The organism is Bacillus sp. Leaf49 (assembly GCF_001426125.1).
In the GTDB taxonomy this organism is placed as follows: Bacteria; Bacillota; Bacilli; order Bacillales; family Bacillaceae; genus Bacillus; species Bacillus altitudinis.
Genome location: NZ_LMRK01000020.1, coordinates 57,672 through 113,473, shown reverse-complemented (window position 1 = coordinate 113,473; position 55,802 = coordinate 57,672). Strand labels below are relative to the sequence as shown.

The 55,802-nt window shown below is 39.8% G+C and carries 70 protein-coding genes, 1 other RNA gene and 1 pseudogene (2 of these 72 cut by a window edge); 54 read left to right on the top strand and 18 right to left on the bottom strand.

Going from position 1 to position 55,802, the window contains the following annotated elements; genetic code table 11:
* The 14 genes from ASG46_RS10190 to ASG46_RS10135 form a co-directional block, all read left to right on the top strand.
* Window positions 1–662 carry the 3' portion of a thymidylate synthase gene (locus tag ASG46_RS10190; protein WP_327019551.1) on the top strand. The gene continues 223 nt to the left of window position 1, outside the view, so 662 of the gene's 885 nt are visible here — the last part of the coding sequence; its start codon lies off the left edge, out of view; the stop codon is at window positions 660–662.
* Window positions 663–769: 107 nt separating this feature from the next.
* Window positions 770–1,582, top strand: coding sequence for a hypothetical protein (locus ASG46_RS10185; RefSeq protein ID WP_056704382.1), 813 nt, complete (start codon window positions 770–772; stop codon window positions 1,580–1,582).
* 142 nt (window positions 1,583–1,724) lie between these two features.
* Window positions 1,725–2,132 (top strand): hypothetical protein, encoded by a 408-nt coding sequence (locus tag ASG46_RS10180; RefSeq protein WP_056704380.1) that lies wholly within the window; start codon window positions 1,725–1,727, stop codon window positions 2,130–2,132.
* A gap of 43 nt (window positions 2,133–2,175) precedes the next feature.
* Entirely contained in the window at window positions 2,176–2,478 is a 303-nt protein-coding gene (locus tag ASG46_RS10175) for a hypothetical protein (RefSeq protein ID WP_056704379.1), read from the top strand.
* Window positions 2,479–2,503: 25 nt separating this feature from the next.
* Window positions 2,504–2,629, top strand: a complete 126-nt coding sequence (locus ASG46_RS21445) for a hypothetical protein (RefSeq protein ID WP_268750439.1) — start codon at window positions 2,504–2,506, stop codon at window positions 2,627–2,629.
* A complete protein-coding gene (locus ASG46_RS10170) occupies window positions 2,610–2,936 on the top strand; it encodes a hypothetical protein (protein WP_056704377.1) in 327 nt (108 codons plus the stop codon). Before ASG46_RS21445 ends, ASG46_RS10170 begins: the two co-directional genes overlap by 20 nt.
* Window positions 2,937–2,999: 63 nt before the next feature.
* Window positions 3,000–3,488 carry a hypothetical protein gene (locus ASG46_RS10165; RefSeq protein WP_056704375.1) on the top strand — a complete coding sequence of 163 codons (489 nt, stop codon included), beginning with the start codon at window positions 3,000–3,002 and terminating at the stop codon, window positions 3,486–3,488.
* 240 nt (window positions 3,489–3,728) lie between these two features.
* Window positions 3,729–4,073, top strand: coding sequence for a hypothetical protein (locus ASG46_RS10160; protein WP_056704373.1), 345 nt, complete (start codon window positions 3,729–3,731; stop codon window positions 4,071–4,073).
* Window positions 4,045–4,515 carry a hypothetical protein gene (locus ASG46_RS10155; RefSeq protein WP_056704372.1) on the top strand — a complete coding sequence of 157 codons (471 nt, stop codon included), beginning with the start codon at window positions 4,045–4,047 and terminating at the stop codon, window positions 4,513–4,515. Before ASG46_RS10160 ends, ASG46_RS10155 begins: the two co-directional genes overlap by 29 nt.
* A gap of 9 nt (window positions 4,516–4,524) precedes the next feature.
* Window positions 4,525–4,695, top strand: coding sequence for a hypothetical protein (locus ASG46_RS21115; protein WP_200939620.1), 171 nt, complete (start codon window positions 4,525–4,527; stop codon window positions 4,693–4,695).
* 265 nt (window positions 4,696–4,960) lie between these two features.
* Window positions 4,961–5,131 carry a hypothetical protein gene (locus ASG46_RS21110; RefSeq protein WP_200939619.1) on the top strand — a complete coding sequence of 57 codons (171 nt, stop codon included), beginning with the start codon at window positions 4,961–4,963 and terminating at the stop codon, window positions 5,129–5,131.
* Window positions 5,125–5,688, top strand: a complete 564-nt coding sequence (locus tag ASG46_RS10145) for a thymidine kinase (protein WP_327019552.1) — start codon at window positions 5,125–5,127, stop codon at window positions 5,686–5,688. The genes ASG46_RS21110 and ASG46_RS10145 overlap by 7 nt, the downstream gene beginning before the upstream one ends.
* 14 nt (window positions 5,689–5,702) lie before the next feature.
* A complete protein-coding gene (locus ASG46_RS10140) occupies window positions 5,703–5,888 on the top strand; it encodes a hypothetical protein (RefSeq protein WP_056704369.1) in 186 nt (61 codons plus the stop codon).
* Window positions 5,881–6,276, top strand: a complete 396-nt coding sequence (locus ASG46_RS10135) for a hypothetical protein (RefSeq protein ID WP_056704368.1) — start codon at window positions 5,881–5,883, stop codon at window positions 6,274–6,276. Before ASG46_RS10140 ends, ASG46_RS10135 begins: the two co-directional genes overlap by 8 nt.
* A gap of 27 nt (window positions 6,277–6,303) precedes the next feature.
* Here ASG46_RS10135 and ASG46_RS10130 read toward each other — a convergent pair whose 3' ends face one another.
* Window positions 6,304–6,573, bottom strand: coding sequence for a hypothetical protein (locus ASG46_RS10130; RefSeq protein ID WP_056704367.1), 270 nt, complete (start codon window positions 6,571–6,573; stop codon window positions 6,304–6,306).
* 71 nt (window positions 6,574–6,644) lie between these two features.
* On the opposite strand from ASG46_RS10130, the gene ASG46_RS10125 reads away from it, so the two are divergent.
* Both ASG46_RS10125 and ASG46_RS10120 read left to right on the top strand, forming a co-directional pair.
* Window positions 6,645–7,232 carry a Holliday junction resolvase RecU gene (locus tag ASG46_RS10125; protein WP_442854136.1) on the top strand — a complete coding sequence of 196 codons (588 nt, stop codon included), beginning with the start codon at window positions 6,645–6,647 and terminating at the stop codon, window positions 7,230–7,232.
* Window positions 7,233–7,235: 3 nt separating this feature from the next.
* A complete protein-coding gene (locus ASG46_RS10120) occupies window positions 7,236–7,427 on the top strand; it encodes a hypothetical protein (RefSeq protein ID WP_024428310.1) in 192 nt (63 codons plus the stop codon).
* Between the two features lie 39 nt (window positions 7,428–7,466).
* Here ASG46_RS10120 and ASG46_RS10115 read toward each other — a convergent pair.
* A pseudogene (locus ASG46_RS10115) lies at window positions 7,467–7,886 on the bottom strand (SDR family NAD(P)-dependent oxidoreductase); the annotation flags it as partial.
* Between the two features lie 253 nt (window positions 7,887–8,139).
* Here ASG46_RS10115 and ASG46_RS10110 point away from each other — a divergent pair.
* Window positions 8,140–8,862, top strand: coding sequence for an acylneuraminate cytidylyltransferase family protein (locus ASG46_RS10110; RefSeq protein WP_056704364.1), 723 nt, complete (start codon window positions 8,140–8,142; stop codon window positions 8,860–8,862).
* A 28-nt stretch (window positions 8,863–8,890) separates the two neighbouring features.
* Here ASG46_RS10110 and ASG46_RS10105 read toward each other — a convergent pair whose 3' ends face one another.
* A complete protein-coding gene (locus ASG46_RS10105; protein ID WP_056704362.1) occupies window positions 8,891–9,853 on the bottom strand; it encodes a CgeB family protein in 963 nt (320 codons plus the stop codon).
* Between the two features lie 15 nt (window positions 9,854–9,868).
* Complete coding sequence (locus ASG46_RS10100; protein ID WP_007500770.1) at window positions 9,869–10,270, bottom strand: hypothetical protein; 402 nt, start codon at window positions 10,268–10,270, stop codon at window positions 9,869–9,871.
* Window positions 10,271–10,477: 207 nt separating this feature from the next.
* Here ASG46_RS10100 and cgeC point away from each other — a divergent pair, with 207 nt between their 5' ends.
* From cgeC to ASG46_RS10065, 7 genes are all read left to right on the top strand, one after another.
* Complete coding sequence (cgeC, locus tag ASG46_RS10095) at window positions 10,478–10,798, top strand: spore maturation protein CgeC (protein WP_007500768.1); 321 nt, start codon at window positions 10,478–10,480, stop codon at window positions 10,796–10,798.
* 18 nt (window positions 10,799–10,816) lie between these two features.
* On the top strand, window positions 10,817–12,112 hold the full coding sequence (locus ASG46_RS10090; protein ID WP_056704359.1) for a glycosyltransferase family 2 protein: 1,296 nt from the start codon (window positions 10,817–10,819) through the stop codon (window positions 12,110–12,112).
* Window positions 12,113–12,267: 155 nt separating this feature from the next.
* Window positions 12,268–13,644 carry a sigma-54 interaction domain-containing protein gene (locus ASG46_RS10085; RefSeq protein WP_008346432.1) on the top strand — a complete coding sequence of 459 codons (1,377 nt, stop codon included), beginning with the start codon at window positions 12,268–12,270 and terminating at the stop codon, window positions 13,642–13,644.
* Between the two features lie 116 nt (window positions 13,645–13,760).
* A complete protein-coding gene (gene ablA / locus ASG46_RS10080) occupies window positions 13,761–15,161 on the top strand; it encodes a lysine 2,3-aminomutase (RefSeq protein WP_056704357.1) in 1,401 nt (466 codons plus the stop codon).
* 2 nt (window positions 15,162–15,163) lie between these two features.
* Complete coding sequence (locus tag ASG46_RS10075; protein WP_025207505.1) at window positions 15,164–15,445, top strand: YokU family protein; 282 nt, start codon at window positions 15,164–15,166, stop codon at window positions 15,443–15,445.
* 79 nt (window positions 15,446–15,524) lie between these two features.
* The gene (locus ASG46_RS10070; protein ID WP_056704356.1) at window positions 15,525–15,749 is read left to right on the top strand and encodes a YozE family protein; all 225 of its coding nucleotides are present in this window, start codon (window positions 15,525–15,527) and stop codon (window positions 15,747–15,749) included.
* 147 nt (window positions 15,750–15,896) lie between these two features.
* Window positions 15,897–16,577, top strand: a complete 681-nt coding sequence (locus tag ASG46_RS10065) for a hypothetical protein (protein WP_008346441.1) — start codon at window positions 15,897–15,899, stop codon at window positions 16,575–16,577.
* Here ASG46_RS10065 and ASG46_RS21440 read toward each other — a convergent pair.
* Window positions 16,574–16,708, bottom strand: a complete 135-nt coding sequence (locus ASG46_RS21440; RefSeq protein ID WP_017359686.1) for a hypothetical protein — start codon at window positions 16,706–16,708, stop codon at window positions 16,574–16,576. The two genes, ASG46_RS10065 and ASG46_RS21440, sit on opposite strands and share 4 nt — an antisense overlap.
* A 119-nt stretch (window positions 16,709–16,827) precedes the next feature.
* Between ASG46_RS21440 and ASG46_RS20535 the strand changes: the two genes are divergently transcribed.
* From ASG46_RS20535 to ASG46_RS10045, 5 genes are all read left to right on the top strand, one after another.
* On the top strand, window positions 16,828–16,998 hold the full coding sequence (locus ASG46_RS20535) for a YozD family protein (RefSeq protein WP_017359685.1): 171 nt from the start codon (window positions 16,828–16,830) through the stop codon (window positions 16,996–16,998).
* 51 nt (window positions 16,999–17,049) lie between these two features.
* Window positions 17,050–17,658: a phosphatase PAP2 family protein gene (locus ASG46_RS10060; protein ID WP_017359684.1), complete on the top strand. Its 609-nt coding sequence runs from the start codon at window positions 17,050–17,052 to the stop codon at window positions 17,656–17,658.
* Between the two features lie 54 nt (window positions 17,659–17,712).
* A complete protein-coding gene (locus ASG46_RS10055; RefSeq protein ID WP_007500756.1) occupies window positions 17,713–18,030 on the top strand; it encodes a YodL domain-containing protein in 318 nt (105 codons plus the stop codon).
* A gap of 110 nt (window positions 18,031–18,140) precedes the next feature.
* Window positions 18,141–18,836 carry a purine-nucleoside phosphorylase gene (deoD, locus tag ASG46_RS10050; protein WP_007500754.1) on the top strand — a complete coding sequence of 232 codons (696 nt, stop codon included), beginning with the start codon at window positions 18,141–18,143 and terminating at the stop codon, window positions 18,834–18,836.
* A gap of 68 nt (window positions 18,837–18,904) precedes the next feature.
* Window positions 18,905–19,735, top strand: a complete 831-nt coding sequence (locus ASG46_RS10045) for a M15 family metallopeptidase (protein WP_017367458.1) — start codon at window positions 18,905–18,907, stop codon at window positions 19,733–19,735.
* 49 nt (window positions 19,736–19,784) lie between these two features.
* Here ASG46_RS10045 and ASG46_RS10040 read toward each other — a convergent pair whose 3' ends face one another.
* Complete coding sequence (locus ASG46_RS10040) at window positions 19,785–20,036, bottom strand: hypothetical protein (RefSeq protein WP_056704355.1); 252 nt, start codon at window positions 20,034–20,036, stop codon at window positions 19,785–19,787.
* Window positions 20,037–20,128: 92 nt separating this feature from the next.
* Entirely contained in the window at window positions 20,129–20,827 is a 699-nt protein-coding gene (locus tag ASG46_RS10035) for a class I SAM-dependent methyltransferase (protein ID WP_056704354.1), read from the bottom strand.
* Window positions 20,828–20,978: 151 nt separating this feature from the next.
* Between ASG46_RS10035 and ASG46_RS10030 the strand changes: the two genes are divergently transcribed.
* Window positions 20,979–22,364: a S41 family peptidase gene (locus ASG46_RS10030; protein WP_017367455.1), complete on the top strand. Its 1,386-nt coding sequence runs from the start codon at window positions 20,979–20,981 to the stop codon at window positions 22,362–22,364.
* A 40-nt stretch (window positions 22,365–22,404) separates the two neighbouring features.
* On the opposite strand, the gene ASG46_RS10025 is transcribed toward ASG46_RS10030, so the two are convergent.
* The 3 genes from ASG46_RS10025 to ASG46_RS10015 all read right to left on the bottom strand — a co-directional run bounded on the left by ASG46_RS10025 (window position 22,405) and on the right by ASG46_RS10015 (window position 24,956).
* The gene (locus tag ASG46_RS10025) at window positions 22,405–23,898 is read right to left on the bottom strand and encodes a sodium:solute symporter family protein (RefSeq protein WP_056704353.1); all 1,494 of its coding nucleotides are present in this window, start codon (window positions 23,896–23,898) and stop codon (window positions 22,405–22,407) included.
* Window positions 23,883–24,101, bottom strand: coding sequence for a DUF3311 domain-containing protein (locus ASG46_RS10020; RefSeq protein ID WP_017359680.1), 219 nt, complete (start codon window positions 24,099–24,101; stop codon window positions 23,883–23,885). Before ASG46_RS10020 ends, ASG46_RS10025 begins: the two co-directional genes overlap by 16 nt.
* 237 nt (window positions 24,102–24,338) lie before the next feature.
* Complete coding sequence (locus ASG46_RS10015; protein ID WP_017359679.1) at window positions 24,339–24,956, bottom strand: nitroreductase family protein; 618 nt, start codon at window positions 24,954–24,956, stop codon at window positions 24,339–24,341.
* Window positions 24,957–25,097: 141 nt separating this feature from the next.
* Here ASG46_RS10015 and ASG46_RS10010 point away from each other — a divergent pair, with 141 nt between their 5' ends.
* Together ASG46_RS10010 and ASG46_RS10005 are read left to right on the top strand one after the other, a co-directional pair.
* Window positions 25,098–25,430 carry a winged helix-turn-helix transcriptional regulator gene (locus ASG46_RS10010; protein WP_008346466.1) on the top strand — a complete coding sequence of 111 codons (333 nt, stop codon included), beginning with the start codon at window positions 25,098–25,100 and terminating at the stop codon, window positions 25,428–25,430.
* A gap of 75 nt (window positions 25,431–25,505) precedes the next feature.
* Window positions 25,506–25,724: a hypothetical protein gene (locus tag ASG46_RS10005; protein WP_003215921.1), complete on the top strand. Its 219-nt coding sequence runs from the start codon at window positions 25,506–25,508 to the stop codon at window positions 25,722–25,724.
* 40 nt (window positions 25,725–25,764) lie between these two features.
* On the opposite strand, the gene ASG46_RS10000 is transcribed toward ASG46_RS10005, so the two are convergent.
* A complete protein-coding gene (locus tag ASG46_RS10000) occupies window positions 25,765–26,238 on the bottom strand; it encodes a spore gernimation protein GerT (protein ID WP_039165520.1) in 474 nt (157 codons plus the stop codon).
* 86 nt (window positions 26,239–26,324) lie between these two features.
* Between ASG46_RS10000 and rarD the strand changes: the two genes are divergently transcribed.
* The 4 genes from rarD (at window position 26,325) to bshB2 (ending at window position 28,626) form a co-directional block, all read left to right on the top strand.
* Window positions 26,325–27,236: an EamA family transporter RarD gene (rarD, locus tag ASG46_RS09995; protein ID WP_039165518.1), complete on the top strand. Its 912-nt coding sequence runs from the start codon at window positions 26,325–26,327 to the stop codon at window positions 27,234–27,236.
* A gap of 78 nt (window positions 27,237–27,314) precedes the next feature.
* Window positions 27,315–27,596: a hypothetical protein gene (locus ASG46_RS09990; RefSeq protein ID WP_041091271.1), complete on the top strand. Its 282-nt coding sequence runs from the start codon at window positions 27,315–27,317 to the stop codon at window positions 27,594–27,596.
* Window positions 27,593–27,943: a YojF family protein gene (locus tag ASG46_RS09985; RefSeq protein WP_008346474.1), complete on the top strand. Its 351-nt coding sequence runs from the start codon at window positions 27,593–27,595 to the stop codon at window positions 27,941–27,943. Before ASG46_RS09990 ends, ASG46_RS09985 begins: the two co-directional genes overlap by 4 nt.
* Before the next feature lie 17 nt (window positions 27,944–27,960).
* Window positions 27,961–28,626, top strand: coding sequence for a bacillithiol biosynthesis deacetylase BshB2 (bshB2, locus tag ASG46_RS09980; RefSeq protein ID WP_024718573.1), 666 nt, complete (start codon window positions 27,961–27,963; stop codon window positions 28,624–28,626).
* Between the two features lie 21 nt (window positions 28,627–28,647).
* Here the strand turns inward: bshB2 and ASG46_RS09975 are convergent, their stop codons facing one another.
* The gene (locus tag ASG46_RS09975; RefSeq protein ID WP_047946570.1) at window positions 28,648–30,012 is read right to left on the bottom strand and encodes an MATE family efflux transporter; all 1,365 of its coding nucleotides are present in this window, start codon (window positions 30,010–30,012) and stop codon (window positions 28,648–28,650) included.
* A 59-nt stretch (window positions 30,013–30,071) separates the two neighbouring features.
* Window positions 30,072–30,197 (bottom strand): hypothetical protein, encoded by a 126-nt coding sequence (locus tag ASG46_RS21435; RefSeq protein ID WP_003215647.1) that lies wholly within the window; start codon window positions 30,195–30,197, stop codon window positions 30,072–30,074.
* A gap of 81 nt (window positions 30,198–30,278) precedes the next feature.
* Here ASG46_RS21435 and cdaS point away from each other — a divergent pair, with 81 nt between their 5' ends.
* From cdaS to odhB, 7 genes are all read left to right on the top strand, one after another.
* Window positions 30,279–30,905, top strand: a complete 627-nt coding sequence (cdaS, locus tag ASG46_RS09970) for a sporulation-specific diadenylate cyclase CdaS (RefSeq protein ID WP_056704350.1) — start codon at window positions 30,279–30,281, stop codon at window positions 30,903–30,905.
* A gap of 404 nt (window positions 30,906–31,309) precedes the next feature.
* On the top strand, window positions 31,310–32,641 hold the full coding sequence (locus tag ASG46_RS09965; protein WP_056704786.1) for a C40 family peptidase: 1,332 nt from the start codon (window positions 31,310–31,312) through the stop codon (window positions 32,639–32,641).
* A gap of 77 nt (window positions 32,642–32,718) precedes the next feature.
* Window positions 32,719–33,297, top strand: coding sequence for a superoxide dismutase family protein (locus ASG46_RS09960; protein ID WP_007500730.1), 579 nt, complete (start codon window positions 32,719–32,721; stop codon window positions 33,295–33,297).
* A gap of 89 nt (window positions 33,298–33,386) precedes the next feature.
* A complete protein-coding gene (locus tag ASG46_RS09955; protein ID WP_017367449.1) occupies window positions 33,387–34,265 on the top strand; it encodes an ATP-binding protein in 879 nt (292 codons plus the stop codon).
* 11 nt (window positions 34,266–34,276) lie between these two features.
* Window positions 34,277–36,193 carry a vWA domain-containing protein gene (locus ASG46_RS09950; protein ID WP_046343786.1) on the top strand — a complete coding sequence of 639 codons (1,917 nt, stop codon included), beginning with the start codon at window positions 34,277–34,279 and terminating at the stop codon, window positions 36,191–36,193.
* Window positions 36,194–36,417: 224 nt separating this feature from the next.
* Window positions 36,418–39,252, top strand: a complete 2,835-nt coding sequence (sucA, locus tag ASG46_RS09945) for a 2-oxoglutarate dehydrogenase E1 component (RefSeq protein ID WP_019743271.1) — start codon at window positions 36,418–36,420, stop codon at window positions 39,250–39,252.
* A gap of 14 nt (window positions 39,253–39,266) precedes the next feature.
* A complete protein-coding gene (odhB, locus tag ASG46_RS09940; RefSeq protein ID WP_046343784.1) occupies window positions 39,267–40,523 on the top strand; it encodes a 2-oxoglutarate dehydrogenase complex dihydrolipoyllysine-residue succinyltransferase in 1,257 nt (418 codons plus the stop codon).
* Window positions 40,524–40,557: 34 nt separating this feature from the next.
* Here odhB and ASG46_RS09935 read toward each other — a convergent pair whose 3' ends face one another.
* From ASG46_RS09935 to ASG46_RS09915, 4 genes are all read right to left on the bottom strand, one after another.
* On the bottom strand, window positions 40,558–41,508 hold the full coding sequence (locus ASG46_RS09935; protein ID WP_046343782.1) for a bile acid:sodium symporter family protein: 951 nt from the start codon (window positions 41,506–41,508) through the stop codon (window positions 40,558–40,560).
* A 151-nt stretch (window positions 41,509–41,659) separates the two neighbouring features.
* On the bottom strand, window positions 41,660–42,481 hold the full coding sequence (locus tag ASG46_RS09930) for a superoxide dismutase (protein ID WP_046343780.1): 822 nt from the start codon (window positions 42,479–42,481) through the stop codon (window positions 41,660–41,662).
* On the bottom strand, window positions 42,474–44,351 hold the full coding sequence (locus tag ASG46_RS09925) for a terpene cyclase/mutase family protein (protein ID WP_056704348.1): 1,878 nt from the start codon (window positions 44,349–44,351) through the stop codon (window positions 42,474–42,476). Before ASG46_RS09925 ends, ASG46_RS09930 begins: the two co-directional genes overlap by 8 nt.
* 298 nt (window positions 44,352–44,649) lie before the next feature.
* Window positions 44,650–46,134 carry an aldehyde dehydrogenase family protein gene (locus ASG46_RS09915; protein ID WP_017359492.1) on the bottom strand — a complete coding sequence of 495 codons (1,485 nt, stop codon included), beginning with the start codon at window positions 46,132–46,134 and terminating at the stop codon, window positions 44,650–44,652.
* Window positions 46,135–46,343: 209 nt separating this feature from the next.
* Here ASG46_RS09915 and ASG46_RS09910 point away from each other — a divergent pair, with 209 nt between their 5' ends.
* The 8 genes from ASG46_RS09910 (at window position 46,344) to ASG46_RS09885 (ending at window position 52,063) form a co-directional block, all read left to right on the top strand.
* On the top strand, window positions 46,344–46,556 hold the full coding sequence (locus ASG46_RS09910) for a DUF6501 family protein (protein ID WP_017367443.1): 213 nt from the start codon (window positions 46,344–46,346) through the stop codon (window positions 46,554–46,556).
* A gap of 49 nt (window positions 46,557–46,605) precedes the next feature.
* On the top strand, window positions 46,606–46,743 hold the full coding sequence (locus ASG46_RS20530) for a YozQ family protein (protein ID WP_017359491.1): 138 nt from the start codon (window positions 46,606–46,608) through the stop codon (window positions 46,741–46,743).
* Window positions 46,744–47,021: 278 nt separating this feature from the next.
* On the top strand, window positions 47,022–47,363 hold the full coding sequence (locus ASG46_RS09905) for a PH domain-containing protein (protein WP_008346505.1): 342 nt from the start codon (window positions 47,022–47,024) through the stop codon (window positions 47,361–47,363).
* A gap of 177 nt (window positions 47,364–47,540) precedes the next feature.
* Window positions 47,541–48,188 (top strand): SDR family oxidoreductase, encoded by a 648-nt coding sequence (locus ASG46_RS09900; protein ID WP_007500715.1) that lies wholly within the window; start codon window positions 47,541–47,543, stop codon window positions 48,186–48,188.
* A gap of 89 nt (window positions 48,189–48,277) precedes the next feature.
* Window positions 48,278–48,778 carry a TraR/DksA family transcriptional regulator gene (locus tag ASG46_RS09895; protein WP_025207496.1) on the top strand — a complete coding sequence of 167 codons (501 nt, stop codon included), beginning with the start codon at window positions 48,278–48,280 and terminating at the stop codon, window positions 48,776–48,778.
* Between the two features lie 133 nt (window positions 48,779–48,911).
* A non-coding RNA gene (ssrS, locus tag ASG46_RS20525) (6S RNA) lies at window positions 48,912–49,097 on the top strand.
* A 135-nt stretch (window positions 49,098–49,232) separates the two neighbouring features.
* The gene (gene recQ, locus ASG46_RS09890; protein ID WP_056704346.1) at window positions 49,233–51,014 is read left to right on the top strand and encodes a DNA helicase RecQ; all 1,782 of its coding nucleotides are present in this window, start codon (window positions 49,233–49,235) and stop codon (window positions 51,012–51,014) included.
* Between the two features lie 257 nt (window positions 51,015–51,271).
* The gene (locus ASG46_RS09885) at window positions 51,272–52,063 is read left to right on the top strand and encodes a LysM peptidoglycan-binding and 3D domain-containing protein (RefSeq protein ID WP_007500712.1); all 792 of its coding nucleotides are present in this window, start codon (window positions 51,272–51,274) and stop codon (window positions 52,061–52,063) included.
* A gap of 152 nt (window positions 52,064–52,215) precedes the next feature.
* On the opposite strand, the gene ASG46_RS09875 is transcribed toward ASG46_RS09885, so the two are convergent.
* On the bottom strand, window positions 52,216–52,722 hold the full coding sequence (locus tag ASG46_RS09875) for a GNAT family N-acetyltransferase (protein WP_008346514.1): 507 nt from the start codon (window positions 52,720–52,722) through the stop codon (window positions 52,216–52,218).
* Window positions 52,723–52,926: 204 nt separating this feature from the next.
* On the opposite strand from ASG46_RS09875, the gene ASG46_RS09870 reads away from it, so the two are divergent.
* The 3 genes from ASG46_RS09870 to ASG46_RS09860 all read left to right on the top strand — a co-directional run.
* Complete coding sequence (locus tag ASG46_RS09870) at window positions 52,927–53,466, top strand: DUF420 domain-containing protein (RefSeq protein WP_008346516.1); 540 nt, start codon at window positions 52,927–52,929, stop codon at window positions 53,464–53,466.
* Between the two features lie 167 nt (window positions 53,467–53,633).
* Complete coding sequence (gene mmgD, locus ASG46_RS09865; RefSeq protein ID WP_056704342.1) at window positions 53,634–54,776, top strand: citrate synthase; 1,143 nt, start codon at window positions 53,634–53,636, stop codon at window positions 54,774–54,776.
* Window positions 54,777–54,778: 2 nt separating this feature from the next.
* A protein-coding gene (locus ASG46_RS09860) for a bifunctional 2-methylcitrate dehydratase/aconitate hydratase (protein WP_017359486.1) crosses the window boundary here: on the top strand, window positions 54,779–55,802 show its 5' portion. 413 nt of this gene lie beyond the right edge of the window; 1,024 of the gene's 1,437 nt are visible here — the first part of the coding sequence; it begins with the start codon at window positions 54,779–54,781; its stop codon lies beyond the right edge, outside the window.

The window sequence follows — 55,802 nt, the reverse complement described above, 5'->3', positions numbered from 1 at the left end:
AGATGTTCACTAGAGGAGTCTTTGGAGAGTTGCTATGGTTTTTAAGTGGCTCAACATCCAATACAGAATTAGAAGAAAAGTATGGAATCAAGTTTTGGAAAGAATGGGCGAATGAAGCTGGTCAGCTGCCAAATATCTACGGCAAACAATGGACTAGATGGGAGGACGGCAGAGGCAATATTTTTAATCAGATTAAGTATGTGATTGACCAAATTAAAAACAATCCAACAAGCAGACGTATTTTATTTACAGGATGGAACGCCCCAGAGATGCAATGGAAAGATACTGCATTACCATGTTGTCACAGTACTGTTGTTCAGTTTTACGTGGATGGTGAGTATCTTCATATGTATCACTATCAACGTTCAGGAGACATGTTTCTAGGTGTACCAGTCAATATTGCTTCATATGCAACGCTACTGACGATGATTGCTCAGCAATGTGAACTAAAGCCAGGTGTCATGAAACATACAGTTGGTGTAGCTCATATTTATCACAATCATTTAAATCAAGTTAAAGAACAACTAACCAGATCTCCATATCAAGCACCAAAACTTAATATTAAACGTAAGCCTGAATCGATCTTTGATTATAGCCTAGAAGACTTTAAAGTTATTGATTATGTTCATCACCCTTTAATCAAAGGAGATGTAGCTATTTAGCTTTTTGAGAAGATATGAAAAATAAACATTGAGAACTATAGTAATAAAGTCTATAATGCTCTTGGTAACATTTCACTTTAGAGGGTTAAATTATATGGAGGTTAGAAATGAATATTAAGAGTAAAAAGGCTATTATGTCAATCATCATTTTGATAGTTATTGTTTTAACTGGATGTGGTTCTGTAAGCAGCACAGATGAGAAGTCTGAAGAAAGTAAGTCTAAACCAAGAGAAGTAAAAGTTAAGACTGTGTTAATGAGTGATATACTGTCCAAACATAAAGTATGGTTAAGAACTAGTTCAAACCCTGGAAGATCGAGTATCGTGCAAACCATTATTGTGATCAAGGGGGATAAATTAATACGATACTTTCCAGACCAGCGACAGAATAATATTACAATAGAGCATTTAATAAATCTCACAGATGAAGAAATCATTAATTTATTTGAAAAAGCTGAAGGATTTAAATATGTTGGTAAATACAAATTAGGAATTATACTAGATCAATTGGGTCAAACAACTGAACGTTTGAAATTAACAGTTAATCAAAAAACAATAACTAGAACTGAGCATTTAAGTGCATTTGGTTATGGTGAGATGAATAAAGAAAAGTACATTAATGATGTTAAGTCGGGTAAGAAAAAGATCTACACTGATTCACAATTAGCTAATTCCGATATAATTAAACACGAAATCAAAGGTGATTACAGTGTAACAACCAACCCAGCAAATGATGAATATTCAATAAATATATTTGATTCTTTTATCAAACGAACAATCTTCGATACAACATTTATAGGAGTGGCTGTAGGGACGAAAACAGTTTTAATTACACGTACAGATGAACCTGAACTTAACATCAACTTAGATACACCAGATAAAAAAGGGAAAAAGGTTATAATTGAAGGTATCACGAAGTAGGGGAACGCTAAGATGCGTTCTTTTTCTTATTTTAAAAATACAAATAACATATAATTTATATTGACTAAAGTGTAAATAACATATATTATAAAGATAAGCCAAAACGGTTTATCTTTTTTTATTTAAAAAGGGGGATGATTAAATGTGCAAGGCAACCAATTACATAAGAGAAATTGAAGCGAAAGCGATTGAACTAAATGAAATCAAGGAAAAAATCGATAAGGACATTGAATTCTATAGAAAAGAAGTTAGTAGAATGGATAAAGAACTTAGTAAGTTTTATCATGACTTAGAAGTAGCAGTTTTCAATGCATGTGAAGGATGGAGTCTTTCTAAAAGAGGACAAGCAATTCTTATTGAAAGAAGAAAGGTAAAATCCGAATATGAGAAGCTTTGTATGATCAGAGATATGCTTGGAAAGTCTTTATTGAGTATTGATAATGAAGCAATTAAAACAATTGAAAATGCCAAACGACGTATTAATAAAACAAATAACAAACTGATCCAGTGGAAATCAGAATCTAAGAAGAACCATTTAAAAGCAATTTAAACTACATAAAATCTGAATTTTATTAAAAAAGGAGAGATACATAATGACTTTTAAAAGAACATGTGATGTAGAAAGACAAGATCAATACACAATTGAATTTGATGAGAATGTTTTAAATGAAGAATGGATGCAGAATTTCAGAGAAACATTCTATGACTTCACTACATTAACAGAACATGCAGAGCATATCGCTCAATTCAGGGCAAGAAATGGTACACAGTTTATTGAGGGATATGGAGTACCATTGGAAAATGGACAAGCTCCAAGATGGGCAAATAAAGAAGATATAAACGAGGCAATTAATATCATCGATGGAAACGCAAGTCTAGATGTGTATTCTTATTAAATTAACGAAAAGGAGATTGGATTAAATGAACAAGAGATATTGGCTTAAAAAAGCAATTCAAGCGATCTTATCCCAAAATAAGAGCAACGTAGAGAAAGCAGAAGAAATCGTAGATTTGTTTGGTGACTCCAATGTATCGACATCTAAATGACTTAGAGAAAAGCAAATACAAGCTTAAATCGGACATCCTAGAGAAAAAAAGAGACCTGCTACATATTAAAACAAATCAAAATCCATTGGCATTAGAGAGACTATTTGAATTAAGTGAAGTGTTGCAGCTAACTGAAGAATCAGAGTGGGTAAGCTCATCAACGGCCATGAAAGCTGTAAGGATCAATAAAGAGTTCCTGAAGCTATTCGATTTCAAAGGTGATGCCAAAGCATACATAAACAAAGAAGAGTTTAATAGGCTACATGAAGAGTTTATCAGAATTAAATTCGAGCAAAACAACATTTAACTGTTAATTTAATACCAATCAACTCTATACTGAATATGTAACAAATTATGGAGGTTGATACTAATGAATGGAAGAGGTCAAGCAGAAGACAAAATTCTTGAGTTTTTAGAATCTGAGGAAAGTGAAGCAATTCTTACAGGGAATCATTATCACCAAAAATTCCCTATGGTTTTCGATCTAATTCAAAAGAACTTCAAAGATGTCAAAGTTCTGCTTAGAACAATGGATAAAAATATTCTGAAAAGGTCAAACATTAGTTGTTTGGAAAACAGGAACTTTGTGATTGGACAGAGGTTTTGTTGTGATGAAAATGTGTTTGTTTTAGACACTATTAGAATGAAATGTAGAGATGTTTATGCCGAGGGGATTGATATTGCCTTAATTTATCCAATAAAGGGTCACGTAGAAAACGAAGCAATGAGAAAGGCAATATTCCAAGAGTTAAATGAAATAGGAGCTGTTGAAAAAATCATTTATATCACAGACCTAGAAGACATTGACACAAGTTGGGCAGCGGATATGAAATATAAAATTGTTTACGACTCAAATTAAAACTGTGGGGCTATTGCCCCTTTAGTTTAAAACGTTGATTTTATTGAAAGGAGATGTGGCTTGTGTACACAGAAGTTAGAGGTTTTAATCAAGTGATTACATTTACAAAGCAAAGTTTAGACAAGGGGCAGACTGTTAAGGTTACACCGTTGGGTAATGACTGTTATCGAATTGAAATGACTCCATAAGAAAGATGTTAATAAAATATAAATAACAAATATAATAAAGAAAGGATATCTAATGGACAGAAAAATCTTAGAAGCATTAATTCAAATTTATCAAAATGACTTTATGTGCGGGTATCAAGGAGAGGACAAAGATAAACTAAGAATTGTTTTCCTTGAGTTAATCGTACATACAACAAGATTTGTTAATGATTTTCGTTATTGTAACAAAGAGGATTGTCCTTGTAGTCCTGAGCATGATCTTACAAAAATGATTGATACCCATCAGGAGGATATTTTCACGAAACTAGTCGGCGATTATGCTCTGTGTGACTATCCATCTAAGAAACTCAAAAAGTTTCTGTGCCAATTTAAAACAAAGGAGTCACATGATGAAAAAGAGACTGAGGAAGAAGCTTAGGAAAATTGAGCAATTAAGACGGGCTGAAGAATGGATAAATGATTTGAGAACTAGGAGTCAAAATAAGATCAACTTTCTGTTAAAGCAAGGAGAATCATTCACAAATGACATTCTAAAAATTGTCATTGATGAAGGAGCTTGCACAGAAAGTGATGTAGACTTTGAAAGTTTTCATTCCTTACATGGAGCTATGCATCACTACGCTTCAGAATCTAACAGACTAATTGAGCATTTTAGCAATGACGAGTTTCTTGGAACAGTGGCTTATTATTTAATCAACGGTAAGGCTCTTAAAGTAGGAGAATTGCAGGACATGGGTACAATATCTTATTTTGAAAAAGCCTCTGTAGATGATGTGAAAAAGGATATGCTTATCCCTTTTGAGGAGTTAATTGAATATTTGAACTGTATTAAAAATGACGATAGAATCTATTTATTTTGAGGTGATTTAATGATTGTAACAGCTTGGGTTTTGTTAATTGCATTTGGTCTAGTTGTGCTAGGTGATTGGGATTCTGAAGGCAATATGAAGTTGGTGGTATGGATTGGAATAGCTAAGTTTATTTCAATGATTATTGTAGCAACATCTGCTGGAGTAATTTGGGGAGGATTGTTCCAGTGATACACTTTACGATAATTTATTACATATTAACCACTCTAGTTAAGTTTTGTTTAGTTAGATGGGCAAGAAAAAATGGATGGGGGCGTGATAAAACTAGCTGGGCAGTCATTTTTGTGCCTTTAATCGGTTTTGTATATTTAGTTATTATGTATGACACAGTTATACAACTGAAGAAATTTAAATAAAATCGGTCTTTTAACCAGAAATAAGTATGCACATTTACTACATAAATCAGCACTTTATACAATGAAAGGAGAAATTACATATGACCATTAGAATTCCGTTTGAACAGGATGCATTAAAACAAGCATATCTATCTCAAGTAGGTGGCAGAATTTCTTTCCAAAAAGGTAAGGCTCCAGTATTTTCGTTTAATAGTGAAGAAGATTATAAGAGATATAGACAACTCATTCTTGGAGGAGGTGATGAATCATAACAGTAGGATCATTAACAATTGACGTAGGAGGTATGTTTGCCGAGAAATCAACAGCGCTGCAACGTCATGGAAAACGATATATGTTAGCTGGAAAGAAAGTAGTGTTTCTTAAACCATCCATAGATAACAGATACTCAGAAGACTTTATTGTAACCCACGATGGCAAGAAAGTTGAGGCAATTAACGTACAAATAACAAATACATTAGAGGTTGATTTACCTTTTCATTTATTGAATGAAGCTGATGTTGTTTGCATTGATGAAGTTCAATTTTTCCCAGACCAAATGATTACTCACATTGAGAAACTAATCGAAAAAGGGAAGAAAGTGTTTGTTGCAGGATTAGACATGGACAGGTATGGTAAGCCATTTGGAATTGTACCGTACTTAATGGCCAAAGCAGATCATGTGACTAAACATCATGCAGTTTGTGCTTTTTGTGGCAATGACGCATGGGTTTCACTTGAAGTTTCTAATGATTCAAATACTCAAGTTAAAGTTGGGAACGATTATAAGCCAGCATGTAGACAATGTGCTTCCGAAAGGGGAGTTAAATAATAGAAGAAAATAGTTTGATTAAATTACACAGCAAAATGAAAAAACAAATGGATTTAATTGAAGAAGCGATACACAACAATGATTTTTCAAAAGTAAATCGTCTTGGTATTAGTCTCAGCAATAATAATGAAGAATTAATGCAAGAAGCAAGAAACTCATCCAATAATGAAAAAGGGAGATACGTAAATACATATGCTTAACTTACATAACTTAAAAGGCGCTTATGAATTGAAAAATCAAGGAGGTGATTTTGCTTACTTTTATAATGAGAAATCGAACAATCTAATTGTGATTAATAACATTGACGATGAAGAAATCCGGGATGTTACAGACAGTACATCACAGGATGCTTACATGTACTTAACAAATAAGCTTAACATTGAAACGAATTTAACTGTCATTTGGTATAAAACTGAATTTGATTCAAGTGATTATATCCTTATTGAAGGGGTCAATGGCAAAGAGATGTGTCAGTTAGATTTGATTGATTTGGAGAATGCTGTTTTAGGAGATCAATATAAGTTTGATAAGAAGTTTGTGAAACTTATAAATGGAGAAGCAATCGAATTAAAATTCTTAGAATTTTAAACCCCTGTCTAATGACAAGGGTAAGTATCAAGAAGTTTTGAAGTTCTTAATAAGAGTATTCACTTCTTCAACTAAATCTGGGTATTGGTTGTTATCAACAAATGAGTATTCAACTTCATTAGTTTTTGCATTTGCTTTGAATATAAGCTCTGTGTTTTTAGATTCGGCTTCATTATAAACAACATAATGCTTTTCAAACAAATGATTATTAGACATGTCTACATGGAATTTAACTGTGAATCCATTTGATTTTAGATATTCAGTTAGTTCGTTGTGTTGGTTGATGAGTTCAGTCAATGGGAACACTCTCCTAGATATTGATAATCATAGAATACCTTACTTCTAAACTTAAAGAAAGGATTGGTTTATTGAGCACAAATTTAGGAAAGGTTTTTGAAGCAAATATTCAACAATCAGCAAAGGATCAAGGGTTATTCTTTTACCGAATTAAAGATGTAAATCCAATGTCCATAAAAAGTAACTTTGAAGTATCAAAAAACAATTACGATTGTTTCCTTTACGCTAAAGGAGTATTATTTCCTTTAGAATTAAAATCAACTAAAAGCAAGTCTATATCGTTTTCGGAAAGTATGATTAAAGCGCAACAGATCAAACATTTAGAAGCTGCTTCGAAATACGATGGGGTGATACCTGGGTTTCTGTTTAACTTTAGAGAACCTGAGAACAGAGTGTTCTTTGTACATATTAAAGACTTTCTTACATATAAGAATATCGCTGAAAAGCAATTAGCACATAAATACATAAGCAAGGTGAATAAGTCCAGCATACCTATTGGCATCTGTGAAGAGATCGGAACAGAGGTAAGATGGATGAAGAAGAAAGTGAACTATACATATTACATAAATAAGATGTGCGAGAATATAGTTTCAAAAAGGAAAGTAACACATAAACTGAATCAACATACCTTGGAAGCAACAAATGCTTTGGGGGTATGAACAATGTCTAAGACTAACAGAGGAAACTGGAAAGAAATCTTTGAGGATGCGAAAAAGAACACAGTAAAGACATTAACTTTTCCAGGAAAGCCCTACTCAATAGCTATCTTCCCTCAAGTATACGGGGATCTAATTTCAGAAGATCAATTTTATCAAGAATTAGCAAATATAATTATAAAAGAAGCCAATATGTAGGCTTCTTTTTTTTGTTACCTCTTATTAAGCATCATGATATACCGCTTTGTCGGTTGAAATGTTGACAACATGACTGACTTCATGTTCAAGTGCTGCTTCGATGACATGCTGTCCGCCGATGATGTTGGTTTGGACAGCTTCAAACGGATTATCTTCGCAGGTGGGTACTTGTTTGAGTGCAGCTGCATGGAAGATGATATCTACCCCTTTGACAAGCTGCCTGACGCGGCTTGCATCCCTCACATCTCCCAGTGCAAATACAACCTCTGGATTTGCCGCATATTCATTTTTCATCATGTATTGTTTACTGTCATCTTTACTGAAGACAATGACCTTTTTAGGAGAGCAGGCTGTTAATTTTTTCACAATCTGCCGGCCGATCGAACCCGTACCGCCTGTGACCAAGATGATTTTGTCACGAAAAAAGGTCTTCAAACTCGTTTCTATTTGTTTGGACATATCTAATCCCCCAACTCTCATTTCTCTACTTTGCATCATATGTGAAAGAGTGGAAGACGTTTGAGGAAAAGAACCACTTCATGCATAAATTAGGTGAACCAATTATAACCATCTGCTTGACGACTTAATAGAATATGTAGAGATAGAAGATTAAGTAGAATAGCGAGGCACCTGAAGACTTCAGTACGGCGATCAGCTCAGCTCTCAGAATGTATTCACTGATACTGAGCTGCGCGAGGGGAGAAGATCATACATGTATAGGGGAAATCGTATTTTAGCCATGATACCAGCTTTTAGCAGCAAGCAGGGGCATCATGCTGAACACATTCGCGTATTGGCGGAGCGGCCGCTAATCTATTGGACCATTCAGCCATTATTACAAATGATTGAATTAGATGAAGTCATCGTATCTTCAGAGGATGTGAATACTCAAATCATTTCGGCCCACTATGGAGCAAATGTCATTGAACTGCCAAGCACACATGTGACGGAACAAACACCTTCTTTAGTAGCTGTGAAGCATGCACTTGCTTATTTAGAACGAGAGGGAAAGACGTTTGATATTGTTTTGTATTTGCATCCAGCATCACCACTAAGGCAGACGGCAGATATTGAGAACTGCTTGCAGCTTCTAGTAGAGGGGGGATATGATTGTGCGGCTTCTTTTACAGAGGCGTTAGAAAATCCAAATGAAACTTGGACACTTCATGACACCAATGAAGCCAGCCTATATAAGGACAATCATTATTTTTTTGTACCAACTCAGGAGCACCCTTATACGTATGGACGTTTAAATGGAGCTGTCTATGCGTTTCATGTTCCATATGCAAAAGAATGCATTCATTCTTTTTTAGAAGGATCTGTTGGTGCATATATGATGGATCATGCGCAATCGCTTGTTGTGAAAAATGAGGAAGATCGGAAAAAGGCAGAGAAGATTTTATTGGCTCGACAAGATGCAGAAGGAACGGCATAAGATGATGGCAATTAGAAAAAGCGCCCGGTCATAGGGCGCTTTTGACTATTTCATAAAGTCTGTAAGGCAGCGTATCAAATGTGTTCCAGCGAACGACTTGCTCGTAATTGTTCTCTGCAACCGATTGTCTTTGTTGAGAATTTTTTACATAGTGCTCGACCTGTTTAATCAAATCGTTTTCATGTGTGTAAAAAGCGAAGCTTGAAAATGCCTGTGACGGTTGTAGATCCGTCAACTGAAAGCCTCCGCTTGCAGCGATATCAAATGCTCTGTTGTTGAGACTCATATTTTGAACATTGGCTTTGTTTTGATTATAGGCAAATTGCGCGGGCCTGTGCGGATTCAGAACAATGGCTGATGTTTGATAGATGTCTGCCATCTGCTCGGGACTCAGCCAGTGGGTCATCAGTGAGAGATCACGATATCGTCTGCGTGATTTATTCAACACGCGATGCCACTCTTTTCCTGCTACGAGAATGCGCCATTTGTTTTGATGTAAGAGTGTATCGATAGCTTTGATGCGGTTTGGATAAGGGTAGCCAATGAGTGCAATGTCATAAATGCACGATTCATGTGGTGATTCTTTTTTCTGAAATACGTGTGTATTGGTTGGAATGGGAAAGTAGTGCGTGTGATTAGCGCCTAGTTGTTTGTAAAATGACAAAGCACCTTCGTCAATCGTTAAGATCAGCTGTGCATCATTTACGCATGCAGCTGACACATCTATATAAAAAGGGTCTTCTGTCATCCACAGTACAACGGGGATCTTTTCTTGTTTGAATTGATGAAGCAGTTCTGTTGGAATATGGTCACCGATCATCATGAAAACAAAATCCGGAGAAAATGTCCGGATTTTGTGCATATGAGCGGGTAGAGTTTCCCTTTCCACCTTGATGCATGAAAAGGGGGAATCAATGAAGCTATCTTCTATCCATTGATCGAACATCCGATAGATTCCACCGTAGCCAGAGCTGATATAAAGAAGCTTCATGATGGCCCTCTCACATTAAGATGTGAACGTAACACTTTCTACTTTATCTACATCTAATAGAGTCGTTGCAGAGCCCGTAGGTGTCACAGAGCTTTCTTGTGTGACGAAAACAACACCTGTTGAAGCATCGAATGATACGAATTGAACGGGTCCGATTAAGTCACCTGAGTCCATGACAATGCTAATGACTGTTCCAGGTGCAAGTCTTGCAAAAATCCATCTTGCTGGTTGAGATACGTCGAGTGTTGTAGCAGAATCTGAAGGTGATGCTTCAGCTGCCACCTCACTAAATAAATCGTTCAATTTTTCTTCCACTTGAACTCCTCCTTCTTCGAGATTAACTGTTAACGCATGACTAAGCGGTTTGAAAAACAGCTTTAACAGCTCTTTTTTTAATTCGGCACGCTTTTCGCTCATGTTTTCCCCATCCTTTCTTCATCCATTCAAACACACCACTATGTATATGCCGTTCTCTTTTTTTGGTATAAGCAGAATGCTCATTCCTTGTTCTTTTTTCATTTAATGACTTCACACATTTTTGAAAAATGTTTTCAAATGCTGATGCTAAATGAAGTGATCCTCATACTCTAGTAAAGATCAAACGAGAAGAAAGAGGGAATCTGAATGGAATTTGAACAACTATTAAATGGCTGGAACGAAGAATTACTAGAAACAGAAGGAATACTTGAAGTTGTGTTGATTATACTTCTTCTTCATCTTTTAGAAGAAAGTGAGGAAGGGAGTGCGTCAGAGATTAAAGAATTGCTACGCCCATGGCTTGAGCTCGGCATTCCGCTGCCGCGTGTTCATTTAGTCAATGGAGATGTGCTGCAAAACGTGGTTGTCGTACAATTGTTTGACTCAGTAGCAGTCTTTAAAAATGCGACAAATCAGCTAAGAGTAAGTGTTCCTTATGTGAACATTGTCAGCTGGGGGGCTTTTTAATCTATTTAAAAAAGGATAATGGTCATGAAAGTATCAGTGATATTAACAAGCTACAACAAACCTGATTTCATTGAACGTGTGCTAAAGAGTGTGGTAGAACAAACGTATCAGCATTGGGAGCTTTTGATCATGGATGATGGCTCTGAACAAGAAACGATCCAAAAGATGCAGCCTTATTTAGTGGATAAGCGCATTCAATTGTATTCTCATCAAATTCATCCTGCAAACCGGCTGAAGACTGTACGTTATGCAACGCTAATTAATGAAGCATTAACACGTATAACAGGTGAGCTGGTTTGTTATGTAACTGATGATACAGTCTACAGAAAAGATCGTTTAGAGAAAATGGTCGAGGTTTTTCAATCGAAGCCTCACATAGATATCGTCTATTCCTCGCAGCGTGTCGTGCATGTGAATCAGCATTTGGTGGAAACGGCGAGCTTCGTTCGAGAAGCAGATCAAGTGTTGGAGCATGCATCCTTTCAAGTCGACCATTGCTCTGTTATGCATAGAAGCCGGCTGCTTTCGCTTATTCATGAAAAATACGGACAATACTGGGCCGACGAACCAAAACATTGGCATCATGCTGACTCTGTGTTTTGGATGAGACTGAATCATTTTGCTGCGTTCTTTCCATTACAAGAAGTACTAGATACCACATATAAAACGCCACAATCATTTCATCATATGTTTGCGAGTATGCCCTACGATTTAATTGACGGAACTGTGATTGAAAGAGATGGCGCTTATTATCAAATCGCTCACGGATGTCTTCATCTAATTGACAAGCGCTGGGTGAATGAAAAGAACAGGCGTGCGATTCGTGTTCCTTCCTTATGTACGATGAAATATGAAATGAACGAGCCGCTGACAGTCCCAAATTATACAGTCGTCACCGCAGATAACGGCAGAACATTTTATTATATTGAACATCAAACAAAAAGACGGTTTGCTTCAAAACGTGATGTGCAATATTTTCAGTTTCACCAAAAGGAGATATACACGGTCACAAAACACCAGCTGGAGACGTTTAAGGATGGCAAGATCATTCAATTATCTCCTATATTCAGCCCGCCAAATAGACGGCTGTTTAAATGGAAACAAGATGTCTATTTATTTGTGCATGATACCTTTTGCCGAATTGTCCCTGAGGTAGTGAAAATATTTGCGTTTTACCATCAGCCAATCAAACTACAACCTTCTCAATTTGCATTTTTTCAAGAAGGAAAGCCAATTGTGCCGCTGTATATGGAGTCACTTCAGGAATTTGACTTGTCTCTTTATCAGATGTCAGGACGAAAGCACTCCTCCTAAGAGGGGTGCTTTTTTTCGAATTGACGAAAAAAGCAGGAGATCGACAGGAAAAAGCGAAACGTGAAAAGGATAGGGGAACACGTTGAACATCATCAAGCCGCTGAAAATTGGGCAATACGTGCCGGATTTTCGGCATAGAAAGTGAGGGGGAAATAGTGGGGAAGGTTGTCGAAAGAGCGGATTGGTTTGAATTAATTTTAGAAGCCATCGATGAAGCGATTCACGTTGTAGACGATCAAGGGGTTACCATCTTTTATAATCATAATGCAGCGAAGTTCGACTGTTTAGCGAAAGAAGAGGTGATTGGCAAGTACATACTGGATGTGTATCCTTCATTAACTGAAAAGACAAGTACACTCATGCATGTACTTAGAACAGGAAAACCCATTTATCATTCGTTGCAAACCTATTTGAATAAAAATGGAGAAAAAATTGAGACCGTCAACACCACACTGCCGATTATAGAAGGCAGCAAGTTAATTGGGGCGGTAGAAGTAGCGAAGGATGTGTCGAAGCTGTCGGCGCTTTCGAATCGTTTAGATCAAAAAAAACGAACGGATGGTGCCGCGGAGACCACTCAAATGCTCGATTTTTCTTCATTTTTAACAAATGACCCACAATTAAAAGAGATGCTGGAGAAAGCGAAAAAAGCTGCTGCATATCCTTCATCGGTTATGGTCTTCGGGGAAACTGGGACAGGAAAAGAGGTACTCGTACAAGCGATTGTTCATGCATCTGATCGGAAAGATCAAGTCTTTATCCCGCAAAACTGTGCTGCTCTTCCAGAATCGCTGCTTGAAAGTCTTTTATTCGGGTCTGTCAAAGGAAGTTATACGGGCGCAATAGATCGCAAGGGGCTGTTTGAATTAGCAGATGGTGGTACGCTTTTTCTTGATGAGCTGCAAGCGATGCCGCTTACGCTTCAAACAAAATTACTGCGTGTGTTAGAGGATGGTGTTGTCCGCCGGATAGGTGATGCAAAGGCGGTTCAAGTAAATGTCAGAGTGATTACTGCCCTCAATATCGACCCATTTGAAGCCGTTAAAAAACAAATGTTAAGAGAAGACTTATTTTATAGACTGCATGTGTCATCATTTCATATCCCGCCGCTTCGCACAAGGAAGCATGATATCCAGCTGTTATCCAGCCACTTTATTCAAACGTATCATCAGCAATTTTCAAAAAACGTCAACCGCCTTTCTGAAGAAACTGTCCAAGTATTTATGGCCCATCAGTGGCCAGGGAATGTGAGAGAATTAAAACATACGATCGAGCATGCCGTCTTGATGATGCCAAAGGAAGCAGAAGAAATCACCACAGCATATCTCCCTGTCCATTTGCGGACGCATCAGATAGAAAGTCATCCGCCAGAGTCCTCATTAAAAAGTCAAGTGACGTCATTTGAACAAACGCTGATTCAAGAAGCTTTAAGACAGCACGCAGGGAATATTAAGCAAACGGCAGCCGCTTTAAAAATTCCTCGACAAACATTGCAGTATAAGCTAAAAAAATATACAGATGCCGAAAAGTAGGCACTTCAAACAGGTGAATGTGACGGAAAAGCTCCTTTTCTAAAGAATAGGGGCATTTTCCCATGTTGGCACATAACTTGCATAGTATAAAGTGAATGCTGATAGGGGGAATGGATATGAATCAAAAACTGTATCAACCTGCGCGACATTGGAAGGACATTGAACTTTGGAAGGACGTACCCGAGGAAAAGTGGAACGACTGGATTTGGCAGCTGACGCATACGGTCAAAACGCTTGAAGATTTAGAAAAAGTCGTGAACTTAACAGAAGAGGAAAAAGAAGGGGTGAAGATTTCCACGAAAACCATTCCACTCAACATAACACCCTACTATGCCTCACTGATGAATCCAGACGATCCAAGATGCCCAATCCGTATGCAGTCTGTACCGATTGCAGAAGAGCTTCATAAAACAAAATATGACCTCGAAGATCCGCTCCATGAAGATGAGGATTCACCTGTTCCAGGTTTAACACACCGTTACCCAGATCGTGTGCTGTTTCTTGTCACAAATCAGTGCTCCATGTACTGCCGCTATTGTACGAGAAGACGTTTTTCCGGTCAGATCGGGATGGGCGTGCCGAAAAAGCAATTAGATGCCGCCATTGGATATATTAGAGAAACCCCTGAAGTGCGGGATGTGTTAATTTCAGGCGGTGACGGGCTGTTAATTAATGATCAAGTGCTTGAATACATTTTGAAAAACTTACGAGACATTCCTCACGTTGAAATCATTCGAATTGGAACACGTGCACCGGTCGTGTTTCCGCAGCGAATTACAGATGAATTGTGTGAGATTTTAAAAAAATATCATCCAGTTTGGCTGAACACTCACTTTAATACAAGCATTGAAATCACAAAAGAAGCGAAAGAAGCGTGTGAGCGCCTTGTCAATGCTGGCGTCCCTGTTGGCAATCAGGCGGTGATCCTAGCAGGAATTAACGACAGTGTGCCAATTATGAAGAAGCTGATGCATGATCTCGTCATGATTCGCGTCAGACCTTATTATATTTATCAATGTGATTTATCTGAGGGGATCGGCCACTTTAGAACACCGGTTTCAAAAGGCCTTGAAATCATTGAAGGCTTAAGAGGACATACGAGTGGTTATGCCGTGCCAAGCTTTGTTGTAGATGCACCAGGCGGAGGGGGGAAGATCGCCTTACAGCCAAATTATTTATTATCTCAAAGCCCAGAGAAAGTGGTCCTGCGTAACTTTGAAGGTGTGATCACCTCTTATCCGGAGCCAGAACATTACGTCGCCGGCCAAGCGGATGCGTATTTTAATGAAATCTACGAAGAAAAGAAAGAACCGGCCATTGGCGTGACAGCTCTATTTGAGGATGAAGCAAAATCCTTTACGCCTGAAAATTTAAGCCGAATGAAACGAAGAGAGTCTTATGAAACGAATCCTGAACATGATACGCTCAAAAACAAACGTGAAAAACGAGATGAATTAAAAGAAAAGAAATATCAAGCCCAGCTCAAAAAAGAACAAACCGTAAAGGAGGAGAAATAACGTTGCTGACATGTGATTGGTGTGAGGAGAAGAAAGCGAACGCAGGACAGACCACAGTCTATTGGGAACTCATCACGGGCACACAATCGATTGAGATTTTGGAAACGCCTTCGATTTCTTGCACGCATTGCGGGATGACGTATCAGAAGGATGAGACAGTAAAAGAGATAGAAGATCAATTAATTTTAGTCGATCAAACAAAACTTCCAGAAAAAATCTCATATGCAGAATTAATGAGCATGGAGCGGTTATTAAAGCGTAATTACTTTGATTTTTCTTCATAAGTTGTACCTCCGCCTATACAAGTCATCAAATTCCTGTATAATATAACAACAAAATAGAGTGTCGCGGAGGGAAAAACAGGTGAAGTCGTTTTACCATTATTTAATGAAGTATAGACATCCAAAACCGAAGGATGAAATCAGTCATTTTGCAAATGCTGCTTATGAAGATCACAGCTTTCCTAAAGTATCCACTGATTATCATGAGCTATGTGCCTATTTAGAGTTAAATGGGGACTATTTAAGCTCCATGACGACATTTGATGAGGCTTTTGAGCAATACGAAGTAGAAGTCAAAAAAAAATAACACACACACCCGCTTGTTCCGTATGGAAGAAGCGGTTTTTTCATGAAGAAATAAAATGGCGTTTTGCATGGTGTGGTTGCCCATGCAGAATTCCTTGCGCCGGCATACGATACGTTAAGACCAAAAGTCGGGCAAGGGGGAGACAGAATGAAGGCGAAAGCACCAAAATATAAAGTAGGGGATATTGTCGTCGTTGTCATGTACGGCACAGTTGGAACGATAACAAAAGTCCATCAAATTGACCAACATTATCTATATGAGGTCAATCATAATGAGGTGCTTTATTTTGAAACATCACTCCAGCTTTACGATGAGTACGACGGGGTGATTGTAGATACAGAAAAGCTGGACATTGAATATGAGTTCCTCATTGGCGATGTTGTATATGTAAAGGATTACGGGAAAGAGCTATTTAAAATCATTGGCCATCGGACTGAGATATGGCGCTACCTTGAAGATGGCTGGGAAGATGTCATTTATGAACTGACAAGGTTAAAAGACGGAGAATGGCTGGAAACAGAAGAAGAAGACTTGACGCTTGTCCTAAGAAAATATGAGATGGATCAGTTTGTTCATCAGCTTCTTTTTGTGCATTACGTTGGAGAAACCTCAAAAGAAATAGAGGAAGATATGGTGCAAACCGCTCTATTACAGTTAGAAGAGAAACAAGAAAGCGAAGCATCACTAGAATTTCTCGCTGTATCTATAGTGGATGAGCTTCTTGATATTTACAATGATTATAAAATTCTCTATGAATTTTTCAAAGACCCAGAATATAAGGATATGATGGACTTTATTTTGGAAAGTTTAAACGAGCATTTTGGTTAAAAGAAGACTTGTCCTAACACGAATAAAAAGTAAGGAACACAGAAAAAAGCAATCACATAAAACCATCCCCTCAAGATACGGCCCATCACCTGATCAAAAGTATGTCCATCTAAAATGCTTAACCATTTCATTGCCTCATGCCCCTTTTCTTTTCGTTTACTGCATTTATATGTATGGAATGAGCCATTATGACAAACTGTAATAAAAATAAGGCGACGTTCATACATCATAAAAAAGGAGGCGGAAAGCAATGAAAGAAGCAGATTTGGTGATTGATACAGAGGAAATTGCAGAATTCTTCTACACGGAGCTGGTCAAAAGAGGGTACATACCATCTGAGCTGGAAACGTTTGAGCTTGCCGATATTACATTTGAATATATGCTGAGGAAAGCAATGATAGTTGAAGAAGAGGCGTGGTAGGCACTATACTTTGAAGAGATTCTGAGTAGAAAGGGAGGGGAATTGTTTCGCGTGTATGTCATCATTTTTTTCCTTTTGTTTGGCGCCATCGCAGCGCTTATGGTGTCTGGCATGTTCCAGGAGTTGGACAACCAGATCATCTTATCGTTTGAAAACATCAGACTTCCTTTTTTAAATGATGTCATGCTGACTTTGACTGACTTTGGTATCAGTGCGCTGCTTGTCCCAATCATGCTCATCTTTAGCGTGGTGCTGTTTATGTATAAACGCTACCACTCTATTATGCTGCTTTTTCTACTATATATAGCAGAAAAAACGGTCAATCATGAACTGAAAGGACTGTTTGCTAGAGAGCGTCCAGCTTTTGATCATCTAGTGAATGAGACCTATTACAGCTTTCCGAGCGGACATTCTATGAATGCAGCAACGATCTATCCATTTATCGCCTATCTATTCATTGAAATGGTTCCGTGGCTGAAAAAGAGACAAAAAGCAGTCTACATGGTGACAGGGTGCTATGTGCTGATGATCGGCATCAGCAGGATGTATATCGGTGTTCATTATGTCACTGATGTAGCAGGGGGCTTTGCGATAGGACTAGCTTTATTTCTGATATGTAAAAAGATTGACGAAAAATTGTCTGTCATTCGACAAAAATAGAAGAAGGAAATTCATAGATCCCAGCCAATTTTATATAAAAGGGGAGGGATTTGAATGCAATTGACGTTGAGATTTTTTCAAAAGAAACCTTCAGCTTATCACTTAACCATTTATCAAACACCTGAATATGGTGCAGAAAGCGGGCATCAGCCTGTGTACCGGACAAAGATTGGCGGCAGGACACACCTTGATGTACTGGAAAAAGCATTCTCGACATTTAATGTACAAGATACAGTCCCTAATGATTACAATGCACGGTTTATCACAACTGGGGATATCGTTGTGATTGATGACCAGAAAAAAGGGAAGTGCTACTACCAGCTCTTTCCGGCAGGATGGAAACGCAGTGAACGCCTAATGACGATGAGTTAAATATAAACGACGATGCCAGCTTTACTTTCAGCTGGTATTTTCTTTTTTGAACGCAATCGTTTATAATAAATGGGACTAAACACATGTTAAACGTAAGTGGAGGCTAAAAAATGAGTGTACATATTGGAGCAGAAAAAGGACAAATTGCAGAAACGGTATTGCTGCCAGGCGATCCGCTTCGTGCGAAATATATTGCAGATACATATTTAGAAGATGTAGTGTGCTATAACGAAGTGCGCGGCATGTATGGTTATACTGGGACATATAAAGGAAAACGCATTTCTGTACAAGGTACTGGAATGGGCGTACCGTCTATTTCGATCTATGTGAATGAGCTGATCCAAAGCTATGATGTTCAAAACTTAATCCGTGTTGGTTCTTGCGGAGCGATCAAAAAAGATGTCAATGTACGTGACGTCATCTTAGCTCAAACATCATCAACAGATTCTCAAATGAACCGTGTGGCATTTGGACCGATTGATTACGCACCATGTGCTGATTTTGGTTTACTGAAAAAAGCCTACGACACAGCAGAAGCGAAAAATGTAGCTGTGCGTGTTGGGAATGTATTTACAGCAGACCAGTTTTATAATGAAAAACCACTTGAGCTGATGGACCAATATGGAATTCTAGCGATCGAAATGGAGACAACGGCTCTTTATACGCTTGCTGCAAAATTTGGCAGAAAAGCGTTGTCGATTCTGACAGTGAGCGATCATGTGCTAACAGGAGAAGAAACAACTGCTGAAGAGCGTCAAACGACATTTGACGAAATGATCTTAATTGCACTAGATTCTGTTTTATAATAGTATAAAGGGTGTGCTACGATGTAGCGCATCTTTATTTTTTTAGTAGAGCAAAAGGAAGGTATGTCATGAAGAAAAGCTATAAAATACTCTCAATCGCATCGATTCTTGGTTTGACGGCCGCATTATCAGGCTGCCAGTTGCTGGATCAGAAAAGCGGTACCACTGAATCTAACAAAACAAACGAACAAAAGAACGCAGCAAGTTCATCACCCCAGCAAAACTCAAACGATACGGCAGATTCATCTAATCAAGAGCTGACGTTAAAGAGTGAATATTTCAATGACATCAAGGTAGTGAGCGGACTGAAGACCATTCAAAACCCTGAAAATGTGCTTGCTTTAGTGAACAAAGAATATGCACTGCCAGGAACCTATAAACCTTCTGATCTCGTTGTACCAAAAGTGGAATTCTCTTTTTCAGAGGATATTGAAAAACGATATATTCGAAAAGAAGCAGCGGAGGCACTTGCGAAGTTATTCAAAGGTGCTAAAAAGGAAAACTTTGAGCTTGCTGCAGTATCGGGCTATCGTTCCTATGATCGTCAAAAAGTCATTTTTGATAGTGAAGTGAAACTAAAAGGGAAAGAAAAAGCACAAGAAGCCGTAGCCTTACCAGGCGAAAGTGAACATCAAACAGGTTTAGCTATGGATATTTCCTCAAAAAGTGCCGGCTTTGAAATCTCTGAAAAATTTGGTGAAACACCTGATGGTAAATGGGTAGCCAAAAACGCTTATAAATATGGCTTTATCATCCGTTATCCAAAAGGGAAAGAAGACATCACGAAATATGAATATGAGCCGTGGCACTTGCGCTATGTAGGGAAAGAAGCTGCAAAAGCGATGCACGATCATGATTTAACATTCGAAGAGTATATGAACAAAGTGAAGAAAATATAAACAAATAAAAGGCCTCCCGAAGCTGGGAGGCCTTCTTTTATACGCCGTTTTAAAAAAAGAGCAAACCTGCTAATGCGAAGCCGGTAATAAAACCGAGACCGATGCCATAAGCTGGACCCCAGCCATAATAGCCTCCGTAATAACCATAACCAAAGCCCCCGCGGGACCCGCCGACTGGCCGGATATAAACTTTGCGGTTTGACACCCGCTCAATACGTCCAACATGTACTCTGCCATTTCGATCAGTAATTCTAGCTACTTTCCCCATATGCTGCTGACAAAGTTTATAGTAGCGCTCCATGTTTTTCCTCCTTATGACAAACTCTTTTCACTCTTATCCTATGCGAAAGACTTCATAGAGTTTGGACAAAACATATAGGAGATTCGCTCATTTTATACTGTACATTCAAATACAAGGTGACTCAGATGTTCTCGGTGTGTTTGAATCAGGTCATAGTGTGTCTGTAATGTATCATAAAGAGAAGATGGTATTTGATCTGATAATTCCATTTCGGTCGGCTCTTCCTGCACCATGTGTTCATCAAATGAGAGAATCTGAATGTCACGGAATCCTGCGGACGCTAACTTTTTTTTCCATTCAGGAAATGAAAAGAGGGAGTGAAACCCATAAAACTCCCGAATGGTTGCCTGTTCTTTTGAGGGGAGCGGCACTTTTAACACAGCCTCATTTGCGATCAATTGCTTTCCAGGAGCAAGCACCCGTTTGATCTCAGCAAGCGCAGCAGGTAAATGGGTAAAGCTTAAAACAGATTCACTGATCAGTAGAGAGAACGAGTCATCCGCAAATGGCAGGTGTTCGATCGATGCTTGCTGTGCACGGAAAGGTAGTTGTTCCCGCTCGAATCGCAGATTGGCTTTTTCAATCATCAAAGGGTGTGTATCAATCGCCTCTACTTCATAACCTAAATGTCCTAGATAGGCGGCTGTTTGTCCTGTGCCGCATCCAACATCCAGTATACGATCGTCAGACGCCAAGTGAAGATGCTCAATCATCGTTTTTGTTAGCTCAATTCCGCCAGGATGGGCACCTGATACACCAAAATAGGCAAGCATTTCTACATAGTCACTCATGGAATCCCTTCTTTCTTTATCATGTTTCTCTCTAAAGATTATGCATTGCAAGGCGAAATGGCTTATCTTTTCAAATAGAAGTTTGATCCTTTGGTTGACGGATGAAGAATCGTCCTTGATAATAATGAAAGGAGATAAAGGTGGTGTTTTTTTGAAAAAACAATTCAAGTTCGTGATAGCCATTCTGGTGACAGCAGCGCTTTCCTCAGCGATTACATTTGTGATCACAAAACAAGGTGCTGTCAGCGTTTCAGGAGATGAGAAGTTTAGTAAACTCATGGCTGCATATACGAAGGTAAAAAACGAGTATTACGAAAAAACGGATGATCAAAAACTAGTAGACGGTGCGATTCAAGGAATGATTGCATCACTTGATGATCCATACTCTACATATATGGATCAGGAGGAAGCCGAAGGGTTTAACAACACCATTTCATCTTCATTTGAAGGAATTGGTGCACAAGTAGAAGAGAAGGATGGACAAATTTTAATTGTCGCACCGATTAAAGGCTCTCCTGCTGAAAAAGCTGGTTTGAAACCTCATGATCGTATTTTAAAAGTGGATAGTAAAAGTACAAAAGGCATGTCAGTGAATAAAGCCGTTTCTCTTATCAGAGGGAAAAAAGGAACGGATGTCAAACTGCATTTGAACCGACAAGGTGTTGGAAATGTGGATGTCACGATCACAAGAGATACGATTCCACTTGAAACGGTGTATGCAAAACTAACAAAAGATAAAATAGGCGAAATCCAAATCACGTCTTTTGCTGAAACCACGTCTAAAGAGTTAGATAAAGCGATTGATGACCTCGAGAAAAAAGGGGCAAAAGGTTTTGTCATTGATCTGAGAGATAATCCAGGCGGCATTATGACAGAAGCAATTGAAATGAGCAATGACTTTATCGATAAAGGAAAAGTCATTATGCAGGTTGAGGAAAAAGGAAAGAAACAAGTGTACAAAGCGGAAAAAGAACGCAAAGTTCATCAGCCGACAGTTGTTCTTGTAAACGGCGGTTCAGCGAGTGCTGCTGAAATCATGGCGGCAGCTCTGCACCAATCCTCTAGCATTCAACTTGTTGGAGAAAAGACATTTGGTAAAGGGACTGTTCAAAATGCGCAAAGCTACAATGATGGTTCTAGTGTGAAATTAACCATTGCCAAGTGGTTGACACCAGACGGGTCTTGGATTCACAAAAAAGGAATTGAGCCACAGGTGAAAGCATCTCTGCCGAGTTATGCGAAGCTGCCATACTTAAGTCCGAAAAAGACGTATCAACTGAATGATGATGGAGATGAAGTCAAAGCGGCTCAAAAAATGTTCCAAGCGCTTGGCTACAAAGCAAAAGCCAATGGAGAATATGATCAAGCATTCCAGTCGGTCGTGAAAAGTTTCCAATCAGATCACGATCTGAAGGCTGATGGTATTCTGACAGGGGACACAACGACGGTACTGATGACAAACATCCAAGATAAGCTCAAGAAAAATGATACGCAAATGAAAAAAGCCATTGAAGTGTTGAAAAAAGAAATGAAATAGAAAAAGCAGTCCTCATCAGGGGACTGCTTTTTTTCTTGTGTTACGCTTTGTTAGCCACAGGTTCCGTTGTTTTCCCATTCTTTTCAAACAAATCACTTGTCACAGAATTAGATGTGACATTCTTCTGGAAGAATGGATTCAATATCAAGATGACCACAACGTTTGCTAGTAAACCGAGAAAGCCTTCATAAAGGCCGAATGTCATTTGTGTCATATTCGCTGTAAAGGTCACGATAATTCCTACGATGAGCCCCGCAATCGTTGCTTCTCTCGATTGTTTTTTCCAGAACAAGCTGATGGCAATGGCTGGGAAAATTTGAACCATTCCAGAAACACCGATCAGCTGAAGCGTGACAAGCGCAGTCGGGAACAGCATTCCGAATAAAAGAGCAAGACCGATCACGATAAATACCATCGAACGTGTAATGATCGTTAACCGTTTAGGTGACACAGTTGGATGGATTAAATCACGGTACAAATTATTGGCAAATAAATTCGACGCCCCAATGGCCATGATCGAACATGGAATGAGAGAAGCAAGTGCAATCGTTGAATACGCAAGCCCCTGCATCACGCCGCCATATGACGTCTGAATTAAATGAAGAAGAGCAAATCTTGGATTTGTATCTTCCGGTAAGACTAAAAAGGCAATGAAGCCAAGGAAGATGACCAAAATCAATACAATGTTGTAAAGAGGTAAAAACATACTGTTTTTACGGATGGCATCTGCGCTTTTGGCTGTGAAAACGCCAGTTGCTGCATGAGCCCACATAAATAATGCGAGTGCAGAAACACCTGATGCGGTAATAAACCACAAAATGCCTTTAGGGCCGCTTTCAGGTATCGTCAGAAGCTGTGGGGCCTCCTTTGCTAACGTATTCATCATTGGTGTCCAGCCGTTAAAATGAATAATCGGGAGGGAAACGACCATAAAGAGCATGATCACCCAAACAAGAATATCTTTAATAATGGCTGTATATGTAGGACCTTTAATACCACTGAAAAATGTATAAAGTGCAACTAAAATAAATGAAATCATAACAACTGCATTCACATTAATATAACTCGTTCCAGCGACAGTTAACGTATCTTGAATCCCGCTTAGCTGAAGACAAATGTATGGTATGAGCATGAGTACACCAACAATGGCAATCAAACTAGATAACAGTTTACTGTCAAATCGCTCACGTGCATAATCAGCAAGTGTTGTCAGCTTGTGATTTTTTGCAACCGTCCAAAGTTTTGGTAAGAAGAAATACGCAATAAAATAAGCAAGAACTGAATAGGGGATAGCGAAAAAAGCAACACTTCCCGCTGTATAAGCTGTACTTGTGAGCCCTAAAAAGGTATAAGCAGTATATAAGTCTGCGCCAACAAGGAACCAGACGAGAAGCCCGCCAAATTTTCTTCCGCCAACAGACCATTCTTCGACTGATTGTCTTGATGATTTATCACGACCAGCGGCAAAACCGATGACCACGACGATGAAAATGATACTTGCAGTAATCAATAAAGCTGTTAAGTTTCCTTGCATTCGTCAGTTCCTCCATTTGAATGTTGCATCCTGTAAATGATAAATGTGCAAACGGGTGTGAGTACAATCCATAGTAAGAGCCAGAAGTGGAAAAAAGGCAGCCCGATGACAAATGGATGAATACGATTCACAAAGGGGAGCAGTGCAAGCTGTCCAATGAATGGAATCGCGATGAGTAGCGCCAGTATCAGTTTTTTGTTCATGTTTTCCTCCTCTAATATTTTGTAATTTCATAATAATAGCAGTTGTCAGATTAGATCACAAGACCATTTTCAGAAAAAACAATCATTTTTATGAATATCATACTAATATAACGCTTTCATTTTTAAAAAGAGGTAAATACTGAAGAATGAGAAAGGAAGACTTGAAAATAAGTATGGAAAAATAATATTTAGAGCAAATAAAAAAGCCCCAGCATGACGCTGAGACTGTGCCGTTTTTTATAGGAAATCAGATACTTCTTCGATGTCAAAACGATTGCTTTTGTGAGCTTCTTTTGCTGCTTTCCCGACAGAAATCAACATCACTGGTTCGTATCGACCACTCACATTGAATTCTTTTACGTACGCTTCTTTGCTGAAACCGCCCATTGCGCATGTATCATATCCCATTGCTTTCGCCGCAATCATTAACTGCATAGCAGCTAACGAAGCGTTTGAATACGCAGCTTCACGTGCATATTGCTCGCTTTGGTAAGCACCATTGATTTGCGTCATCAGTGTTTCTTTAATATCTTCTGTGATGAAGCCTTGTTCTGCTAGCTCACTGTAGATTTTTTCACCCTTTAGATTGGCTTCAAGGTCACCTAGCACAGCAATCACAGCTGATGCTTGAGAGACTTGTTTTTGGTTGTAAGCAATTGGAAGAAGCTTTGCTTTTGATTCAGCACTATGGAAAACAGTGAAATGCCAATGCTGAAGGTTCCAAGCAGATGGTGCTTTTGTTGTGATATCAAGAAGCTCTGTTAACTCTTCTTTTGTCATTTCATGAGTTGTATCATACTCTTTTACTGAAGCTCTTTCTTTTAAAATGTCAATCGTTTTTTGATCGCTCGCCATATGGATATTTCCTCCCGTTTTTGCAAATAGTATGGTACAATAAATAAAAAAGTGAGAAACTTACTTATTGTAACTAGAGATATATTTTAAATTGTATACCGTTAGTTTGTCAAACGATTATGAAAAGAAAGGCTGAAATATATGGAATTTCAATTATGTCCAAACATTCAGCAAGCTTTTTTGCTTCTTGGCAAAAGGTGGAATGGTCTCATCATTCATGTATTGCTTGATGGTCCGAAGCGGTTTAAAGACCTGACGGACATTATTCCATCCATCAGTCAAAAAATGCTCGCAGAACGCTTAAAAGAGCTTGAGCAAGAAGGAATCATAAAGCGCACTGTACTTCCTGAAACGCCAGTCAAAGTCATCTATTGTCTAACCGAAAAAGGGAGTGCATTACATGGTGTGTTCGGAGAAGTATCGCGCTGGGCAGGGGAGTATGCTGGATCTCATGTAAAAAAGGAGCAAGCCTAGTTTTAGGTTTGCCCAAACGTTTTGTCTCCTAATGAATATGCTGATGTTAGGCACATGACAAAGGAGGAGAAAAGCATGTACCCTCATACTCCGTATTTTCGAGGCGGTGCCCCTGGCATTCCGCCATATGAATCTAGAGTCCCTTTGTTTTTTGGTTTTGGCGCTCCTTTAGTCGGCGGACTGCTTGGCGGATTTCTAGGAAGTGCGATTTTTAATTATCCTCGTCCATATTACCCGCCACCACCACCGCCTGTTCCACCACCTTATGGCGGCGGATATCCACCATATTATTAAGAAAAAAGAGTAAGCCTGCTTCCATTTCAAAGCAGGCTTTTTATAATGGAATATCAATTTCAGAAATGCCTGGATCATCATGCTTTAAAAACATAATTTCTAAAATACCATCTTGATACGAAGCCTTTGTTCCTTTTCTTTTCACAGCAGCAGGCAGGACAACCTTCTTTTGTTTATTCTCTTCAGGAAAATGATCAATAAACAGCAGATTGGCTGTATGTTTGATTTTTACTTTTTCCGTGTTCGGACGATCGAGCTCTATTTTGACAAACACGTGATCTGTCGTCTCAAATACTTCAACATTCGGCTCTTTCTTTTTTTTATCGTCTGTCTCTCTTGTTTTCTTCTGCTGAGACAGCGGATCCTGAAAGGGGAATTGAGCAGAATAATTGGAGCCGAAAACACTTTCCATGACTTGATTGACATATTGCTCAACGTCTTTAGGATCTGAATTTTTTAACGCTTCTTTTGAAAATTGCTTTTGAAAAGGAAATAATCGGTTCCAGTCAAACATGCAAATCATCCTTTCTAAATGCCCTGAATTAGTATATGCCCATAAAGTGATGTGCGTGCTATAATATACGATAGGTTTAGAAAGGAATGGTTAGATTGAACGAACAACAATCAAAAGGTGTCTTATATACGGCTGCATCTTTTACATTATGGGGATTGTTCCCATTATATTGGAAACTGATGGAGCATATTTCGTCAGGCGAAATTTTAGCGCACAGAATAGTATGGTCCTTTATTTTTATGTGCGGTATTCTTTTATATTTAAAGCAAGTCCGTCCAGCGATGCAGACTGTGAAAGGTCTGATGATAGATGGAAAAGCACTTTTTTCATTACTTTTATCGGCTATTTTAATTTCGGTCAATTGGTATGTATACATTTGGGCGGTAAATCACGATCTTATGCTGGAAGCGAGTTTAGGGTATTATATTAATCCGCTTGTATCAGTTTTACTAGGCATCATTTTCTTAAAAGAACGACTGAATAAAATGCAAACCACCGCCATTCTCATTGCCGCAGCTGGGGTCATCATCTCAACTGTTCAGTACGGCTCATTTCCTGTCGTGGCTTTCGTATTGGCTTTTAGTTTTGGGTTTTATGGGCTGATTAAAAAAAGGATGAGTTTTACGAGTGCCATTGGATTAACCATTGAAACACTGCTTCTTGCACCAGCTGCGCTTGTTTACTTATTCTTCTTCTTAAAAGAACCTGTTGTCACGATGAATCCGAGCAGCTTCGGCTCTCTTGGGCTATTATTTTTTGCAGGTGTCTTTACAGCTGTACCGCTTCTTTTATTTTCTGAAGGGGCCAAAAGAATTCCTTTATATCAAGTTGGTATTTTGCAGTATATTGCACCGACCATTACACTCTTTTTGGGGCTGTTTGTGTATCACGAACACTTATCTGCAGCAAAAATCGTGACATTCCTCTGTATTTGGGTGGCGATTTTACTATTTACAACCTCTCAACTGCGAATGAAAAAAACAGCGAATTCTCATTAAAGAGACGAAGCAGTTTGCTTTTTTTTGCAGGCGGATCATGTCATAATAAGTTGTTACCAAAACTGTAGAGGTGATCACATGTCATCAGTCGATGAGCTTGCACACGCTTATCAATCTTTATGGAAAAATCGGCAGCTTGATGTAGTGGATATGACTTCATTACACGAGGCGATACAAGATGATTTGCTTGATGCACGCACCCATCCTCGCGCAAGAAAGTCATTACATCAAAAGTATGTACTCGCTGTGGAAAGAATTTTAGAAAGCACGATTGAACAGGGTCATCAACTACAGCTGATCAGCTTACATACAAAAAAGCTGCGAGAACTAATTCAAAATGAAGGAAGGAACCACTCATGAAACCAATTCAAACGGAAGATGTCACAGCACATCTTGAATCGTTTTTAAATCGGCCAGTCTTCGTTCATCTTGAAACGACAACTGGTTCTTATTCAGCTCATGTGAATGAGCAAAATATGACGGTCGTGGCGTATATCCGCAACGCAAAAGTCGTCTATTCACAGGCAAAAATAAAAGGACAAGGTCCATACCGTGTCGGGATGAAAACAGAAGATGGCTGGATTTACGCAGAAGGTTTAACCGATTACGTGTTTGATGAACAAGGCCGCCTGCTGTTAGCAGGACACCTGCCAGACGGAAAACTAGCGATCTCATTACAAATTAGTGAAACACCATTTCAGGTGTAGGAGAGAGGGGAACAGTGATGAACGAACATGTACTTGTGATGCTGCCTCACCCCGACGATGAATCCTTCGGGGTCGCAGGGCTCATCGCGCAAAGCAGAAAACGTGGAATTCCAGTGACGTATGCATGCGGGACACTTGGAGAAATGGGAAGAAATATGGGAAGTCCAACATATGCTAACCGTGAGACACTTCCTGAATTAAGAAAACAGGAATTAATCAATGCATGTAAAGAAATGGATGTCACAGACTTGCGTATGCTTGGTCTTCGGGATAAAACGTTGGAATTTGAAGATGATGAGTATTTAGCGGATGTGATGGAAAGTATTATTGATGAAGTGAAACCAACCCTTATTGTCACATTTTATCCAGGTCATGGTGTACACCCTGATCATGACGCGACAGGTGAAGCGGTCATTCGTGCTCTATACCGCAAGAAAAAAGAAGACCGTCCCGTCACATACTGCATGGCCATTACGAAAAATCGAGAAGAAGTGCTAGGAAATGCCGATATTGTGATTGATATTACGGATGTAGCCGATATCAAATTAAATGCACTAAGAGCGCATAGAACACAAACAGAAGGCATGCTAAGAGAGCTTGAACAAAAGTTGAAAAACAAAGAACCAGTCGTTCAAAAATGGTTTGATGAAGAAATTTTCTGGACGTATCAATGGAATGACTAAATGAAAGGCAGCTGACTTCAGTCAGCTGCCTTTTCCTGTTGCAGAATGCATACGTCTTTCAATTAACCTGAGACGAACAAATAGGACGATGGCACCTGCGGCAAGCCCAGTAATCAGACCAATCCAATAACCGAACGCTCCAAATGAGGTATACGTGCCAATCAAGTAGCCAGCTGGAAGGCCGATGACCCAGTAAGAGACAAACGCAGCAATCAGTGTATAATTCACATCTTTATACCCGCGTAGAGCTCCCTGAATTGGTGCGGCGATCGCATCTGACAGCTGGAAAAAGATCGCATACATCAAAAAGTGCTGTGTCATTTGTAAAACAGCTGATTCAGTTGTATATAAACCAGCGATCTCAGGTCTAAATAACAAGATGAGTGCTGCGGTACATAATGAGAACAAAACAGCTGTTGCAATGCCAATATAGCTGTAGCTTTTTGCGTCTTTATACCGCATGGCACCGGCTTCAAAACCTACAACAATCGTTAAAGCCATTGAGATACTAAGCGGCAGGATATATAAAATAGAAGCAAAGTTCATCGCTGCTTGGTGACTGGCGATTGTCACGGTATCAAAGTGACCCATTAAGAGCGTGACAGCTGCAAAAATACTTGTTTCAAAAAAGATCGCAAACCCAATAGGGATACCGATTTTCAGTATTTGACCCATTCGGGAGACGTTAAAGCGAGGTAATGTCTGAAACAACCGAAAGGACGCAAACGGTTCGGCTTTGATGACAATACAAATACTCATGATGAAAATCGCCCAATACGTCAGCGCAGATGCAAGACCTGCCCCTGCACCGCCTAGCTTTGGAAACCCAAAGTTTCCAAAAATAAAGAGATAATTTAAAACAAAATTAATAGGAAGTGCGGTTAACGTAATGAACATCGTCACACGTGTTTTTCCTAATGCATCAATGAACGATCTCATGACTGAATAACCAAAAAGCGGGATGATTCCAATAGCAAGGAAGCTGAGAAAATGACGGGCAATGATTTCTACGGATGGTTCAAGCCCAAGTCTCCCTAAAATAAAAGGAACACACAACGATCCAATGACAATCACCACGATACTTAAAAGAAAAGATAAATAAATGGCCTGAAATACTGCACGAGGAACACCTTCCCTGCGGCCGCCTCCCATCAGCTGAGCCACTATAGGGGTAACAGCCATTAAAATACCAGCGAGACCAGTATAAACAGGTGTCCAAATGCTCGAACCGATGGCTACACCTGCTAGGTCTTCTGCACTCACTTTTCCAGACATCACCGTGTCTAAAAATGTGATGAGCGAAAGACCTGCTTGTGTAATTAAAATCGGAATCAATATGGTTAAAAATTGTGCCAACTTTGCTCGAATACTATTCGTTTCTCTCATCATAAGTTCCTCTCTGAACAGAAATAACGAGAGGAATTATATCACGCTATGTAAAAAAATCAATTCTCCGTCGGATTATTTTTCTTTGAGGGCTTCGTTTTTTTGAACATTTGGGCATAAATAAAAGAAAGACTGACAACACCTAAAATGCTGCAAGCATATTGAATCACTTTTTGAATGGTCATATTGAATTCACCTCCATACAAATAGAATGTGCACAATTTGTTATTTTATGACACAAGCGAAAGAAGGAGGGACATGGTGAGATGATCAATCGCACAAATGAAGAAGCGATGTTTAAGTTAGAAATGAAATCTCATTTAACGCAAATTATGATGGATGCAAGGAAAATCGTCGATTCACTTGACCAGACGGAACAATGCCTTCTTTGTGAACTCGAATCATTGCATGATCAGTTTAATGAAATGCATGCAGAGGCTTCCTCGTTTTATTTACAAGCATATATGGAAGAATTCACACCAGGTTTTTCTCAATTTTCTTTAGCCATTGAGAACTTATCAAAACAAAAGCATGGCGCACTGATTGTGATTCAAAGGAGAGATGAGGTGGAGGATTATATACAAAAAGGGACAAACCTCCATGCGAAAATTAGCGCATCATTAATAGAAAGCATTTTCTATCCTGGAAACCCACTTCATGATGGCGCCCTTTTAGTAAAAGAAAACACGCTTGTTTCCGCTGCAAATGTCCTACCGCTCACCTCAAAAAAAGTCAGCCCTTCTCTAGGCACAAGACACCGGGCGGCCATTGGACTTTCTGGCATGACTGATGCCCTTGTTCTTGTGGTATCAGAAGAAACAGGGAAAATGTCGTTTGCGAAAGAAGGCGTCCTCTATCCGTTAACTGTAAAAGACCAAGAAATCAGAAAGTAAACATGAAAACAGCATTCTTCTTTGGGAAGGGTGCTTTTTTTATTGAGGAGAAAAAACAGGCAATTAAGTAAAAAGTCATTTGATACAGAAAAATTTGTCATGTAGAATAGAACTATGAAACTAGCAACGTGCTTGTTTTGACAAATTTCTAAACGTCAACTTAAAAATTCCTTAAAAATTGTTTATAAATACAGCAAACAGCCGATAGAAACGATATGGCTTTGTTTTAGCATTTTGAGTTTGCTGCTCTAAAACCTATTTAGTATTGCCCAACGTCTTCATGTCGAGTAATATTATAGAAATAAAGATAAAATAGTGCAAGAGAAGCAGAACCATTAAATGCTAAACTCAAAACTAGTACATAAGTCTTATGGGACGAAATCATGAAAGGCGGAGATTCATCTATGAAGAAAAAAGTAGTAACCGGCCTCACAGTTTCAGCGATCGCGGGCTCAGCTGTTATTGCTGCACCGGCAGAAGCACAGACGATCAAGGTGAAAAGCGGTGACTCACTTTGGAAGATTGCCGAACAGTACAACACAAGTATTTCGGAACTTCAATCTCTTAATCAATTAAAAACGACGATGATTTTTGCAGGACAAAGCTTAAAGATTCCTAGTGCAAAAAGTTCAAAATCCAGCTCATCAACAAGTTCAAAAGCAACGAAATCAAGTGCTTCAACAACATCTAGCTATACAGTCAAGCTTGGGGATTCATTATGGCTGATTGCGAAGAATCACAAAATGTCAGTTGCAAGTTTGAAAAGTTTGAACAGCTTAAACAGTGACCTCATTCGTCCTGGACAAAAGCTGAAAGTGTCTGGAACGACGAAAACGAGCGGCAGCCAGTCCACAAATTCAAACTCAACATCTAATTCTAGCTCAAGTAACAAATCAACGAATTCTAATAGTTCGTCGTCAGCATCTAGTACATATAAAGTGAAATTAGGCGATTCACTTTGGAAAATTGCCAATTCGTTAAATATGTCGATTGGTGAAATTAAAACATTGAACTCGCTAAAATCTGATACGATTTATCCAAATCAAGTATTGAAGGTAAAAGGAACGGTGACGTCAAAACCAAGTCAGCCGAAAGCACCTGCTCAACCTAGCACGCCTTCAAACAGCAATCAGTCTTCAAGTAGTAAAACAACATCTTATACGGTTAAATCAGGTGATTCATTATGGAAAATTGCGAATCAGTTTAAGGTGCAGGTTCAATCAATCCGCACAGCAAACAGCTTGAAAAGTGATGTGCTGAGAATTGGACAAGTATTAAAAATCAACGGAACAGCTTCCGGTTCAACTGGATCTAATGGTTCTACGTCAAACGGTTCAACAACACCGGTCAACAATAATAAAAATGACGTTCCAATGAATGCCAAAATCACGACAATGATTCAAGAAGGTAAAAAACTCACAGGCATACCTTACAGATGGGGCGGCAATACACCAGCTGGATTTGATTGTAGCGGCTTTGTTTACTATCTCATTAATAAGGTTTCATCAGTATCTAGATTGAGTACAGCAGGATACTGGAATATGATGACGCCTGTCAGCACACCACAAGTTGGAGATTTTGTTTATTTCACAACGTACAAAGCAGGTCCTTCTCATATGGGACTATACCTAGGTGGAGGAGATTTCCTTCATGCAAGTGACAGCGGAGTAGGAATTTCAAACTTAAGCAATCCTTATTGGAAAAAAGCCTACCTAGGTGCGAAACGTTTCTTCTAAAAAAGCCGATCTTCGGCTTTTTTTGTTTGCCTTCTCATCAGTTTGTCCATACTGATAACAAAAGGGGGCAGTCATAAATGAAAAAGTCAGTGTGGATGATCATGATATGTTTGATCTTTACCGCATCAGCATGTCATGCACCGCCGAAAAAAGAAACGACAGAAGAAACAAGAGAAGTTGCCGCACCTAAACAAGCACCAGTCACAACGTCACTCATAAACGAAAGCGGACAAAAAATAGGGAGCATTGAAATAAGAGAGTCCTCAGAAAATGGGCTGGATCTGCATGTGAAAGCGAAAGGACTGCCGCCAGGTCCTCACGGCTTTCATATTCATGAAACAGGAATATGTGAAACTCCAGATTTTGAAACGGCGGGGGCTCACTTTAATCCGACCCATAGAGAGCATGGCTTCGACAACCCAAAAGGGCATCATGCTGGAGATATGCCTAATTTAGAAGTAGGGGCAGATGGACAAATTGATGTTGTCGTGAATGTACCAGATGTGACGTTAAAGGGAGGCCCAAATCAATTAATCGATCAAAACGGGCGAAGTTTCATCATCCATGCAGAAGCAGATGATTACTTAAGCAACCCTTCTGGCAACTCAGGGAAACGCATTGCTTGCGGAGCCATCACAAAAGAAATGGTAAAATAACAGAAGACGAACCTTTATGTATTGAGTGCATAAAGGTTTTTTTAGTATACTTGGTGAGGAAAATGATCGAAGAGAGGAATTAATCATATATGTTTAACCAACCATCACTCCCAGAAGAAATTCAAGCAATGATCGAAGCAAAAGGAAAAGTTCTCGAAGAAGAATTTCGTCCGCTTATCGGAACAGGCGGCTATGAATCACAAGATACGTCTATTATTCAAGATGCCATGATTGCACTTGCCCTAGGAAAGAATGTTCTGTTAAAAGGACCGACGGGCTCAGGTAAAACCAAACTAGCAGAAACTTTATCTGCGTTCTTTCAACAGCCGATGCACAGTGTAAACTGCTCAGTTGACCTTGATGCAGAAAGTCTTATTGGCTATAAAACCATCCATAATGATGGACAAGTTGCTTCTATAGAATTCATTGAAGGACCCGTTACAAAAGCAATGAAAAAAGGACACCTTTTATATATTGATGAAATCAACATGGCAAAACCAGAAACACTGCCTATTTTAAACGGTGTGCTTGATTACAGAAAAATGATGACAAACCCATTTACAGGTGAAGTCGTTAGAGCAGAAGAAGGTTTTGGCGTGATTGCAGCAATCAATGAGGGATATGTGGGGACAGTGCCGCTCAATGAAGCGCTGAAAAACCGTTTTGTCGTCATTGAAGTTCCTTACATTGGCGGTGGCATTTTAAAAGAAGTACTGCACACTCAGTCCGTATTAAAGGATGAGCGGTTAATCGATCAATTCGTACAGCTCTCATCAGATCTCATCGTCCAAGCACACAATGGACAGGTCAGTGAAGAAGCCGCATCCATTCGCGCACTGTTAGATACATGTGATCTTGCGCAATATATTCCGCCGCTTCGTGCAATTGAACGAGGAATTGTAGAGAAGCTAGAAGATGACCGGGAAAAAGCAGCGGTAAGAAATATCGCTCAAACATTATTCGAGTGAGGTTCTGACTTTTGAAATTCATCAAATTTAATGACAGCAGAATCGATTCATTTCTATTTATGGAATTAACGGATTTAGCCAAAACACTTGCCAAAAGTGATGATGTGGAGCTTGAATACGGTGTTCAATCGTACTATGAACCGTTTGAAAAGAAAATTTTCATCAGCCATTTTTGGGATGATCGTCATCAAGAGGATATGATGGCAGGCCTAAAAAGTGATGTGTTTCTGCGAGCAGTAGGGACAGTGTATAGCGATCTTACAGTGTTTGAAGACATCATTTCCTATGCCCACACATTATCCATTCCTGATGTGTGCAAACAATTGTTTATGCTGTTTGAAGATATCCGCATTGAAGAGCGGATTAAACGTGACCGCCCAGGAACAAAAAAGGTATTTAAACGGAGAAGAGAGCTTTACAGACGTCACTTTAAAACACAATTAACGATTAACCAAGAGCGCAGTATTTTAACAGATGCACTCTTTTGTGCGATATACGTGAAGCTGACAGCCGAATCTCCGCTTGAAGAAATTCCACCCCTTCATGAGCGGATAGATCCAATGATTCCGTTTATTGAGTCGAGTCTTGAACGTGTATATGACGCACGCTCGACATCTGATATCGCCACTATTGTGAAGGAATTGACAGAAGGCTTCGATGAGCTCCTTGAAAAGGATATGCTGAATACATACTTTTTCTTCCCAGAATTGGACTATGAAAAAGCGGCAAAAGAACCGCTTTTCCATGACCTCAAAAGAAAGCCAAAATTAAGTGAGGATATAAAAGTCGATCGGGAAAAAGAGGGGGATGAAGACATCCATAATGAATATATGGAAGTATGGCATAGAGAAACGGAAGCACCATCTAAAAGTTTCCTTCAATTTGATTTAGAACACGGTGGTAAAAGCGATCTCGGTAAAGATGCGGCAAGAGAAGGTGACGATGGAGATCAGGCGCTTGGAACGGTTCAAGGTTCAGCCAAACAAACCCATCGAAAAGACTATTCAAAGCTTGAAGCACTAGAAGAGGCAGAAGGAGAAGAAAGCGGGGCAGATTCGCATGAGAATGGAAAAGAAAACAAATATGCATTTCCAGTCATGATTTCACCAGAATCTCCTTCACCAGAGCAAGTAGATGTGTACAGGCAGCACGCAAAGGCAATCGAGCCTTATCAGAAACGCTTAAAACAAATGATTCAAAAAACACTTGAGCATAAAAAATCATGGCCAAAAACAGATCTTCATGCAGGACGTCTCAGTAAAAAGCTCATTCGTTATTTTACAGAGTCCAATCCTCGACTATTTTATAAAAAACAAGCGCCATCTTCTCAAATTGATGCTGTGTTCACTTTATTAGTTGACTGTTCTGCGAGTATGTTTGACAAAATGGATGAGACAAAAAAAGGGATTGTTCTGTTTCATGAAGCTTTAAAATCAGTGCAGGTACCTCATCAAATTGTAGGGTTCTGGGAAGATACAAATGACGCAACTGAAACAAGTCAGCCGAACTACTTTAACACCGTCGTATCGTTCAAAGATTCCTTATTTGACGCAGGACCATCCATCATGTCACTTGAGCCAGAAGAGGATAACCGGGACGGCTATGCGATTCGCCAAATGACAAAAATGATTTTAAAACGAAGAGAAGAGCAAAAGTTCCTCATTGTTTTCTCAGACGGAGAGCCGGCTGCATTCAGCTACGAACAAAATGGGATCGTGGATACACATGAAGCGGTTCTCGAAGCGAGAAAAAAGGGAATTGAAGTCATCAATGTGTTTTTATCCAATTCTCCGATTGAAGAGGCGCAGATGAAAACGATCCAAGATATGTATGGCAAGTTCAGCATTTTTGTACCGGATGTCGATACATTGCCAGATGTGCTATATCCATTACTCAAGAAATTGCTGCATAAAAGCATTGGGGCATAAGGTTTTGCCCCTTTCTTTAAAATATTTTTCGGAATGATTTAAATTTTTTGTTTTTCTTTGAATTTTTTATCTTTAATTGAACAAAGAATGTAGAAAGTAATCCGAAACAGTGGTAGAATATGATTGGAAGCGTTTTATTACATAAATTTGGTCATTGTGTTCTGGAAGTTATATCGAGATAGTGTTCAATCACTTGATGATCAAAGTTGGGGGTAGTGTTCAAAATGTTTCAAAATGATGTGAAACAACCGTTGAGTTGGGAAGAATTTCATGGTCCGAACCTCGGCTACGTGCTCGAGCTCTACGATCAATATGTCCAAGATCCTACTAGTGTTGATGAAGACATAAGAGGCATATTTGATGAACTTGGTGCACCACCGAGTGAAATGAAGGAGGAAATTGGGAAAAAAGAAAATAGCGTAGTTACTTCTGAACAAATCCAAAAGATAGCATCAGTCGTTAAACTGGCAGAAGACATCAGAACGTATGGCCATTTAAATGCTTCCGTCAATCCTCTTCGCAAAGAAAAGGAATTACAAGAGCTGTTTCCATTAAAGGAATACGGTTTAACTGAAGAAGACGTTAAGAATATTCCAATATCAATTATTAGTCCAGATGCACCTAAACACATTTCAAACGGCATAGAAGCCATTAACCATTTGAGAAATACGTATAAGCGTACCATTTCATTTGAGTTTGATCATGTACATGACTTCGAAGAGCGAAACTGGCTCTCTAAATCTATTGAGTCTGGTGAATTATTTAAGAAAAAACCAGCAGATAAACTAGTTTCTGTACTCAAAAGATTAACAGAAGTCGAGCAATTTGAGCAGTTCCTTCATAAAACATTTGTTGGACAAAAGCGTTTTTCTATTGAAGGATTAGACGCACTTGTTCCAGTACTTGATGAAATTATATCCGAGTCTGTTACACAAGGGACTTCAAATATTAACATTGGAATGGCACATAGAGGCCGTTTAAATGTATTAGCACATGTGTTAGGAAAGCCATATGAGATCATTTTCTCAGAATTCCAGCATGCACCTAATAAAGAGCTTGTACCATCAGAAGGCTCTATTGGCATCAGCTACGGATGGACAGGGGATGTAAAATATCATCTCGGTGCTGACCGCCAAATCAAAGATGAAGATACAAAGAGTGCAAGAGTCACACTTGCCAATAACCCAAGTCACTTGGAATTTATTGACCCGATTATTGAAGGAAGCACTCGTGCAGCGCAAGAATCGCGTACTCAAAAAGGCTATCCAGTTCAAGACGTTGAAAAAGCGTTAGCCATCTTAATTCATGGGGATGCTGCATTTCCTGGAGAAGGAATTGTCGCAGAAACATTAAATTTAAGTCAATTAGTCGGCTATCAAGTGGGGGGAACGATCCATATCATTGCCAACAATATGATTGGATTTACCACAGAAAGCAATGAATCTCGTTCAACGAAATACGCTAGTGACCTTGCAAAAGGTTTCGAGATTCCAATTGTTCACGTCAATGCAGACGATCCAGAAGCTTGTTTAGCAGCTGTTCAGCTGGCGGTAGAATACCGTAAACGGTTTAAAAAGGATTTCTTAATTGACTTGATTGGCTACCGCAGATATGGCCATAACGAAATGGATGAGCCTTCTACTACTCAGCCAATGCTGTACGATGCGGTCAGAAAGCACAAAACGGTCAAGAATATCTTCGCAGATAAGCTTGTCACTGAGGGCCTTCTGTCAAAAGAACAAAGAGAAGAAATTGAGCAGGCTGTCACGGCAAAAATTGAAGAAGCTTATAAAAAAGTGCCTTCAAAGAAAGAACATACGATTCAAGAAATCGAACTGCCAGAGCCTGTATCTAACGGCTTCCCTGCAGTTGATACATCTGTAGAGTTTGATGTATTAAGAAAGCTGAATGAAGAATTAATTAGCTGGCCGAAAGACTTCCAAGTATTCGGTAAGCTAAAGCGGATCCTTGAAAAACGTGCAAAAGTGTTTACAGATGATCGCAAAGTGGAATGGTCACTTGGTGAAGCACTGGCATTTGCATCTATATTAAAAGACGGTACGCCGATTCGAATGACCGGACAGGATTCTGAGCGAGGCACATTTGCTCAAAGAAACCTTGTTCTTCACGACAGTCAAACGGGAGATGAATTCATTGCTCTTCATGAACTGAGTGATGCAAATGCATCATTTACAGTCCATAATAGTCCACTGTCAGAAGGCTCTGTCATCGGGTTTGAATATGGTTATAATGTCTATTCTCCTGAAACATTAGTGATTTGGGAAGCTCAATTTGGAGACTTCGCAAATGCGGCTCAAGTGTATTTTGATCAATTTATTTCAGCAGGCCGCGCCAAGTGGGGACAAAAGTCAGGGCTTGTGATGCTCTTGCCACATGGATATGAAGGACAAGGTCCAGAACATTCTAGTGGAAGAACAGAACGCTTCTTGCAATCAGCTGCTGAGAATAACTGGACAGTTGCGAATCTGACAAGTGCAGCTCAATACTTCCATATTCTTAGAAGACAGGCGAAAATGCTGCTTCGTGAAGAGATTCGTCCTCTTGTCATCATGACACCGAAGAGTCTGCTTCGTAACCCGAACACATTATCCGAAGTCCAAGAACTAACAGATGGACAGTTCCGTCCAGTTCTTGAACAGCCGGGCCTTGTGCATGATCATGAAAAAGTAACACGCCTTGTGCTATCGAGCGGGAAGGTATCGATCGATATTAGTGATCGTTTTACTCAAATGGAAGACCCAAAAGATTGGCTTCATATTGCGAGAGTGGAACAATTATATCCATTCCCAGCCAAAGATATTAAAGCTATTTTATCAAAACTGACGAACTTAGAAGAAATCGTATGGGTGCAAGAAGAACCGCAAAATATGGGCGCTTGGGGATATATTGAGCCATATTTACGTGAAATTGCATCTGAAAAAGTGAAAGTACGTTACATCGGCCGCAGAAGACGTTCAAGTACGGCTGAGGGTGATCCAACTGTTCATAAAAAAGAACAAGAACGAATTGTATCTGATAGCTTGACTCGCAAAAACTAAGGGGGAAATGAAAAATGGCGGAAATTAAAGTACCTGAACTAGCGGAATCAATCTCGGAAGGAACAATTGCTCAATGGCTAAAACAGCCGGGCGATTATGTTGAGCAGGGGGAATACCTGTTAGAACTTGAAACAGATAAAGTCAATGTCGAATTGACAGCTGAAGAATCTGGTGTTCTAAAAGAAGTACTGAAAGATTCTGGTGACACTGTCCAAGTTGGAGAAGTCATCGGAACGATTGCAGCAGGTGAAGCTGGCGGAAGCGAGTCCGCAGCTCCAGCACCTGAGCAAGATTCTGCACCAGCTTCGAAAGAAGAACCAGCAGCTGAACAAAAAGAAGAGGCAGCAAAAGAAGAGCCGAAATCTGGTAATGGCAGAACGATCGCTTCTCCAGCAGCTAGAAAACTAGCAAGAGAGAAGGGGTTAGACTTATCTGAGATTCCAACCGCAGATCCGCTGGGCAGGGTACGAAAGCAGGATGTAGCTTCTTACCAAAAGAATGAAGCTCCTGCAAGTGCACCGAAAGCCGCGCCAAAAGCAAATGCTGCGGTGCAAAATGATCAAACAGGGAAACCAGTTGAGCGTGAAAAAATGTCACGCCGCAGACAAACCATTGCAAAACGTTTAGTTGAAGTTCAACAAACGGCAGCCATGCTGACAACATTTAATGAAGTCGATATGACAGCTGTAATGGATCTAAGAAAGCGTCGCAAAGATGCCTTCCTTGAACAAAACGATGTGAAACTGGGCTTCATGTCCTTCTTCACAAAAGCAGTGGTAGCAGCACTTAAAAAATATCCACTTCTCAACGCAGAAATTCAAGGTGATGAGCTTGTCATTAAAAAATTCTATGACATCGGTATCGCTGTAGCCGCCAATGAAGGGCTTGTGGTACCAGTTGTCCGTGATGCAGACAGACTATCATTTGCTGGAATTGAAAAAGAAATCGGTCATCTTGCGAAAAAAGCAAGAGATAACAAATTATCGCTCAATGAATTACAAGGTGGATCATTCACGATCACAAACGGAGGAACATTTGGTTCTCTGCTTTCAACACCAATTTTAAACAGTCCTCAAGTTGGAATTTTAGGTATGCATAAAATTCAGCTTCGTCCTGTTGCAATTGATGAAGAACGCTTTGAAAACCGTCCAATGATGTATTTAGCTCTTTCATACGACCACCGTATTGTCGATGGTAAAGAAGCTGTTGGGTTCCTTGTCACGATTAAAAATCTACTTGAAGATCCTGAACAGCTATTGCTTGAAGGATAATCGAAAGAAGAAAAAGCTAGTACCGATGAAGGTACTAGCTTTTTTTCTCTTTATTTTCTGGGTAGCCTCTTTTTGACCAAAATGTTGCCAGCCAAGAGCCAGATAAATTATGCCATACGCTAAAAATGGCACTGGGGACGGCGGCAAGTGGAGAAAAATGTGCGGTCGCAAGGGCTGCGCCAAGTCCAGAGTTTTGCATCCCTACTTCTATTGAAATTGCTCGTTGAGAAGGAATGTCCATTTTACACCATTTTGCAATGAGGTAACCCAATAATAGACCAAGAGCATTATGTAAAACAACAACGGCAAAAATAAGCAGTCCAGATTGTAGAATCTGTTCTTTATTTGCGCTGACAACAGCTGCAATGATGGCGACAATGCCAGCAACAGATACAAGTGGGAGTGCTTGTACAGCATATGTCACTTGTTTTTTAAAAAACAATTTGACGATGACACCTAAAATAATCGGAATTAAGACAACTTGGACAATCGACAAAAACAAAGCACCCGGTGATACAGATAACCAAGATTTTGCAAAGATATAAATAAAAACAGGGGTCAAAATGGGAGCAAGTAGGGTCGAGATCGTTGTCACGGCAACGGATAAGGCCGTATTTCCTTTCGCCAAAAAGGTCATTACATTGGATGCAGTCCCGCCTGGACAGCAGCCAACGAGAATGACACCAACAGCGATTTCAGAAGGCAAATGTAACCCATAGGCCAATAAAAATGCAATGAGTGGCATCAGTGTATACTGCGCTAAAACCCCGATCAATACATAAAGAGGCTTTCTAAAAAGCTCTTTAAAATCTTCAGAAGACAGCGTCAGCCCCATACCAAACATAATAATGCCAAGTAAAAAAGGGATATAAGGTCCAATCAAAGAAAATGCCGCAGGAAAAGTAAAACCTAGACAAGCAAAGACAATGACCCATATAGCGAATGTTCTTCCTGCAAAGTGACTAATGTGTAAAAGGGTGTTCATACTATCTTTCAACTCTCTTTCTTTTCATATCTTTTCTATTTTAAATGAATTTTCTGAAAAAACAACCTATGATTTTGTAATGGGTGTTCATAATATTATTATGTAAACTAATAAAAACCCACATAGTAAATGAACTATGTGGAGTATGCGATCAAAAAGGTGTCCATTTCACTTGTTGAGCCTGTTTTAGTCTTGCTTCTGGCTCACGCCAGTCAACGACATTCCACCACCGTTCTACATATTGCGCCTTTTCATTTCGATATTGGAGGTAATAGGCATGCTCCCACACATCAAGAGCAAGAAGGGGGATGACGTCCCATTGCGAGAGGAACTGATGGCGCTCTGCTTGTAAAATGTCTAAACGCTGAGATCGCGGGGACCATACAAGGATCGCCCATCCGACACCTTCTACTTGTTTGGCAGCAGCTGAAAAATGTGACTTGAACGCTTCATAACTGCCAAATGATTGATCAATGAGACGAAGCATTTGACCAGTAGGTTTTCTTTTTCCTGAAGGACTCATTGAAAACCAAAAGATACAATGTAAATAATGTCCTGCCCCATGAAAGGCAAGCTCACGTTCCCAATGCTTGATCATCGTAAAGTCATTGGTTCTTCTTGCTTTTTTTAGCGCAAGTTCAGCTTGATTTAGCCCATCAACATAAGTTTGATGATGCTTTTGATGGTGCAAGTACATAATTTCTTTTGAAATATAAGGTTCGAGCGCGTCATACCGATAAGGCAGTGGTGGTAACTGATGATTTCCAACTGCTACATCGCGCACTTCTTCGTGTGGCTGCATGTCTTCTGCAATCCTTTCGGCTAGTTCGTACCATTCTTGTTCACTCGAATGGTCATCCTCCATTTTGAGTCGTAAATGTTCCACTTTTCGATGGATATTATCATCTTGCCACACATGTTGAATCGTGCTAAGCCACTCTTTGAGCTGTGAGCGATATTCTTCTTTATTCATGTATACGCCTCATTTCCTCTAAAAATGTAGAACAAGCCATCATCGGAAACACAAATGGGTAGCTATGATAGGTGATGTAAAATTGTTTTGGTAGTCCAATGCCGACTGGATAGTACATGGCTTCTTCAGTATGGTGATGGTTCACTAAAAAGGAGACAGCTTTCAAAATGGCTGCGTTATTTGCTTTCTCATATTGGAGGAGCGCCTCTGTCGCCCATGCGGTTTGAACCACTGTGCCAAAGGGAAGCGGGACATAGGTTTTCAGTTCTGCACTTTTACACGATTCTCCGAAACTGCCATCTTCAAGCTGAATCTGCTTTAGGAAACGGCACGCTTTTTGCACAGCAGGGTGTGAGGAGGGGATGCCGGCCGCTTTCAGTCCTGTTAACGCTGCCCAAGTTCCATAAATATAACAAACACCCCATCTGCCAAACCATGATCCGTTTTTCTCCTGGTGGTCAATGAGCCATTTTACACATCGATCTTTTTGCCTGAGAATCGTGGGTGAAGCAGTATCTTTTTCTTCTAAACCAATCAAATGGAGCACACGGCCAGTAATATCAGGAGTTGACGGGTCAATCGCCGCATCCTCCGCAGATTCAAGCGGAAGGTGACGAAGCAGAAAGTGATCTTGATTTTTTTCGAAAGCAGAAAAGCCGCCATCACGGTTTTGCATGGAGAGAAGCCAGTCATATCCTCGTTTCCACTGAAGTGGAGTGTATTCCTTTGGGATCGCTTTTAACACAATTTGCGTGTCATCACAATCAGGATTATTCGTATTGATATGTGAGAAACCAAAGCCACCAGGAGCAGCATGCCAGTTATGAACTGCCCAATCCGCTTTCTTCATTTGCTGCCGGTCCAGCAAATAGATGAAGGAATTCATGATCATGGGATCTTCTCGTTTTCTTCCTGATTTTTGAGAAGCGTAACTGACAAGCGCTGTATCCCACACAGTCGAGGTGGAATTCTCAGCATATATCTTGCCTTGACAGGAGGTGACGAGCTTTTTCATACCCCTGACTGCTTTTTGGATGAGATGATGTCCAGGGGAGTATCCAAGGCTCATGAGGGCATAGACCATAAAGATGGTTGCACTTAAGTAACTGTACAGCGTCCCATCTTTTTCAAGACGGTCAAACATGTATCGCTTTGCCGCTTCATATCCGAAAAAGTCGAGCCGGCTGTCGAGGGCTGTATATGACCGCATATACATGAGGAAGTGATCAGTCGAACGTTCTTCTCTTGCCATAAACCAGTCAAATGGATTTTTAGACATGTTTTCATCAAGATGGGCTAATGACGGAAACGTAGCATGAGAGGTATACCGTTTGTTCAGTGCGATCATCATGGGTACAAAATGAATCCTTGCATAGGCACTAAGGTGGTAGAAGTGCAGCGGAAAAGACGTAGGGATGAGTAAAAGGGAAAGAGGTGCATAGAAGTAGGGCCAAGGGTGCATGCCATTTACGGCAAGCATCCACTTTGTCATAAAATGAACGTTCTTTAGTCCACCTTTTGAGCGAATATATTGTGCTGCTTTTTCCATATGGGGCTCGTCTTTTTGAAATCTGCCAGATGCGAGCATTCCGCAATAACCTTGTACTGTAGCTGTGAGATGTCCCGACTGGTCATGATACAAAGAAAAGGAACCATCTTCATTTTGTTTGGCATGTATTGCTTCGGCCAATTGATGGATCAATTGCTGATCAGGGTCACCAACGGCTTTTAACAGCATAATGAAAAAAGCATTTGTCATCATAGGTCCTTCAAAGCAGAAAATAAATGCGCCATCTTCTCTTTGTCTACGTTCTACCTGCATGTGCAGTTCATCGATATATTCGTTGACTCTCGTTTTTAAATCTTGCATTCGGCCATGCTCCTTTCCTTTATCACTATATTCAGGAGTCGGCCTGTCACATGACAGCTCAAAAAAAGCCGATGACATCGTCACCGGCTCAGCGTGTCGACAAACCCTCGCATTCTTTGTCAGTCCTGCGTTCCGGTGCTCACGAATGTCAAATTCGCTCCGCTCCAGTACTCGTCCTTCCTAGACTGCAAAGGTTTTCTATCACGCTGAAAAAAAGACAAAAGGCTAAAATCAAGTTCATTTTAGCCCTTTGTCAACAATCTGAGCCGATGACATCGTCATCGGTTTTCTTAAATGATTAGTCTTGCAGATTAATCCACACGCTTTTGACTTCTGTATAGTTGTTAAGGGCATATGATCCCATTTCTCTGCCAAGGCCTGACTGTTTATATCCGCCAAACGGGGAGGCGGCATCAAAGACATTATAGCAGTTGACCCAAATGGTTCCTGCTTCTAGGCGTGCAGCGATATCGTGGGCATGCTTTAAGTTTTCTGTCCACAGTCCTGCCGCTAACCCATAGTCAGATTGATTGGCCCGTTCGACCACTTCATCAATGGAATCGTAAGGAATCGCAGATAGAACTGGACCGAAGATCTCTTCTTTTGCGATTGTCATTTCATCTTCTACATCTCTAAAGACAGTAGGGGAGACGAAATAGCCTGCTTCATAAGGGCAGTCACCACCGACTACGGCTGTTGCACCTTCTGACTTCCCTTTTTCGATATAACCTAACACACGTTCATGCTGCTCTTTACTCACTAGAGGCCCAATCTGGGTATCATGATGAAGACCAGCTCCTTGTTTTAAGGATGTCGCATATTTAGCCATTTGATCGACAACTTCATCATATTGGCTCCGGTGCACAAAGACCCTTGATCCTGCACAGCACACTTGGCCTTGGTTAAACATCACGCCGTTTAATGCACCTGGAATGGCTTTCTTTAAATCGGCGTCTGGTAAAATAATATTCGGCGATTTTCCGCCAAGCTCTAAAGTAACACGCTTGATGGATTTGGCTGCTTTTTCCATGATCAATTTCCCAACACTTGTTGATCCAGTGAAAGCCAGCTTATTGACATCAGGGTGATCGGTTAATGCTTCACCGGCTGTTTCACCAAATCCAGGAACGATGTTAATCACGCCTTCTGGGAATCCGGCTTTATCCACTAATTCAGCTAAATATAAAGCAGATAGCGGTGTTTGTTCAGCTGGCTTTAAAACGATGGTGCAGCCTGTTGCTAGTGCAGCACCCATTTTCCACATGGCCATGAGGAGCGGGAAGTTCCAAGGAATGATTTGTCCCACAACGCCAACAGGCTCATGGCGGGTATAATTAAAATATCCCTGGCTGACAGGAAGGGTTTGTCCAGTCATTTTTGTGGTCCACCCTGCATAATAGCGCATGTGCTCAATGGCAAGAGGGATATCCGCATTGGTTGTTTCATTAATTGGTTTTCCATTATCAAGTGTTTCCAGCTGAGCTAGTTCTTCTTGGTGTTCTTCCATTAAATCTGCCAGCTTAAACATCAAGCGGGCACGTTCGGCTGCAGACATAGAACGCCAAGGTCCATGGAACGCCTTTTTAGCAGCTTTTACTGCCTCATCAATGTCGGCTGCACCTGCTTCATATACATCAATAAGGGTTTCTCCTGTGGCAGGGTTAGGTGTAGAGAATGTTTTGTTATCATGACTTGTGACAAACTGACCGTTAATGTAGAGTTTTTTCGTCCCTTGGAGAAAAGATTCGAGTTTTGAACTGATTTGAAGTGTTGTAGAGCTCATAAATAAACAAACCTCCTTAAAGATATGGGTTGTTCTGCGAGTTCTAGGTGGAAAAAGTGGACATGAAGCAATTTGTATACGCACACAGATGTAAACGTATACATTTATCATATTACACGACATGTTTGAAAGCAATCGATAACACTCATTGCATTTCATGAAAAATTGGCTACAATAAATGTATAGATGAAAAAAGGAGTTTTTAAATCATGATCCATCAAAATTGGCAAACGGCTGAAACGGTAAAACAAGTAAAATGTGTACATACAAATGCGAAAAAATATATGGTTGACCGGGCATTAACGGTTGGACACACATATGATGTGAAAAATGAAACAGAGGAATTCCTCTTTGTCGTTGATAATACGGGTAAAGTAGGCGGGTACTACAAAGAGTATTTCGAAGACAATTCTGCTGAATGATTTTGATGGTCATCACTCATACTAAGAAAAACAGTAAAGGGTGATGAAGATGAAAAAGCAACAGCAAGAAGAGCAGAAACATCAAAATGCTTGGCATGACAATGAAGATGCTGATATGGCGATTACACTTGAGCAGATTTCTGATGTGTATGCCGAAGGAACGATTGATACCCCAAAAGATGAATAGTCATTTAAAACAGTGATTTTACATAATCACTGTTTTTTTATGGTCCCATAACGAATGATTTCTTGAAAAAAAAATGAAACTTTTTTCCTGCTTTAACAGTCTAAATAAGTAGAGGAAAGAGCATCGGATCAAAAAGAAAAAGTTAAATGAAATTTAATCTATTCGTAATGGAATAACGACGATTTATAGCGTATTCTATAAGTGAGAATAAAACGTACCCACAGAGCCGTGTGGCCGTTTTGTCATAAAGGAATTTGATGCAGGAAGAGGGGGTTTACGTGGGTATTTTTTCTGTCAGTAAACAAAATGATCATAAAAAATTCGAATCCTTATTAATTGAAGGAGAAAGAATTGAGGCTGTTTACAGACTGCGTCACGACCAAATTTGTTTCACTAATAAACGACTGATCTTTGGCGATAACCGCGTATTTTCTAAAAAGAAAGTCAGGGTCTCCTTGCCGTATCGATCAATTGAAAGTTTTGCCATTCAAGAAGCTGGCGTGTTTGATCAGGACACTGGTATGCTGCTTGTTACAAGCTCAAAAGTATTTGAACTCGATTTTTCTAAAGATACAGATTTGAGTGACGTGCAGGCCATTTTAACAAAACATCTTTGCTGATCAACGATGCGATTACATAGATCACATGCACTTTTCTCATTCTTTGTTCTTATTTTTATCTATCGCATATCCCTTAAGCTTTTCCCATTACAGTGGGAAAGGCTTTTTTCTATTCGTGTGTTTGAATCACATCAAAAAAGGATAAAGATGAAACAGATACAGAAAGGAGAATGAACAATGAAAGTATTGGTTGCTGGAGCAAACGGACATACAGGGAGACTTGTCATTCGATATTTAAAAGAAAAAGGACATGAGCCGCTTGCTCTCATTCGAGATGAAAAACAAGCAGATGCGCTAAAAGAACTTGGTGCAGCGCCTGTCATCGGTGATCTTGAAGAGGATGTGACAGATGCTGTGAAGCAAGCAGAAGCTGTCATCTTTGCAGCTGGTTCAGGCTCAAAAACAGGTGCAGATAAAACCATCGCTGTTGATCAAGAGGGGGCAAAACGCCTCGTTGATACAGCCAAAAAAGAAAATATTCAGCATTTTGTGATGCTGAGTTCTTATAATGCCGACGATCCTCATCAAGGAAAAGGACAAGGCAGTATGGAGATTTATTATGAAGCGAAAAGAAAAGCCGATGAACATTTAAAACAATCTGGTCTTTCTTACACCATTGTGCGGCCAGGAGCACTGCTGCATGAGGAGAAGACAGGGAAAATAGAAGCGGCGGCTCATATTCCAGACGATCGTGACATTGAGATTTCCAGAGAAGATGTAGCCACTGTCTTAGTGGAAAGCTTAACGGAATCCAATGTGAAAAATAAAGCCTTTGACTTAATCAAAGGTGATACACCAGTAGAAGAAGCACTTCGCAATCTTTAAATGAAGAAAGCTGCTGCCAAAGGCGGCGGCTTTTTTGATGTTTTCATTTCGCATGGAGCGGGAAGGTAAAGAGAAAGGAGTGATTGACCGTGAGCTTAACGAAAGAGCAAAAAGCTGATTTATATGAAAGACTTATTCAATTAAAAGAAGATGTGAAAGGATCAAAAAAGAAAGAAGAATCCATGCTGGTCGAATCGAATGAGATTTCAAATGGTGTTGGAAACCATATCGCAGATCATGGGAGCATCTATTTAGATCGTATGACCGAACAGACGCTGGATCAAGTCGATGATCAGCTCGAAGGTGAAATTGATGCGGCGCTTAAGCGGATGGAAGACGGAACATATGGAATTTGTGAAAAAACAGGAAAAGACATTCCATATGAACGTTTGAAAGCAGTACCCTATACTCGTTATTCAATTGATGCAAAGAAAAATGAAGAAACCAATCAAGATCCAAATGAATTTGACCGTTCGTTCTCTGAGCAAATGCGTGATTTAACAAATAGAGAAACAATGGATCAATTACATTCAGATACGTATGAAAGGCTAGAAGAAGAGCAAGATGTTGATGTAGATGAGGAAAAATAACATGATGAGAGGAAATTATGTTTTCTCAACATAATGTTTTTCCCCGTCTACATGGACAAATATCTTGTATACATGAGTATTTTTTTAGAAAAAACATATCTTGAAATTTAATAAACTTTCGTGTAGTATAGTTTAAAGGCTGCGATGTGCGTAATGTTAATTAAGTTTTAACCTTTAAGCTGTAATAGGGAGTTTTATATTGAAGCCGGAATGTCACGCCTCCTTCGAGAGGAAGACAGGAACGTTTCTGCAAACACCCACTTTGAGGAGTGGTGGTTTAAAACTTTCTTACTTAGATTACGGCATCCGCAGCTTTTCCTAGGATGATTCAAGCCATTTTCCATTTTTGGAAAATGGCTTTTTATTTTGTCCAAAATACGATTTTGAACAGACCGAATGTGCATGTACGAATGTATGTTAAAATAGACAAAACAAACGACGGAGAGGGAATTGGATGTTACAACAAGCAGAAGCACTTCTTAAACAATATTATGGCTTTGATGCTTTTAGACAAGGACAAAAACAAGCCATTGAATCGATTGTGAATAAACGGAAGGATACGGTCTGCATTATGCCGACAGGCGGAGGGAAATCGGTTTGCTACCAGATTCCAGCCCTTATGATGGAAGGAACGACAATCGTTGTATCTCCGCTTATTTCTTTAATGAAAGATCAGGTTGATGCGTTAAATGAGATGGGAATACGATCGTCCTTTTTAAATAGTACACTTTCAACAGGTGAAATGAATACAAGGCTGAAAAGATGTGAACAGGGGGAGTATGATTTGCTTTATATCACCCCTGAACGCTTACAAAATGAACGTTTTTTTCAGCTGCTTGATCGATTGACGATTCCTTTAATGGCTATAGATGAAGCGCACTGTATATCTGAGTGGGGACATGATTTTAGACCGAGCTATCGCTTTATACAAGAATGTGTAAACAAGCTTTCAAAAAGGCCTGTTATTGTAGCATTAACAGCCACTGCTACAAAGAAGGTCCAACAGGATATATGTGAGCAGCTTGGCATGGACGAAGAAGAAACAATCTTTACTGGTTTTGCTAGAGAAAATTTGTCTTTTCAAGTGGTGAAAGGGCAAAACAGCGACCACTTCATCACACAATATATGAAGAAAAACAGTCTTGAGTCAGGCATTATTTATACAGCCACACGAAAAGAAGCAGATCAAATTTATCATCGTCTAAAAAAGCAAAAGATCAAAGCGGGCGTTTATCACGGAGGATTAGATGATGAAGTGAGAGAAGAACAGCAAAATCTTTTTTTAAATGATGATATTCAAGTAATGGTAGCTACATCTGCATTTGGTATGGGGATTAATAAGTCTAATGTACGTTTTGTCATTCATCATCAAATTCCAAGAGATATTGAAAGTTACTACCAAGAAGCAGGACGTGCCGGGAGAGACGGGCTTGAAAGTGAATGCATTTTGCTGTTTTCACCGCAAGGCGTACGCGTGCAGCGCTTTCTCATTGAACAATCAACAGAAGATGAAGTACGGTATCAGCATGAATTGCTCAAGCTGAGACAAATGGTAGATTACTGTCATACGGAACAGTGCCTTCAGCAATTTGTGATGGACTACTTTGACCAATCATCAAGTGCCCCTTGTCAAAAATGCAGCAACTGTCTAGACGAGAGAGAGCGTGAAGACGTCACGAGAGAAGCACAAATGGTTTTGTCGTGTACCGTTAGAATGAACGAACGATTCGGAAAAATGATGATTGCTCAAGTATTAGCCGGCTCTAAAAACAAAAAAGTGCTTGATTTTGGTTTCGACCGGCTTCCTACTTATGCTTTAATGAAACAGCATTCAGCCCAACATATCAGTGATTTCATTGAATTTTTAATTACGGAAGAGTATTTACACATGTCTGAAGGAGCTTTTCCAACACTAAAAGTGACACAAAAAGGAAAGAAAGTGTTAGTGGGGCAGGAGACCGTCTATAAAAAGCAGGCGATAAAGGCAGAAGCTATTCAAGAAAATGATGCATTATTTGAGCAGCTAAGAATGGTCAGAATGAAGTTGGCAAGAGAACAGGGCGTTCCGCCATTTGTTGTCTTTTCTGATCAAACATTGAAGGAAATGTCAGCAGTAGAGCCTAAAACAGAAGAAGAACTTTTAAATATTAAAGGTGTCGGCGCACAAAAAAGAGAGAAATATGGAGATGTTTTTTTAGAAGAAATTCGTTTATTTATAGAAAAAGAGAAAAAATAAAGAGTTTGAAGAAGGAAAATAAATTTTTTTTCGTTTCACTTGGACGCGTTTTCATCATGATGATTTCCATCCCTACAAAACCTTGATATGATGCGGAATTGAGCCATTTAGTGGGCTGATTTACCAATGGAGAGAGATGTTTCATGTAAAGGAACTGTAATCTAAAACATATCGTTTTGTTATTGAAATGACATTTACATATGTTACGATAGCACTCGTTAGCCGCCATAAAAAGCTAACAAGGGAGGATTTACTTTATGAAGAAGACTATTATGTCCTTGGTTGCTGTTGCAGCAATCTCAACAACAGCATTAGGAGCACAGCAAGCTTCTGCAAAGGAAATCACTGTACAGAAAGGTGATACACTTTGGGGAATCTCTCAAAAAAATGATGTGTCTCTAAAGGACCTAAAGGGTTGGAACAATTTATCTACAGACATGATCTATGTAGGAGATAAATTGACAATCTCTTCAAAAGAGAAAACTCAGGAGCAGTACAAAGTCCAGAAGGGGGACAGCCTCTGGAAAATCGCTCAAAAATTCAATGTGTCAATTAGCGATATTAAGTCTTGGAATAACTTAAACTCAGATATAATTATGATTGGTTCAACACTAAGTGTTGCTGGTCAAAGCTCAGCTCCGGTAAGCTCAGAACCTGTTCAAAAACAGGCACCTGTCCAAAAAGAGCAAACAACGAAAAAAGCTGCTCCTAAAAAGGAAACAGCTAAAGCAGAATCATCTTCTGCTAGTCAAAGTGTTCAAAAAGAAATGACTGTAACGGCTACGGCTTATACAGCAAATGATGGTGGCATCTCAGGTATCACTGCAACAGGGGTAAACTTAAACAAAAACCCAAATGCAAAAGTAATCGCAGTAGATCCTAATGTCATTCCATTAGGAAGTAAGGTTTATGTTGAAGGCTACGGTGAAGCCATCGCAGCAGATACTGGCGGCGCAATTAAAGGTAACAAAATTGATGTACACGTACCAAGCAAATCCCAAGCTAAAAATTGGGGCGTAAAATCAGTCAAAGTGAAAGTACTTAACTAGTAGTCTATTGTTTTTGGAAGAAAGCATCAGGTGGCGGCCTGATGCTTTTATTATACCTTTTTTTGGCCGGAAATACACATATTTTTCTGAAAAATTCGCATTTTCGACAAAAACCAGCGTATAAGCCCATCTCAACGCTGGTTTTTGTGTCGTTAGCTGTCCACCCAATAAATTTCTCCGCTTTGCTCTTTCCAATTAATTTGGACATCAAAATGGTGTTTTTCATAAAAATGAATCAGGCGGTCCACATGGTTCCAATCTCTTTTGACGAGATCCCCAGTAATGACTGGAATGTTTTGCTCTCTTGCGATTTCTTTTAAATGCTTCATACAGATGGATCCATAGCCATTATCAGGCGGGCCTTTAATATCGGCAATGTGAATCTTTCCTTCTTCAGGATATTCCGCGATCAAGGAAAAATCAGATTGTCCGCGAAAAGCTTTTTCACAATCGCTTAACATGATTTTGCACGTATCTGCATTCTCAATTGCAGAGACGATCATCCATTCATCTTCCTTCGCTTGATCAATGCCAATAATCTTTGCTTTTTTTGAAATATCTTTTATATTTTCTTGCATTCGATACATTTGGAACTGCAACTGCTGTAATTCTTGCTCTAATGTCTTCACATCTTTTGTTGTTTCCTGTAAGATTGACAAGTCTATTGCTCCTTTCATAGAAGAGTTGATAAAAACCACACAAATTCCCATTCTAAAGGAAGTGAGTGGATCTTTCAAGCCGCTAGAAGGCAGGCAATCGGCAAGTTTGTCTAAAATTCGACGAAGACAGCGAATTCATTGACTTTAGAGAGAAAGTTAAATAACATACTCTTAGTCGGAACTAATAAAGAGAGGTTTTCAAACATGAACGAACAGAATCAAAAACCGAAAAATTTCACCGGCATTGTTGTCTTTTTAACAATTGCCATAAACGGCTTAATTGCTTTATTATTTTTCATGCCAAAAACAGATAAATTTAGTCATCTGGATATTACATTTCTGCCGTTACTGAATGCCGTGATGAACAGTTTTACGTTTATCTTTTTACTTTCAGCGCTCATTATGATTAAACAAAAGAACATTAAAGCCCATAGACGATTTATCTTTGCGGCTTTTTCAACAACACTTGTCTTTTTAATTTCGTATGTGACGTATCATTCAATGGCAGCTGATACACACTTCGGGGGAGAAGGAATCATTCGTCCGATTTACTTCTTTATTCTCATCACACATATCGTCTTATCTGCCGTCATTGTACCGCTTGCACTGATCACTCTCTTTAGAGGCGCACAAATGCAAGTCGAACGTCATCGTAAAATTGCCAGATGGACCATGCCTCTTTGGCTCTATGTCAGTCTAACAGGTGTCATCGTATATATTATGATTTCTCCATACTACAGCTAACGTATGTCCATCTGGACATACGTTCTTTTATTTACAAGATGAAGTGCTTTGGATAAAATGGGAATTGGGTATCCGACTTGCACGGTATCTTCCCACCTATAGAATCACATCATGTCTGGCCGTTTGCTCGTTTGGAGAACACAATTGAACGAAACGGGGGTTATATGATGACTGAACAATTGCAGTACAAACCGGGGCTTGAAGACATTGTGGCAAGCGAAACGTCAATTTCGTTCCTAGATGTCCAGCAAGAAGAAATTGTGATTCGCGGTTATGACCTCATCGGGCTGGCACAAAACAAGACGTACTTAGAAACAGCCTATTTGCTCATTTATGGAAGATTACCAGATGCAATGGAATATCACCAATTTCAGCAAGATATTTCCTCACAAACAAGCTTACATCCAACCATTCAAACCATTTTGACAAAACTGCCAAAAACCACTCACCCAATGGATGCCATGAGAACGTGTTTATCTGCTCTTGCAGGGTACGATGAACAACTGAATGATCGATCAGAAGCATGCCAACAAGCGCGTGCTGTTCGATTACTTGGCCAGCTACCAGCGATTGTTGCGGGAAGCTATCATATTCTCACACAAGACACCACACCTACTCCAGACCAGACCAAATCCTACACTGAAAACTTTCTAGCGATGTTAACAGGCCGCACTCCGGCACAAGACGAAATCAAAGCATTTGACCAAACACTCACGCTTTATAGTGAGCATGAGCTGCCGAATTCAACATTTGCAGCAAGAGTCATTGCATCTACTCATTCTGACATGTATGGTGCTTTTACTGGAGCGATTTCTTCATTAAAAGGTGACTTACACGGAGGCGCAAACGAAGCAGTCATGCACATGCTGCTCGAAGGCAAAACAACAGAAGGTTTCCTTTCGCTCATCGAACGTAAATTAGCCGCAAAAGAAAAAATGATGGGCTTTGGACACCGGGTATACATGAGAAAAATGGACCCAAGAGCGGCTCTTTTAAAACGATCGTTGAAAACGCTTACCGAATTAAAAGGAGACACGACGCTTTATGACATGTGCGTCGCAGGCGAGGCATACATGAAAGAAAAGAAAAACCTCTATCCAAACCTTGATTATTACGCAGCACCTATTTATTACGTGCTCGGCATTCCTATTTCACTTTATACACCGATTTTCTTTGCTGCGAGAGCAAGCGGATTAGCAGCGCATGTCATCGAGCAGCATTCACACAATCGGATTTTTAGACCGAGAGTAAGGTATTTAGGACCAAGAGGATTAAAAGTCTCAAATGATGATGGAAAAACGGGGGAATGAATATGAATAAAACAGCAGTAGCCAATCAAACAGATCAACTATTAGAAGATATCGCAGCTTATGCCGTGGATGGAGAAATTACGAGCAAAGAGGCCATTGAAACAGCTCGGTATGTACTCATGGATACACTCGGCTGCGGAATGCTGGCGCTCAACTTTCCAGAATGCACGAAGCATCTTGGACCAATCGTACCTGGAACTGTTGTCCCTAACGGAGCAAGAGTGCCCGGCACTTCATTTGTGTTAGATCCTGTTCAAGCGGCTTTTGATATTGGCTGTATGATTCGCTGGTTAGATTATAATGACACGTGGCTTGCACAGGAGTGGGGCCATCCCTCAGATAACCTAGGCGGGATATTGGCTGTAAGCGATTATATCAGCAGAACACGCCTTGCAAACGGAGAAGAGCCGCTAACGATGAATGACGTACTGCATGCGATTGTAAAGGCACATGAAATACAAGGTGTGCTTGCTTTAGAAAATTGTTTGAATCGAAATGGCTTGGATCATGTTCTTTTTGTCAAGGTGGCATCAAGTGCAGTCGTTTGTGCAATGCTTGGCGGAACGAAAGAAGATGTACAGCATGTATTATCACAAGCATTTGTGGACAATTCACCGCTTAGAACGTACCGGCATGCCCCAAACACAGGATCAAGGAAATCGTGGGCAGCAGGGGATGCCACAAGCCGTGCGGTGAGACTGGCGATGATGACATTGAAAGGAGAAATGGGCTATCAAACGCCCCTCAGTGCAGAAAAGTGGGGATTTGAAGACGTGTTAATGAAAGGAAAACCACTCACACTTGCCCAGCCGCTCGGGTCATATGTGATCGAAAATGTACTCTTTAAAATTGCCTATCCAGCAGAATTTCATGCGCAAACTGCCGCTGAGGCCGCTGTCATTCTACATGACGCGGTAAAAGACCGTTTAGATGAGATTGACAGGATAGAGATTACGACACATGAATCAGCCATTCGAATTATTGATAAAAAAGGACCGCTTTACAACCCGGCAGACCGTGACCATT

Coding starts and splice junctions, on each gene's coding strand:
- ASG46_RS10185 (WP_056704382.1), top strand. CDS start 770: ATGAATATTAAGAGTAAAAAGGCTATTATGTCAATCATCATTTTGATA.
- ASG46_RS10180 (WP_056704380.1), top strand. CDS start 1,725: ATGTGCAAGGCAACCAATTACATAAGAGAAATTGAAGCGAAAGCGATT.
- ASG46_RS10175 (WP_056704379.1), top strand. CDS start 2,176: ATGACTTTTAAAAGAACATGTGATGTAGAAAGACAAGATCAATACACA.
- ASG46_RS21445 (WP_268750439.1), top strand. CDS start 2,504: ATGAACAAGAGATATTGGCTTAAAAAAGCAATTCAAGCGATCTTATCC.
- ASG46_RS10170 (WP_056704377.1), top strand. CDS start 2,610: ATGTATCGACATCTAAATGACTTAGAGAAAAGCAAATACAAGCTTAAA.
- ASG46_RS10165 (WP_056704375.1), top strand. CDS start 3,000: ATGAATGGAAGAGGTCAAGCAGAAGACAAAATTCTTGAGTTTTTAGAA.
- ASG46_RS10160 (WP_056704373.1), top strand. CDS start 3,729: ATGGACAGAAAAATCTTAGAAGCATTAATTCAAATTTATCAAAATGAC.
- ASG46_RS10155 (WP_056704372.1), top strand. CDS start 4,045: ATGAAAAAGAGACTGAGGAAGAAGCTTAGGAAAATTGAGCAATTAAGA.
- ASG46_RS21115 (WP_200939620.1), top strand. CDS start 4,525: ATGATTGTAACAGCTTGGGTTTTGTTAATTGCATTTGGTCTAGTTGTG.
- ASG46_RS21110 (WP_200939619.1), top strand. CDS start 4,961: ATGACCATTAGAATTCCGTTTGAACAGGATGCATTAAAACAAGCATAT.
- ASG46_RS10135 (WP_056704368.1), top strand. CDS start 5,881: ATGCTTAACTTACATAACTTAAAAGGCGCTTATGAATTGAAAAATCAA.
- ASG46_RS10120 (WP_024428310.1), top strand. CDS start 7,236: ATGTCTAAGACTAACAGAGGAAACTGGAAAGAAATCTTTGAGGATGCG.
- ASG46_RS10110 (WP_056704364.1), top strand. CDS start 8,140: ATGTATAGGGGAAATCGTATTTTAGCCATGATACCAGCTTTTAGCAGC.
- ASG46_RS10105 (WP_056704362.1), bottom strand. CDS start 9,853: ATGAAGCTTCTTTATATCAGCTCTGGCTACGGTGGAATCTATCGGATG.
- ASG46_RS10100 (WP_007500770.1), bottom strand. CDS start 10,270: ATGAGCGAAAAGCGTGCCGAATTAAAAAAAGAGCTGTTAAAGCTGTTT.
- cgeC (WP_007500768.1), top strand. CDS start 10,478: ATGGAATTTGAACAACTATTAAATGGCTGGAACGAAGAATTACTAGAA.
- ASG46_RS10090 (WP_056704359.1), top strand. CDS start 10,817: ATGGTCATGAAAGTATCAGTGATATTAACAAGCTACAACAAACCTGAT.
- ablA (WP_056704357.1), top strand. CDS start 13,761: ATGAATCAAAAACTGTATCAACCTGCGCGACATTGGAAGGACATTGAA.
- ASG46_RS10065 (WP_008346441.1), top strand. CDS start 15,897: ATGAAGGCGAAAGCACCAAAATATAAAGTAGGGGATATTGTCGTCGTT.
- ASG46_RS21440 (WP_017359686.1), bottom strand. CDS start 16,708: ATGAAATGGTTAAGCATTTTAGATGGACATACTTTTGATCAGGTGATG.
- ASG46_RS20535 (WP_017359685.1), top strand. CDS start 16,828: ATGAAAGAAGCAGATTTGGTGATTGATACAGAGGAAATTGCAGAATTC.
- ASG46_RS10055 (WP_007500756.1), top strand. CDS start 17,713: ATGCAATTGACGTTGAGATTTTTTCAAAAGAAACCTTCAGCTTATCAC.
- deoD (WP_007500754.1), top strand. CDS start 18,141: ATGAGTGTACATATTGGAGCAGAAAAAGGACAAATTGCAGAAACGGTA.
- ASG46_RS10045 (WP_017367458.1), top strand. CDS start 18,905: ATGAAGAAAAGCTATAAAATACTCTCAATCGCATCGATTCTTGGTTTG.
- ASG46_RS10040 (WP_056704355.1), bottom strand. CDS start 20,036: ATGGAGCGCTACTATAAACTTTGTCAGCAGCATATGGGGAAAGTAGCT.
- ASG46_RS10035 (WP_056704354.1), bottom strand. CDS start 20,827: ATGAGTGACTATGTAGAAATGCTTGCCTATTTTGGTGTATCAGGTGCC.
- ASG46_RS10025 (WP_056704353.1), bottom strand. CDS start 23,898: ATGCAAGGAAACTTAACAGCTTTATTGATTACTGCAAGTATCATTTTC.
- ASG46_RS10020 (WP_017359680.1), bottom strand. CDS start 24,101: ATGAACAAAAAACTGATACTGGCGCTACTCATCGCGATTCCATTCATT.
- ASG46_RS10015 (WP_017359679.1), bottom strand. CDS start 24,956: ATGGCGAGCGATCAAAAAACGATTGACATTTTAAAAGAAAGAGCTTCA.
- ASG46_RS10010 (WP_008346466.1), top strand. CDS start 25,098: ATGGAATTTCAATTATGTCCAAACATTCAGCAAGCTTTTTTGCTTCTT.
- ASG46_RS10005 (WP_003215921.1), top strand. CDS start 25,506: ATGTACCCTCATACTCCGTATTTTCGAGGCGGTGCCCCTGGCATTCCG.
- ASG46_RS10000 (WP_039165520.1), bottom strand. CDS start 26,238: ATGTTTGACTGGAACCGATTATTTCCTTTTCAAAAGCAATTTTCAAAA.
- rarD (WP_039165518.1), top strand. CDS start 26,325: ATGGTTAGATTGAACGAACAACAATCAAAAGGTGTCTTATATACGGCT.
- ASG46_RS09990 (WP_041091271.1), top strand. CDS start 27,315: ATGTCATCAGTCGATGAGCTTGCACACGCTTATCAATCTTTATGGAAA.
- ASG46_RS09985 (WP_008346474.1), top strand. CDS start 27,593: ATGAAACCAATTCAAACGGAAGATGTCACAGCACATCTTGAATCGTTT.
- bshB2 (WP_024718573.1), top strand. CDS start 27,961: ATGAACGAACATGTACTTGTGATGCTGCCTCACCCCGACGATGAATCC.
- ASG46_RS09975 (WP_047946570.1), bottom strand. CDS start 30,012: ATGAGAGAAACGAATAGTATTCGAGCAAAGTTGGCACAATTTTTAACC.
- ASG46_RS21435 (WP_003215647.1), bottom strand. CDS start 30,197: ATGACCATTCAAAAAGTGATTCAATATGCTTGCAGCATTTTAGGTGTT.
- cdaS (WP_056704350.1), top strand. CDS start 30,279: ATGATCAATCGCACAAATGAAGAAGCGATGTTTAAGTTAGAAATGAAA.
- ASG46_RS09965 (WP_056704786.1), top strand. CDS start 31,310: ATGAAGAAAAAAGTAGTAACCGGCCTCACAGTTTCAGCGATCGCGGGC.
- ASG46_RS09960 (WP_007500730.1), top strand. CDS start 32,719: ATGAAAAAGTCAGTGTGGATGATCATGATATGTTTGATCTTTACCGCA.
- ASG46_RS09955 (WP_017367449.1), top strand. CDS start 33,387: ATGTTTAACCAACCATCACTCCCAGAAGAAATTCAAGCAATGATCGAA.
- sucA (WP_019743271.1), top strand. CDS start 36,418: ATGTTTCAAAATGATGTGAAACAACCGTTGAGTTGGGAAGAATTTCAT.
- odhB (WP_046343784.1), top strand. CDS start 39,267: ATGGCGGAAATTAAAGTACCTGAACTAGCGGAATCAATCTCGGAAGGA.
- ASG46_RS09935 (WP_046343782.1), bottom strand. CDS start 41,508: ATGAACACCCTTTTACACATTAGTCACTTTGCAGGAAGAACATTCGCT.
- ASG46_RS09930 (WP_046343780.1), bottom strand. CDS start 42,481: ATGAATAAAGAAGAATATCGCTCACAGCTCAAAGAGTGGCTTAGCACG.
- ASG46_RS09925 (WP_056704348.1), bottom strand. CDS start 44,351: ATGCAAGATTTAAAAACGAGAGTCAACGAATATATCGATGAACTGCAC.
- ASG46_RS09915 (WP_017359492.1), bottom strand. CDS start 46,134: ATGAGCTCTACAACACTTCAAATCAGTTCAAAACTCGAATCTTTTCTC.
- ASG46_RS09910 (WP_017367443.1), top strand. CDS start 46,344: ATGATCCATCAAAATTGGCAAACGGCTGAAACGGTAAAACAAGTAAAA.
- ASG46_RS20530 (WP_017359491.1), top strand. CDS start 46,606: ATGAAAAAGCAACAGCAAGAAGAGCAGAAACATCAAAATGCTTGGCAT.
- ASG46_RS09900 (WP_007500715.1), top strand. CDS start 47,541: ATGAAAGTATTGGTTGCTGGAGCAAACGGACATACAGGGAGACTTGTC.
- recQ (WP_056704346.1), top strand. CDS start 49,233: ATGTTACAACAAGCAGAAGCACTTCTTAAACAATATTATGGCTTTGAT.
- ASG46_RS09885 (WP_007500712.1), top strand. CDS start 51,272: ATGAAGAAGACTATTATGTCCTTGGTTGCTGTTGCAGCAATCTCAACA.
- ASG46_RS09870 (WP_008346516.1), top strand. CDS start 52,927: ATGAACGAACAGAATCAAAAACCGAAAAATTTCACCGGCATTGTTGTC.
- mmgD (WP_056704342.1), top strand. CDS start 53,634: ATGACTGAACAATTGCAGTACAAACCGGGGCTTGAAGACATTGTGGCA.